The sequence below is a fragment of the Paenibacillus sp. OK003 genome (assembly GCF_900109515.1).
In the GTDB taxonomy this organism is placed as follows: domain Bacteria; phylum Bacillota; class Bacilli; order Paenibacillales; family Paenibacillaceae; genus Paenibacillus; species Paenibacillus marchantiae.
Window position 1 is genome coordinate 1 of sequence record NZ_FOBD01000022.1, and the last position, 57,671, is coordinate 57,671.

At 46.0% G+C, this 57,671-nt stretch carries 63 protein-coding genes (1 of these 63 running past the window's edge); 9 read left to right on the plus strand and 54 right to left on the minus strand.

The genetic code is table 11. The features are described 5' to 3' along the window. Window positions 1-76 precede the first annotated feature (76 nt). The 4 genes from BMW94_RS25900 to BMW94_RS25915 form a co-directional block, all read right to left on the minus strand. On the minus strand, window positions 77-958 hold the full coding sequence (locus BMW94_RS25900; protein WP_091001638.1) for a TIGR01777 family oxidoreductase: 882 nt from the start codon (window positions 956-958) through the stop codon (window positions 77-79). 82 nt (window positions 959-1,040) lie between these two features. Then, window positions 1,041-1,562 carry a hypothetical protein gene (locus tag BMW94_RS25905; RefSeq protein ID WP_091001639.1) on the minus strand — a complete coding sequence of 174 codons (522 nt, stop codon included), beginning with the start codon at window positions 1,560-1,562 and terminating at the stop codon, window positions 1,041-1,043. A 40-nt stretch (window positions 1,563-1,602) separates the two neighbouring features. After that, the gene (locus BMW94_RS25910; RefSeq protein ID WP_091001640.1) at window positions 1,603-2,160 is read right to left on the minus strand and encodes a DJ-1/PfpI family protein; all 558 of its coding nucleotides are present in this window, start codon (window positions 2,158-2,160) and stop codon (window positions 1,603-1,605) included. Between the two features lie 85 nt (window positions 2,161-2,245). Continuing rightward, complete coding sequence (locus tag BMW94_RS25915) at window positions 2,246-2,701, minus strand: DUF4937 domain-containing protein (protein WP_091001641.1); 456 nt, start codon at window positions 2,699-2,701, stop codon at window positions 2,246-2,248. Window positions 2,702-3,026: 325 nt separating this feature from the next. Here BMW94_RS25915 and BMW94_RS25920 point away from each other — a divergent pair, with 325 nt between their 5' ends. Next, on the plus strand, window positions 3,027-3,356 hold the full coding sequence (locus BMW94_RS25920; RefSeq protein ID WP_091001642.1) for a transposase: 330 nt from the start codon (window positions 3,027-3,029) through the stop codon (window positions 3,354-3,356). Window positions 3,357-3,388: 32 nt separating this feature from the next. Continuing rightward, window positions 3,389-4,267, plus strand: coding sequence for an IS3 family transposase (locus tag BMW94_RS25925; RefSeq protein ID WP_091001643.1), 879 nt, complete (start codon window positions 3,389-3,391; stop codon window positions 4,265-4,267). A 495-nt stretch (window positions 4,268-4,762) separates the two neighbouring features. Here the strand turns inward: BMW94_RS25925 and BMW94_RS25930 are convergent, their stop codons facing one another. The 5 genes from BMW94_RS25930 to BMW94_RS25950 form a co-directional block, all read right to left on the minus strand. After that, entirely contained in the window at window positions 4,763-5,509 is a 747-nt protein-coding gene (locus tag BMW94_RS25930) for a YdcF family protein (protein ID WP_091001644.1), read from the minus strand. A 52-nt stretch (window positions 5,510-5,561) separates the two neighbouring features. Continuing rightward, entirely contained in the window at window positions 5,562-6,113 is a 552-nt protein-coding gene (locus tag BMW94_RS25935; RefSeq protein WP_368086951.1) for a nucleotidyltransferase family protein, read from the minus strand. A 262-nt stretch (window positions 6,114-6,375) separates the two neighbouring features. Beyond that, on the minus strand, window positions 6,376-7,257 hold the full coding sequence (locus BMW94_RS25940) for a glycoside hydrolase family 43 protein (RefSeq protein WP_091001718.1): 882 nt from the start codon (window positions 7,255-7,257) through the stop codon (window positions 6,376-6,378). 78 nt (window positions 7,258-7,335) lie between these two features. After that, window positions 7,336-8,193, minus strand: a complete 858-nt coding sequence (locus tag BMW94_RS25945) for a DMT family transporter (RefSeq protein ID WP_254790370.1) — start codon at window positions 8,191-8,193, stop codon at window positions 7,336-7,338. Window positions 8,194-8,235: 42 nt separating this feature from the next. Then, window positions 8,236-9,201, minus strand: coding sequence for a metallophosphoesterase family protein (locus tag BMW94_RS25950; RefSeq protein WP_254790371.1), 966 nt, complete (start codon window positions 9,199-9,201; stop codon window positions 8,236-8,238). 271 nt (window positions 9,202-9,472) lie between these two features. Here BMW94_RS25950 and BMW94_RS25955 point away from each other — a divergent pair, with 271 nt between their 5' ends. From BMW94_RS25955 to BMW94_RS25965, 3 genes are all read left to right on the plus strand, one after another. Next, window positions 9,473-10,243, plus strand: a complete 771-nt coding sequence (locus tag BMW94_RS25955; RefSeq protein WP_091001646.1) for a DeoR/GlpR family DNA-binding transcription regulator — start codon at window positions 9,473-9,475, stop codon at window positions 10,241-10,243. 76 nt (window positions 10,244-10,319) lie between these two features. Continuing rightward, complete coding sequence (locus BMW94_RS25960) at window positions 10,320-10,850, plus strand: TetR/AcrR family transcriptional regulator (RefSeq protein ID WP_091001647.1); 531 nt, start codon at window positions 10,320-10,322, stop codon at window positions 10,848-10,850. 88 nt (window positions 10,851-10,938) lie between these two features. Next, window positions 10,939-12,045 (plus strand): MFS transporter, encoded by a 1,107-nt coding sequence (locus tag BMW94_RS25965; RefSeq protein ID WP_091001648.1) that lies wholly within the window; start codon window positions 10,939-10,941, stop codon window positions 12,043-12,045. Window positions 12,046-12,172: 127 nt separating this feature from the next. Here BMW94_RS25965 and BMW94_RS25970 read toward each other — a convergent pair whose 3' ends face one another. After that, entirely contained in the window at window positions 12,173-12,718 is a 546-nt protein-coding gene (locus tag BMW94_RS25970) for a hypothetical protein (RefSeq protein WP_091001649.1), read from the minus strand. A 246-nt stretch (window positions 12,719-12,964) separates the two neighbouring features. On the opposite strand from BMW94_RS25970, the gene BMW94_RS25975 reads away from it, so the two are divergent. Next, entirely contained in the window at window positions 12,965-13,234 is a 270-nt protein-coding gene (locus tag BMW94_RS25975; protein WP_091001650.1) for a SunI/YnzG family protein, read from the plus strand. A 419-nt stretch (window positions 13,235-13,653) separates the two neighbouring features. On the opposite strand, the gene BMW94_RS25980 is transcribed toward BMW94_RS25975, so the two are convergent. From BMW94_RS25980 to BMW94_RS26025, 10 genes are all read right to left on the minus strand, one after another. After that, a complete protein-coding gene (locus tag BMW94_RS25980) occupies window positions 13,654-14,616 on the minus strand; it encodes a glycosyl hydrolase (RefSeq protein WP_091001651.1) in 963 nt (320 codons plus the stop codon). A 91-nt stretch (window positions 14,617-14,707) separates the two neighbouring features. After that, on the minus strand, window positions 14,708-15,718 hold the full coding sequence (locus tag BMW94_RS25985) for a carbohydrate ABC transporter permease (protein WP_091001652.1): 1,011 nt from the start codon (window positions 15,716-15,718) through the stop codon (window positions 14,708-14,710). A 32-nt stretch (window positions 15,719-15,750) separates the two neighbouring features. Continuing rightward, window positions 15,751-16,650 carry a carbohydrate ABC transporter permease gene (locus tag BMW94_RS25990; RefSeq protein WP_091001653.1) on the minus strand — a complete coding sequence of 300 codons (900 nt, stop codon included), beginning with the start codon at window positions 16,648-16,650 and terminating at the stop codon, window positions 15,751-15,753. Further along, window positions 16,647-19,232, minus strand: a complete 2,586-nt coding sequence (locus BMW94_RS25995; RefSeq protein ID WP_091001654.1) for a DUF5696 domain-containing protein — start codon at window positions 19,230-19,232, stop codon at window positions 16,647-16,649. The genes BMW94_RS25990 and BMW94_RS25995 overlap by 4 nt, the downstream gene beginning before the upstream one ends. 14 nt (window positions 19,233-19,246) lie before the next feature. Next, window positions 19,247-19,867 carry a YIP1 family protein gene (locus BMW94_RS26000; protein WP_091001655.1) on the minus strand — a complete coding sequence of 207 codons (621 nt, stop codon included), beginning with the start codon at window positions 19,865-19,867 and terminating at the stop codon, window positions 19,247-19,249. Further along, window positions 19,848-21,314 (minus strand): NHL repeat-containing protein, encoded by a 1,467-nt coding sequence (locus BMW94_RS26005; RefSeq protein ID WP_090954378.1) that lies wholly within the window; start codon window positions 21,312-21,314, stop codon window positions 19,848-19,850. The genes BMW94_RS26000 and BMW94_RS26005 overlap by 20 nt, the downstream gene beginning before the upstream one ends. Before the next feature lie 11 nt (window positions 21,315-21,325). After that, window positions 21,326-22,189, minus strand: coding sequence for a carbohydrate ABC transporter permease (locus BMW94_RS26010; protein WP_064639582.1), 864 nt, complete (start codon window positions 22,187-22,189; stop codon window positions 21,326-21,328). A 2-nt stretch (window positions 22,190-22,191) separates the two neighbouring features. Continuing rightward, the gene (locus BMW94_RS26015) at window positions 22,192-23,103 is read right to left on the minus strand and encodes a carbohydrate ABC transporter permease (protein ID WP_091001720.1); all 912 of its coding nucleotides are present in this window, start codon (window positions 23,101-23,103) and stop codon (window positions 22,192-22,194) included. A 75-nt stretch (window positions 23,104-23,178) separates the two neighbouring features. After that, complete coding sequence (locus BMW94_RS26020) at window positions 23,179-26,106, minus strand: extracellular solute-binding protein (RefSeq protein WP_091001656.1); 2,928 nt, start codon at window positions 26,104-26,106, stop codon at window positions 23,179-23,181. A 116-nt stretch (window positions 26,107-26,222) separates the two neighbouring features. Continuing rightward, window positions 26,223-27,599, minus strand: coding sequence for an ABC transporter substrate-binding protein (locus BMW94_RS26025; RefSeq protein WP_254790372.1), 1,377 nt, complete (start codon window positions 27,597-27,599; stop codon window positions 26,223-26,225). 757 nt (window positions 27,600-28,356) lie between these two features. Here BMW94_RS26025 and BMW94_RS26030 point away from each other — a divergent pair. Then, a complete protein-coding gene (locus tag BMW94_RS26030; RefSeq protein ID WP_254790373.1) occupies window positions 28,357-29,397 on the plus strand; it encodes a LacI family DNA-binding transcriptional regulator in 1,041 nt (346 codons plus the stop codon). A gap of 109 nt (window positions 29,398-29,506) precedes the next feature. Here BMW94_RS26030 and BMW94_RS26035 read toward each other — a convergent pair whose 3' ends face one another. The 19 genes from BMW94_RS26035 to BMW94_RS26125 form a co-directional block, all read right to left on the minus strand. Next, a complete protein-coding gene (locus tag BMW94_RS26035) occupies window positions 29,507-30,685 on the minus strand; it encodes a DUF4272 domain-containing protein (protein WP_091001658.1) in 1,179 nt (392 codons plus the stop codon). A 23-nt stretch (window positions 30,686-30,708) separates the two neighbouring features. Further along, window positions 30,709-31,929 carry an RtcB family protein gene (locus tag BMW94_RS26040; protein WP_091001659.1) on the minus strand — a complete coding sequence of 407 codons (1,221 nt, stop codon included), beginning with the start codon at window positions 31,927-31,929 and terminating at the stop codon, window positions 30,709-30,711. 199 nt (window positions 31,930-32,128) lie between these two features. Next, window positions 32,129-32,551 carry a hypothetical protein gene (locus tag BMW94_RS26045; RefSeq protein ID WP_254790374.1) on the minus strand — a complete coding sequence of 141 codons (423 nt, stop codon included), beginning with the start codon at window positions 32,549-32,551 and terminating at the stop codon, window positions 32,129-32,131. A gap of 106 nt (window positions 32,552-32,657) precedes the next feature. Further along, window positions 32,658-33,095, minus strand: a complete 438-nt coding sequence (locus BMW94_RS26050) for a GNAT family N-acetyltransferase (protein WP_091001660.1) — start codon at window positions 33,093-33,095, stop codon at window positions 32,658-32,660. 40 nt (window positions 33,096-33,135) lie between these two features. Further along, window positions 33,136-33,561: a GNAT family N-acetyltransferase gene (locus BMW94_RS26055; RefSeq protein WP_091001661.1), complete on the minus strand. Its 426-nt coding sequence runs from the start codon at window positions 33,559-33,561 to the stop codon at window positions 33,136-33,138. A 22-nt stretch (window positions 33,562-33,583) separates the two neighbouring features. Next, window positions 33,584-34,066, minus strand: a complete 483-nt coding sequence (locus BMW94_RS26060) for a GNAT family N-acetyltransferase (RefSeq protein ID WP_091001662.1) — start codon at window positions 34,064-34,066, stop codon at window positions 33,584-33,586. Window positions 34,067-34,106: 40 nt separating this feature from the next. Beyond that, entirely contained in the window at window positions 34,107-34,685 is a 579-nt protein-coding gene (gene pgsA, locus BMW94_RS26065; RefSeq protein WP_091001663.1) for a CDP-diacylglycerol--glycerol-3-phosphate 3-phosphatidyltransferase, read from the minus strand. Between the two features lie 153 nt (window positions 34,686-34,838). Then, on the minus strand, window positions 34,839-36,764 hold the full coding sequence (locus BMW94_RS26070; protein ID WP_091001664.1) for an ABC transporter permease: 1,926 nt from the start codon (window positions 36,762-36,764) through the stop codon (window positions 34,839-34,841). Next, window positions 36,761-37,516: an ABC transporter ATP-binding protein gene (locus tag BMW94_RS26075; protein ID WP_091001665.1), complete on the minus strand. Its 756-nt coding sequence runs from the start codon at window positions 37,514-37,516 to the stop codon at window positions 36,761-36,763. The genes BMW94_RS26070 and BMW94_RS26075 overlap by 4 nt, the downstream gene beginning before the upstream one ends. A gap of 100 nt (window positions 37,517-37,616) precedes the next feature. Beyond that, window positions 37,617-38,621 (minus strand): sensor histidine kinase, encoded by a 1,005-nt coding sequence (locus BMW94_RS26080; protein ID WP_091001666.1) that lies wholly within the window; start codon window positions 38,619-38,621, stop codon window positions 37,617-37,619. Then, window positions 38,618-39,307 carry a response regulator transcription factor gene (locus tag BMW94_RS26085; RefSeq protein ID WP_091001667.1) on the minus strand — a complete coding sequence of 230 codons (690 nt, stop codon included), beginning with the start codon at window positions 39,305-39,307 and terminating at the stop codon, window positions 38,618-38,620. Before BMW94_RS26085 ends, BMW94_RS26080 begins: the two co-directional genes overlap by 4 nt. Window positions 39,308-39,611: 304 nt before the next feature. Continuing rightward, window positions 39,612-40,352: an SDR family NAD(P)-dependent oxidoreductase gene (locus BMW94_RS26090; RefSeq protein ID WP_091001668.1), complete on the minus strand. Its 741-nt coding sequence runs from the start codon at window positions 40,350-40,352 to the stop codon at window positions 39,612-39,614. A gap of 70 nt (window positions 40,353-40,422) precedes the next feature. Next, window positions 40,423-41,142: a class I SAM-dependent methyltransferase gene (locus BMW94_RS26095; RefSeq protein ID WP_091001669.1), complete on the minus strand. Its 720-nt coding sequence runs from the start codon at window positions 41,140-41,142 to the stop codon at window positions 40,423-40,425. A gap of 265 nt (window positions 41,143-41,407) precedes the next feature. Further along, entirely contained in the window at window positions 41,408-41,914 is a 507-nt protein-coding gene (locus BMW94_RS26100; protein WP_091001670.1) for a GNAT family N-acetyltransferase, read from the minus strand. A 28-nt stretch (window positions 41,915-41,942) separates the two neighbouring features. Beyond that, window positions 41,943-42,416: an NUDIX domain-containing protein gene (locus tag BMW94_RS26105; RefSeq protein WP_091001671.1), complete on the minus strand. Its 474-nt coding sequence runs from the start codon at window positions 42,414-42,416 to the stop codon at window positions 41,943-41,945. A gap of 28 nt (window positions 42,417-42,444) precedes the next feature. Then, window positions 42,445-42,969, minus strand: coding sequence for a YfiT family bacillithiol transferase (locus tag BMW94_RS26110; protein ID WP_091001672.1), 525 nt, complete (start codon window positions 42,967-42,969; stop codon window positions 42,445-42,447). A gap of 48 nt (window positions 42,970-43,017) precedes the next feature. Beyond that, window positions 43,018-43,560: a GNAT family N-acetyltransferase gene (locus BMW94_RS26115; protein WP_091001673.1), complete on the minus strand. Its 543-nt coding sequence runs from the start codon at window positions 43,558-43,560 to the stop codon at window positions 43,018-43,020. Further along, complete coding sequence (locus BMW94_RS26120) at window positions 43,557-44,099, minus strand: hypothetical protein (RefSeq protein ID WP_091001674.1); 543 nt, start codon at window positions 44,097-44,099, stop codon at window positions 43,557-43,559. The genes BMW94_RS26115 and BMW94_RS26120 overlap by 4 nt, the downstream gene beginning before the upstream one ends. 19 nt (window positions 44,100-44,118) lie before the next feature. Next, window positions 44,119-44,559, minus strand: coding sequence for a cupin domain-containing protein (locus tag BMW94_RS26125; RefSeq protein WP_091001675.1), 441 nt, complete (start codon window positions 44,557-44,559; stop codon window positions 44,119-44,121). A gap of 326 nt (window positions 44,560-44,885) precedes the next feature. Between BMW94_RS26125 and BMW94_RS26130 the strand changes: the two genes are divergently transcribed. Beyond that, complete coding sequence (locus tag BMW94_RS26130; RefSeq protein ID WP_091001676.1) at window positions 44,886-45,659, plus strand: sporulation protein; 774 nt, start codon at window positions 44,886-44,888, stop codon at window positions 45,657-45,659. A 98-nt stretch (window positions 45,660-45,757) separates the two neighbouring features. Here BMW94_RS26130 and BMW94_RS26135 read toward each other — a convergent pair whose 3' ends face one another. From BMW94_RS26135 to BMW94_RS26145, 3 genes are read right to left on the minus strand one after another with little or no spacing between them, the layout of a single operon-like run. Beyond that, entirely contained in the window at window positions 45,758-46,048 is a 291-nt protein-coding gene (locus BMW94_RS26135) for a hypothetical protein (protein WP_091001677.1), read from the minus strand. Between the two features lie 12 nt (window positions 46,049-46,060). Further along, window positions 46,061-46,597 (minus strand): DEAD/DEAH box helicase family protein, encoded by a 537-nt coding sequence (locus BMW94_RS26140; RefSeq protein WP_091001678.1) that lies wholly within the window; start codon window positions 46,595-46,597, stop codon window positions 46,061-46,063. Between the two features lie 25 nt (window positions 46,598-46,622). Then, a complete protein-coding gene (locus BMW94_RS26145; RefSeq protein ID WP_091001679.1) occupies window positions 46,623-47,192 on the minus strand; it encodes a DMP19 family protein in 570 nt (189 codons plus the stop codon). A gap of 241 nt (window positions 47,193-47,433) precedes the next feature. Here BMW94_RS26145 and BMW94_RS26150 point away from each other — a divergent pair, with 241 nt between their 5' ends. Beyond that, the gene (locus BMW94_RS26150) at window positions 47,434-48,594 is read left to right on the plus strand and encodes a glycosyltransferase family 4 protein (protein WP_254790375.1); all 1,161 of its coding nucleotides are present in this window, start codon (window positions 47,434-47,436) and stop codon (window positions 48,592-48,594) included. 242 nt (window positions 48,595-48,836) lie between these two features. Here BMW94_RS26150 and BMW94_RS26155 read toward each other — a convergent pair whose 3' ends face one another. The 12 genes from BMW94_RS26155 to BMW94_RS26210 form a co-directional block, all read right to left on the minus strand. Continuing rightward, the gene (locus BMW94_RS26155) at window positions 48,837-49,355 is read right to left on the minus strand and encodes an NUDIX domain-containing protein (protein WP_254790376.1); all 519 of its coding nucleotides are present in this window, start codon (window positions 49,353-49,355) and stop codon (window positions 48,837-48,839) included. 66 nt (window positions 49,356-49,421) lie between these two features. Continuing rightward, the gene (locus tag BMW94_RS26160; RefSeq protein ID WP_091001682.1) at window positions 49,422-50,084 is read right to left on the minus strand and encodes an HAD family hydrolase; all 663 of its coding nucleotides are present in this window, start codon (window positions 50,082-50,084) and stop codon (window positions 49,422-49,424) included. 288 nt (window positions 50,085-50,372) lie between these two features. Beyond that, window positions 50,373-50,543: a YHYH domain-containing protein gene (locus BMW94_RS26165; RefSeq protein WP_094030680.1), complete on the minus strand. Its 171-nt coding sequence runs from the start codon at window positions 50,541-50,543 to the stop codon at window positions 50,373-50,375. A gap of 103 nt (window positions 50,544-50,646) precedes the next feature. Further along, complete coding sequence (locus BMW94_RS26170; RefSeq protein ID WP_091001683.1) at window positions 50,647-51,426, minus strand: Cof-type HAD-IIB family hydrolase; 780 nt, start codon at window positions 51,424-51,426, stop codon at window positions 50,647-50,649. A gap of 273 nt (window positions 51,427-51,699) precedes the next feature. Further along, window positions 51,700-53,235: a PH domain-containing protein gene (locus BMW94_RS26175; protein WP_091001684.1), complete on the minus strand. Its 1,536-nt coding sequence runs from the start codon at window positions 53,233-53,235 to the stop codon at window positions 51,700-51,702. Next, window positions 53,232-53,729, minus strand: a complete 498-nt coding sequence (locus BMW94_RS26180; protein ID WP_091001685.1) for a PH domain-containing protein — start codon at window positions 53,727-53,729, stop codon at window positions 53,232-53,234. Before BMW94_RS26180 ends, BMW94_RS26175 begins: the two co-directional genes overlap by 4 nt. Window positions 53,730-53,917: 188 nt before the next feature. Beyond that, the gene (locus BMW94_RS26185) at window positions 53,918-54,337 is read right to left on the minus strand and encodes a hypothetical protein (RefSeq protein ID WP_139209428.1); all 420 of its coding nucleotides are present in this window, start codon (window positions 54,335-54,337) and stop codon (window positions 53,918-53,920) included. Window positions 54,338-54,539: 202 nt separating this feature from the next. Next, the gene (locus BMW94_RS26190) at window positions 54,540-55,316 is read right to left on the minus strand and encodes a hypothetical protein (protein ID WP_091001687.1); all 777 of its coding nucleotides are present in this window, start codon (window positions 55,314-55,316) and stop codon (window positions 54,540-54,542) included. Between the two features lie 489 nt (window positions 55,317-55,805). Further along, window positions 55,806-56,138, minus strand: a complete 333-nt coding sequence (locus BMW94_RS26195; protein ID WP_090894910.1) for an HIT domain-containing protein — start codon at window positions 56,136-56,138, stop codon at window positions 55,806-55,808. Window positions 56,139-56,158: 20 nt separating this feature from the next. Continuing rightward, the gene (locus BMW94_RS26200) at window positions 56,159-56,608 is read right to left on the minus strand and encodes an NUDIX hydrolase (protein WP_091001688.1); all 450 of its coding nucleotides are present in this window, start codon (window positions 56,606-56,608) and stop codon (window positions 56,159-56,161) included. A 43-nt stretch (window positions 56,609-56,651) separates the two neighbouring features. After that, window positions 56,652-57,254, minus strand: a complete 603-nt coding sequence (locus tag BMW94_RS26205; protein ID WP_175480857.1) for an HD domain-containing protein — start codon at window positions 57,252-57,254, stop codon at window positions 56,652-56,654. A 45-nt stretch (window positions 57,255-57,299) separates the two neighbouring features. Beyond that, on the minus strand, window positions 57,300-57,671 hold the end of the coding sequence (locus BMW94_RS26210; RefSeq protein WP_368086952.1) for an inositol monophosphatase family protein. Its footprint extends 435 nt past the window's final position; 372 of the gene's 807 nt are visible here — the last part of the coding sequence; its start codon lies off the right edge, out of view; it ends in the stop codon at window positions 57,300-57,302.

Sequence of the window (57,671 nt, forward strand, 5' to 3'; positions counted from 1 at the left end):
TTTTCAAAGTGTCCAGTCTATGGGTACCAGTGTAGGCTGTGGTATCCCTTTTATTCAGTCATGTTGATTCATTTCCTTACTTCAAGATCTCGGCCAGTGCAAGATCGAGCGTATCATACTTGAATGTAAATCCTTCTCTTTCCAGCCTCTCGGGAATAACCCAACGGCTTTTGAGAACCAGCTCCGTTTCAGTCCGAATGAATCGCGCTCCCAGTTCCAGCATCCAGCGAGGTGAAGGAAGTCCAATCCGAACTCCCATCTGCCGCCGCAGACTCTCCATAAGCTGGCGATTTGTAACAGGATGCGGAGAGGAAGCATTAAATACCCCCTCCAGTTGCGGATGCTCCTGAACATAGATTACCATGCGGAACAAATCCTCTATATGAATCCAGCTAAACTGCTGGGTTCCAGGTCCTTGTGATCCACCCAGCCCAAAGCGGACCAGATTGGTCAGTGGCTCCATGACGCCACCTTCTCCGAGCACAATGGCAATCCGTAATGCAATCTGACGTGTAGACGGCAGACTGAATTCAAAAAAAGCCTTTTCCCAGGCCTTGGCGACATCCACCGAGAATCCAGAGCCAATCTCGCCCTCTTTCTCCGTCATGGGGCGATCTTCTGCATGTCTATATATGGTGGCTGTGCTTGAATTAATCCATAGTTCAGGAGGATTGCTGCACGCCAGAACAGACTCGCCCAAAATGCGGGTTGTGCGTGTTCTGGATTCCAAAATGATTTTGCGGTTCTCGTCCGTGTAACGGCAGTTTACGGATTTTCCGGCCAGGTTAATCAGCAATTCTGCACCTTCAAGTGCCTGTATAATTCCAGCCTGGTTCTCCCAGGCAATATGACCGGGCTGACGTGAGATAATGAGCACCTCATAACCAAGCTCCTTGAATCTTTGGGCAAAATCCTGACCAACAAACCCTGTTCCACCCGCCAACACAACCTTTTTCACGGTATCCCCTCATTTCCCCATACTGGGTAAAGCAACTACGCTATATATGGACTAACACTGTCTGCGACCGTTTTGTTTGATTTTAATTTATGCCCAAGGCTGCGTATAAGCGATTGCGTTCTTCAATCGCCCATGCGTTCGCTGAGTTTTGCTCCAACTGATACATAAGCTCATCATGGAAATCATGAATCATGAACCCTTCAGGCAAATTCCCCAGCATGGCTGTAAAATTATATTCAGGCAGTTTTCTTTGTCCTTTACCGATCTGCTTCAACCATTCCATCCATTCGGCAAGCGTCAGCACTTCTGCCTGCCATAGTTCGGCCTGTAATCCAAGTACATCCTGAAGCTGCTCATAGACAGATGGCTCGGAGAAGGGACGACAAGCTTGCACAGCCAGTTCATACAACTCGATTACTGCGCGCCGTACCTCATGCTCAAGCTCGATCTCCAACCCTTCCATGAAGTCCTGAACTTGAATTCTCAGCCCGTCATCATATAATAATGGTGCGTGTGCCAACAGACGTACAATCTCTTCCATGTCATGCACTGAAACTTTCTTTTGCTCATAGAGAGCAGGTAACATATATGCTGTAATGATCATTCACTCCTACATCGTTCTTCTATTAATGACGTATATTATATCATGATTTGGCGTTGAAATATTTGAACACTTGAATCGTTTCTTCCAAATCTTCAGGACCTGAATAGATATTCATAACGTTGCCGATTTCGATTCCAAAATCCACATAAGCACTCGCCTTGGCTGTAATGATATGTCCATCAACAACAACACCTTCATTTACATATTTCCCTTGGGCTGTGACTGCTCTCATCTCGGATTCAGCATTAGTCGTAAATGATCTGCTCTCCAATATTTGCGCTTGACCCAACAACAATGTTCCTGCACAGATGGCTGCAATGGGCGTCTTGCGCTCATGAAGTGCTCTGATGAAGTACATCAAGTCCGAATGTTGCAGCATTGCCGTAACATCTCCTCCGGGAATGATGAAAAGGTCCACTTCTGACGGATCAATCTCATTTAGTAGAACAGAGGGATTAACTGAAAATTCTTCATATGACTGTAACGGTCCCTTTTCCAGCGCCACCGTTATGATGTCTCCTTGTGTTTTCATAAAATAGCTGGCTAACATAATCTCAAAGGATACGTATCCTTCAAATAATAATATGTATGTTTTCAAATTTAACTACCTCCTTCCTTATGGTTCTACTCTTGATACATTCCAGTCCGTAATTGTTGTAAAGCCTGCATCCCATTGCATCCCATCAGGCACACCGTCCAGTGGTTTCCAGCCGAACAAAACTCATGGATGCGTCTGGATCATACGGTTGTAATAAAAGCCCACCAGGTATTGTAGCATCTAACATAGTCCCGGATTCTGTGCATTTATAAACATAGAATTGATGTGATACTTCTGCCTGAGAGACAAACGTATTATTTACGTTAGCAGAATACAAACAAACGCCGATAGACGTGTATGTATCTATCTGACAGTTGTTGCTTATCATCTGATCATGAGTCGACCTCATGAATTCGTCATAAGCAGCTTTGGTGCCCCATATCGCCAGGATTACAGCTTGCCGGGGATTCAACAAATTCCAGCCACCTCGTTGCATCACAAAACCCGGTGCCTTGCTTAGTCCCCCCCACTTAAGTTGCGCCGAATAAAATGCTTTTTGATGCTGCTCTTCTACTTCACACCAAATGATCTTAAATAGCATCGTAACACCCTCTCTTTCAAGTCACCACCCAATTTTATTTCAGTCTACCAACCATCTCATTGTACAAGATCCTTTCAGGTTATTGGTATTTTCCACCACAAAAAGACAGCCCTTTACGCTACTTGGCGTCGGTGGCTGTCTGCATGTAAGCACATTATAAATGATCAGTAAATAAACATACTATGTAGGATTATTAAGGATGATTTAGCATTATTTAAGATGTGTAAGCATTTTCTTTTCCTAAGGAACATAACTTTAAAGCCCCTAATCCAATTGGACACTTGAAGCTACCTCAGATACACTAAATGAAATGAGGAGAGCGTCCATGAAAAGACGATTTAGATGCCCCGTTGAAACGAAAAAGGAGTATGTCGTAGAGGTACTGTCAGGCCTTCGAACGGAGGTCGTGGCAAGAAAGTACGGCATGTCTCCTAAAACGCTAACGACTTGGGTTCGTCAATATGAAGATGAGGTGGGGGAACTGGTGGTCAAAAAGCAAGAAGAATCTCAACAAATGAAGCAAGATGCAGCCAATTACCAAGAATTACAGCATAAATACGATGAAGCCTTGAAGCTGCTTGGGGCCAAAGAATTAGAAAACCAGATTCTCAAGGATTTGGTTAAAAAAAAGTACCCCGACTACAAACAGCGATAGTTTGGATTGAGCGTGGTTATCCTGTCCGTACCGTGCTTGGGATCTGCGATGTACCTCGCTCGACCTACTATTATCACTTGAAACATCCCAAACGGCAACAGCCCATAAGTAGCGGACGAAAGATCCCCGGATACTCTTACAATCAGCAGGGGAAACGCATTTCGGACACCCGAATTGTAGGGTTTCTTCGTCGTTTGATTCAAGGGCCGAATGCGGCGTTTGGCTACCGAAAACTGACCGTGTTGTTGCTCCGGAAATACAACGTAGTGATTAACAAAAAGAAGGTGTACCGGCTCTGTAAGTCCTTGGGCATCCTACTTCCTCAGCGCGAACGAACCAACACCGTACCCAAGAAAGTAGCCAATAACCGAGTGGTGGATGCGCCCAACCAGTTGTGGCAGATGGATATTAAGTACGGTTATGTTGCAGGGAAACGTCGGCACTTTTTCCTTGCAAGTATTATTGATGTCTTTGATCGCCGAATCGTCGCTCACCATCGCGGTAAAGCCTGCGACACTCAGAGCATCCTGCGTACCCTCCAGCAGGCTCTGTTCACTCGACGTATCCATAAAACGGAGCCAAAGCTCGTGATTCGTACGGACAATGGCCCTCAGTTTGTAAGCAAAGCGTTTTATGCCTTTTGTGAAGAAGCGGGCTTGGAGCATGAGCGGACGCCAACTCGAACACCGAATAAGAATGCCTTTATTGAATCGTTTCATAGTATTCTGGAACGAGAATGTTACCAGCGACATTGCTTTGAAAGCTACGAAGAAGCCTTTTCCGAAGTAGATCGATATATCCGTTACTACAATAAAGACCGTATTCACGGCAGCCTGTACGACTGGTCTCCTACAGACTACTTGCGCCTGGTGAACGAAGGAACGATTCAACCCAAACCTATTTCGCTATGATGCGTCAAACGAAGAATGAGCTAGCTAGTGTCCAATATTAAGGGGTTGAACCGATAAGACGTCTTATTTGGCCTCTAAACCCTCTTTTTCAAACGTAAGGAACCTCAGACGTGTTATTTCCTAAAAATACCCTGAAGAAACGCTATTAACAGCCCTAAATTCCGATATAGCGTGTCTCAGATTCCTTAGCCTTCTCAGAATACTTTAAACTCCTTAATAACACCTCTCATGTTCGTTAGGGCTCCACCCTCTGCTTCAACCGATAGGGAGAGGAACGTCCACGATTTCGACGAAGCGGAGGTTGAAAAAATAGATCTTACACTGAATATTTTTTCCCTCAGAATCTTTTCGATCGCAGTTACCCTCATATTTTCTTTCCATACTATTCAGAATGTAAAGATATTAAAAAACAAAAAAAGCAACACTCCACTCGTTTAAGAGTGAGGCATTGCCTATTTTAATTTATACGTCGTAAACTGAAAAACCTTCTCGGGTTTATCGCGTTAACAGATAGAGTAATGCTTTGATTGTCCCAAAATACTCCCGGATCATATTGATCGGTTTCAGATAACCCGGTGAAGGAGCCGAGATGCCGTATTCGGCAGCGTAACCGTTCTTGGCGGCCAAATACTTGGATCTGAACATATGGTAATCACTTGTGACAATCATGATCTTGGGATGATCCAGCCCGGATGCATCAATGATTTTTTTGGAAAAAGCCATATTCTCCTGGGTGCTCGTCGATCGATCTTCCATAATGACTTGTGTGGGGCTGATCCCCTGATCAACAAGGTAGTTTTTCATGGCGAGTGCTTCCGGAATCGATTCTCCCGGCCCCTGCCCACCGGATACAATCACTGGCGTCTGCGGATGACTGCGGATATAGTCCAGACTGGCATCCAGCCTTTGTTTCAAGGTCAATGATAATTCTGTTCCCTTGATGCCCGAGCCGAGAATAATAACATAGTCCGCTTCTTCCGGATCATTCGCGTTAAGCTGAGTAAACACAAGTGCTTCGATAATGACAAATGAAACCGCAGCGATCCCGAAGCCAGTAAGCAGAATGCGTTTCAGCAGGATATGCTTTTGGTAATCAATCCGCCTCAACACGATAAAAGCTATAGTGATCATGCCAAAAAACTTCACTGCGAAGTTCCAGCCCCAGAAAACAAGGAAGAACACAAAACATGCAATGAAAAAAAGATCAAGGATTAGGCCTTTTTCTCGTATAAACTTTTTCATAAATCCAGTAACACTCCTTCTCGGGCCTTCACTTCCGTCATATGCCCTTGATTCAGGATTTTATGATCGTGAGCTTGGGCCACTGTTGTTGCCAGCATTTCTTCTCTACACGATGATTATAGTAGTCTGCATCCGAGAAAAACGGACTTTGGCGTACGATTAACGCATACAGATCCTCCAGCCCATGCGGGGCACAGATACGCACCTGACCTTGTTCATCTAACCGCACACCTATGGCTGTGACGATTTCTGGCCAATACCGAAGGGCATCTTCTGTGGATTGATAGGGCTCGTTTCCATTGCGCAGATGCATCCTCGCCTGATTTTTCACCGACCATTTGGAATTGCCTGTCTGCTCGCGAAGCCCTTGTTCCAGCAGCAGGTCCCGCTCCTCACGCATATCTTCCGTATCGTAATAAACCACATCAATATCGCTGTGCAGTTCGCGAAGAGGATAGCCATGAAGTACATCCCAGATATAATTGCGAATATACCCCGCACCTATGTAACACTGAGGCAGATCCAGACTGCGAACCCGCCGCAGGTCGTGCATTAATGGTTCATGCTCCGTAATCGCCTGAATCAACTTTTCCTCATGCAGCATATAACGTCTCTCCCCGTCACTCTGTCCATTTCATTGTAGAGCTATCATTGCTCGCTTTTACATTACCGACACGCTGCTCCTTCCAATATATCATGTTTGAGTACCTGCGATAAAATAAACAAATCCCCTCAGGCAGTCATCCCAGGCTCATCTGAACAGATGTTCCTTAAGATCATTTACCCTGAGGGGATCAATTGAAGAAGATTGAAGAAGCGATTAGGCCAGTGGCTTTTCCGAATACGTGATCTGCTTTTTCTACATTTTACGTTGGATTATCCATAAGCGTCAGTTGTCCATGATTCTCCTGCATGCGGAAAATAACGGGACGTTCCTTCGGATGATTGTTCGGAGCGTGAATGGTGAGACACAGTTGTCCTTCAAACGTCCGAAACAGCATCCCGTGTCCTCCATTATTGGCGAACAACGGCTTGTCATCCTGCTTCCATGGACCTTGCGGTTTGCCGGACACCGAGCGGGCCAGCCCCAGTGTATAACCGTCTTGACCGGATGTGGACCACATCATGACGAGTTCATCATTTTGCATGCGATACAAAAACGGACCATCCGTGACATAACGGTTTCGCTGTTCTCCACCTCCGACAGACCATGGCGCTTCGGAAGCTTTGAATAACAGATCAGGTTTGCCTATCGTTCCTTTCAGATCCGGTTTCAAACGTACCGCGTACATCTCCCCATCCTCCACCTGCACCCATTCCTTGCAAAAGATCATCCACGGATCACCCTGATCGTCCACATACAATGTACCGTCCAGGCATTCCCAATCGGGAGGCGTAAGGGAGCGACACCACAATTCAAAAGGTCCCTCCGGCTGATCAGCCACCAATACACCTGTTACCCGCGGAACACCTTCCGCCTTAAAGCTGGCAAACATATAAAAGCGACCTTCCCATTCATAGACTTCCGGGGCCCAATAGTGGTGATCGGACCAGAAGTCCGCAGGTGCACGGAAGCATGGGGAAGGACCGCTCCAATGGATCAGGTCTTCACTCTCATAGACATCAAAACCGATGGCTGGGCCGTTCCACACATTTTGCCCGATAGAGCCGTATAAATAATATTTCTTGCGCGATGGGATAGCCAGTATGTAAGGATCACGAAAATGAATATCTTCCAAACGGTGCACGTTCAATGGTTCATCCTCCTCATGAAAGCGGTTCATTAACCATGAGTATACACCATATCTCCAAATACTGGAATTCCATTAACCCCACATACCAATCAGCAATATGCCGCCAAAAATAACGATGGAACAGAGAATCCGCTTCTTCCCCTGCTGTTCTTTCAGTAACAAAATACCGAGGAAGGCCGCAAATACTGTCCCTACTTCCCGAAGCGGACCCAGTCTCGCCATTGGCGCCTGCTGCAATGCAAACAAAAACAACAAGTACGAGCCCGGATTCAGCAGCGCACCCAGCATAATGGTTGATCGGTTCTTCTTCCACTCCTGACGCAGTTGGCGGGAAGCGAGCAGCGCCGGAGTCAAGCCGGCAACAAAGCCAATGTTCGTCACTTCAAGTAACGACAGGGGTGAAATATGCTCTAGATTTAATTTGTCCACGAACACATAACTGGTTGTACATAACCCGACACATAAGGCCATAAGCACCGGCTTTGATCCTGTTACACTTGAGCCAGATTTGCCAACTCTGCTTCCCACACCACTCAGCACCGTAAATCCTACAATCATGCAGGCAATACCTAGCCAGCCGAACATGGATAACGTTTCCCCCAGAAAAGCAACACCGATCAATGGCACCAACAAGGTGCTCGTTCCCCGCATAATCGGATAAATCTGCGACAAATCGCCCAATTCATACGTCTGCGATAACAGCCAGGAATACAAGGCTTGCAGCGCCATCGATAACACGAGTAGTGCATAGGCTGGCATGGATAAAGGTTCCCGTACCAATTCCACAATAAGCACAGGCAGCAGTATTACGGTTGGAATCATCATGATGGACCATAAAAATACACTTTTGTTTAAACTGCGTTTGGTGAACATACTCCAGACAGCGTGAGCCATCCCGGAAGCGAGCACCAGAACTATAGGTAAAATCATAATCAAAACGTTCCTCTCTAATGCCTTGCTCTTCTATATTCTCTAATGTGCCAAAGTGCTCTCAGGTTGATGTTCTGGCTGTTCCTTCACGACCGATCCGTCTTCCAGACGAATCCAGGTATCAAAGCTGCGTTGTCCCGCCTGCAATTGAATGACCCGTCCTCCGCGCAGCATGCCTTCCCTTCCATATGTACTGTGTCCACTCGAACGCCCGTAGCAGAGACGAATGCCGTGGTAAGTCCCCTGAAAATCATTCACATGATCATGTCCGCAAAAGGTCCCCATCACATCGCCCATCTCCAGCAGTGCAGAGAACAGACCCGAGTTCACTTGGGCAGAGCAGACAGGTTCGTATTTGCTGCCGTAACAGATCTGTGTGTCCCACATGGACTGATATTCAGGAATCGGGATATGGAAAAACGCCAAGGCTGGGAGCTTCTCCCCGCGGCTGCGGCCGGGATTAACGCGTGTGGATTCAGACATCAGCCACTGGATCTGATTAGGCTGAATCCAGCCATAACCGGGAATGGACTCGAACTGGGAATAGTTCCCCGAATCGAGTAAATACAACACTGCTGCCGGACAGCCATCCGCTCCGGCAATCTCCAATGTGTAATTGCATAGTCCCGCAATCTCACGCGGTCCAGGTTCTGTCACGGTATGCGCATGCTCCTGAATCACATCCATTAATGCATCGGGGGTAATCCGATTCTCTGTATCATGGTTGCCATACACAAAAGCCCACGGAATACCACGCTCTTCCACTACAGACACAGCATCACGGAATGCCTGCTCCGGGTGTTCACATTCCTTATTGCCAGGATCGACTGGTCCCGTGTAAATGACATCGCCTGTAAAGACAACCAGATCGGGCTGTTCCGCTTCAATGACCGTTTTCATTAATTGCCTGGTCCGAAGATCTTCAGGTCGCCCATCTTTCCAGTGTAGATCTGTAAACTGCACGATTTTGAATGCTCCATTTGCTTGAAAAGCAAGCTGACGTTTCACCCTTTTTCCTCCCTGATGATCCATGTACTATGGATTGAAGTTTTCAATGTTGTTTGTTGTGGTTTTACGTTGTTTTATATGATCTTATCGTCACATCATATTGCTGTCAATACATATTAAGAACAGAATTTACTTCTCATTATACTCCTCATTACATTTCAAAATTGACAAGGTCTTCTCTCCAACTTAAACTATTAAAACAACAACAATCCACACTATCTCACAACTCTAAAATAAATAGAACTTTATCGAAACTTCAGGAGGCACAAACATGTCTTTAACGTATGAAGAACGCAGACACACCATTCTTAACCAGCTTGCTACACAGGGCAAGGTTCAGGTACAGGTTCTGGCGGATCTGTTTCAGGTGTCTACGGAGACGATTCGGCGGGATCTGGACCGACTTGAAAAGGAAGGCGAATTGCGCAAAGTATACGGAGGCGCTGTACGTGTACGCTCAGGCATGATCGAAGCCCCTTTTCAAAAGCGTGCGCAGCTTCAACTGAACGAAAAGCAGGCCATTGGCGTGGCAGCCGCCTCTCTGATTGAGGATGGAGAGACCATAATGCTGGACAATGGTACAACAACGCTGGAGATTATGCGGCAGCTGCGACATCGGTCTCAGGTGACCGTCATAACCAACTCCGTCCCCATTCTTACCTGTGCGCTAGAGGAGTTTGCAGGCAAAATCATTTTCGCAGGAGGAGAAGTCACCCCGGTCGTACAAGCCTCTACTGGACCCATTGCTCATGAATTACTCAGTCAATTCAAAGTCAACAAGGCGTTCATCTCAGCAGGCGGAGTTTCGTTAACGGATGGGATCACAGATTATGTGCTGGAAGAGGCACTCATCTCCCGCAAAATGATGGAGCGTGCGGAGGAAGCCATTTTGGTAGCAGATCATACCAAGTTTGGACGTTCAACCTTCGCCCAGATTGCACCTATAAATCAAATATCCATGGTGATCACGGATTCCGGATGTCCCACAGAATGGATAGATGCTCTTCACCAAATGGAAATCGACATGGTTCACAGCATTTGACAATGTGAGCCATTTTCTATATTTTAGAAGTATAATGATCGTTCTATTTTATTCTGAAAGGAGCGTATCACTTCTTATGAGCAGCAAAAAGGAAATGCTGTTGAACGTGGCTGAGGAATTGTTCTACCTGCACGGCTTTCATTCCATCGGCTTGAAGCGAATCATCACAGATGCCGGGATCGCCATCATGACGTTATATAATCACTTCAACTCCAAGGATGATCTCATTGTTGAAGTACTTCGGCGGCGCGAACAGCGCTATCTGGAACAGTTGCGGCAGTATGCCGACAACAAAGCGCAGCCCGTATTCCTCAATTTGGCGGAAGGACATGCACGCTGGTTGATGGAGCATGAGTCGAGAGGATGTTTGTTTCTGCGTGCTAAGGAGGAATTTGGCGGAGATCCAGACAACGTCATCGTACAAACTGTCAACGCGCATAAGAAACATGTGATGACCTTGATCAAAAATCTTGATCCTGCCGCAAGTGACCGTGCAGTGCTGCAATTTAACCTGCTGCTGGAAGGTTCTACCGCACTCGCTGAGACAGAAAATGTAAATAGCGTATGTGAGGAACTCATTCACATGACGCAGAATAGTTTCAAGTAGTCCCACACCGGGTGAGTTAGTAGTTCAACTCACTTTTTTATTTCAACAAAAATATAATGATCGTTCTATCTAAAAGGCGGTGGATTTGATGAAAAAAATTATTTTCCCAGGGATTACCCTTATCGCTGTATGTTATGCATTCGGGAGATTCAGCTATGGGCTGTTTATGCCGGAAATTTCGGAAGCACTCCAACTGGACGATGCCCAATCCGGAGCAATCAATTCCGCAACCTACATTGCGTACTGTCTGTCTCTACTTAGTGCCCCTCTGTTAATTAATCGCATCGGGCACTATCATGTCATTCAAATCGCGGGTGTTAGCGCTGTGCTCGGTTTATTAGGCATTGCCTTGTCTCTAAACGCGTTTGTTCTCACACTCGGCGTGTTTCTCGCCGGATTAAGTACAGGCTTGGCCTCTCCTGCATTGGGTAACACCGTCTATGCTGAGCTTGCACCTGAGCAGCAAGCCAGGGGGAACAGCTGGATTAACACAGGTACCAGCTTTGGCATTATTGTATCCGGTCCGATCTACTGGCTGTTCACCGAGTATTGGCGTTTTACCTACATCTTCTTTGCTGTTCTGGGTGTTGTAGTAGTGTTATGGAATAGACGTGTTATTTCCCCACGCAAAACAGAGCCTTGTACCAAGTCCCTCTGGGCATGCATGAAGCCGACCAGACCCGGTGTGGCTCTGCTCATGGCTTCCCTTCTGACAGGTATCAGTTCTGCGATCTATTGGACCTTTGCCCGAAACTTCCTCACCGACGAAAAAGGGGCCTCCGATTCGGAAGCCGTACTGTTCTGGATTGTGATGGGGATTATGGGGATACTCGGCGGGTGTGCTGGCCGGATTATTGAACGCATCGAAATTGGATGGTCCTATCGGATAGGCCTTCTGCTCTTGTCTGTTTCACTTGGCGTTATCCTTCTTCCATCGATGGCCGCCAGCCCGGTCTCAGCTGTTATGTTTGGCAGTACCTATATATTTCTGACCAGTGTATTCATCGTGTGGGCGACCAGGTTATTTCGTCCAAATACGTCCATCGGAATCAGCCTTGCTTTTCTCGCGCTCGGTGCGGGGCAGTTCATTGGATCATCGATAGCGGGGTACACCATTGAGATGTTCTCCAACACGACAGCATTTCTGGCCTTTGCTGTACTGGGTCTGTTCGGATTACTTATTCGGGTGAAATAGCCAGACCCTTATCCTACAAACAAGCAAACCAACAGACTATACATCCGCTGCACATCTGAAACCCATATGCCCAGTAGATGTATCAGGCGAAAAGTGTATTTGCCAATATCCTTATCTGTTTCGCATGTCAATAACGTTGACGATATGGTCTGATAATTCTCTCGTTCCACACCTGTACTTCGATATACCGCTCCGGTCCGAGATCACCCTGTTGATTCCATTCCTGAGGCCATCCATAGGAATGAATAATGTCCAGTATTTCATCTTTCGTGTAAACCTGCTTACGGTAGGGTTTATCATCCATATAACGCATCGTTGGAAACAAATCACCGTAGGTAAAACTTACGGATTCATCAGGAAGATCCTTCCATGAGATCGTGACCCAATCCGGTTCGGTATACCAAGATTTCAACCATGTGCATGCACCCAGCGTCATATAGTGAGGATAACGGTTGGTCGGTTTCCCACCTTTGGAGATAAACTGCTCGTACGCTTGCCGCTCAAGTTCTCTGCGAATCATCATGTAATCTGCTGATCGCTGACTGGCAAAATTCTCGCCTTCCTGCCGGATACGCTGCGCAACCTCTTCTGCATCCTGCTCGGACAGACTGGAGAGATTGCGGAATGGTCCAACCCTTTTGTCAAAATAATGATACGCTTTCAGATCTGTCATACGGCACCACCTCCATGTACATCTCTTCGTCCCCCATTTTCGTTAGTCATAGTGTACATCATGCCAACATGTATGAAAATAACTATAGTAAACCATTCCCTCTGGTGCACTATGCCATTTCAATTACAGTACCATCTTCCGATCGCTGCTTCACTTCTCCAGAATGATTCAGCACTCTCCGTCCAATAAGTGATAAACTAATAAAAAGGCATTTATCTTCAACAGGCTTAAAGGGAGGTTGTGTGTATGTTAGGCATCAAAGTACAGCAAGTACAGAATCAACTCATCATCCGTTGGCAGCTTTCCAAAATAGAAATTCCCATCTCAGATATTAAAGCAGTTACCCTTGATGATACATATGGTGGAAGTGAGCCTTCAGCCGTTCGAATCGGCTCAGCGTATGGCGCTTCCGAAACAATTCTAATCCGCACAACCCATCAATCCTACATCTTGTTTACTTCCAATGAGGCTTTATTTCCAAAAATCAGTGCCATGCTTTCCAATAATGCAGGTTAGCTCTTTATTCAGACCTCATTCCTCCACAAGAAAGACGTCTCATATAAAAGGTGCTATCTCGATAGGGCTTCACATATCGGTAACCGTGGCCGCACGGCTGGTGAGCGAAATTCGTCAAACTTGCAACGTGCTAACGAATCTAGCGCACCTTAAACGTCCGATTCTCAAGGCATGCCAATTTTAACGAACTTCAGTGACGTTATTTCGGTGCAAACACAGCGTCAAAGCCTAAAAAGCGACGCAATCCATGAAATAACGTCTCTGGGATTCGTTACATCTCAGAATAATGTAAATGAGAGCGAATAACATGTGTAAGTTACGTTAGGCCAAATCAACGCGAACAAGAGGCGTCCACCGTCATGTTCATGACTTATGGGACACCCCCCTTTTTTAAGTTAGTAGAAGTTCAGATGATAGCCCTATCTCCAACTCCACTTCGGTAATTGATCCAGCGTAATGACTTCTTCACTATTATATACTTCCTTCAAATACGCCACGGTATTATGATTGCCACCCTTTAGGAATTCTCCCGTCCAGGTACAGAACCAGCTCCAGTGTACACCTTGCTCTTTCATTTGCTTTGGGTCAGGAATGGAGCCGTTCTCGGCTAAGGCAATGATTTTGCTGTCATTCACCAGTTCACGCAGATTTTCATAACGCTTAGCTAATGGGCTGTGATCACCTGCTTCTGGATACACATCCACACTCACAATATCCACCACATCGTCACCCGGATACCAATCCGGCTTTTCCGAGTTCCACACCCAGATCAGATTACCCAGCTCATACGTGTTGACCAATTGATCATACATTAGGCGGTATAACTTTTTGGCAGGTTCAGGTCCTTGGGCTCCCCACCAGAACCAGCCTCCTTCCGCTTCATGAAGCGGCCGAAATAACACAGGCACCCCAGCCTCCTTGAGTTCTTGCAGATGTACTGCAATGGCATCGATATCCCGGATCAATAAGGTATACTCTTGCGATTCAGGATGAGCCAATGCTGAAGCGAGATCGTAGGTGGTGGCATCCGTATAGAAACCGCGCCACCATTCTTTGCCTGGTTCATCTATCAGATGAGTAGGTGCATTCCAATGCCAACACAATGTCACAATTCCGCCTTGCTGATTCCATGCAATCGCATCCCGAATCTCCTGAGAGATCGCGCCGCGTTCTGTCCTTGATGGAGAATAATCCATGAGATCGAATCCAATTACCGCCGGCTTGCGGCCTGTATTCTCATTAATCCAGTTCAGATTGCCGTAATCCTGCTGACCTGACAGTACCCCTTTTCCATAACGCTCCGCCAAGTACTTCATCAGTTCTCTAGCCTCGGAAGTCGCATCTTTATTCACTAAATAACCGCTTATCTTTTGCTCCGTCATTGAGAATCCCCCATTCCAAGGCAGGGTACATAGCGACCCAAATATCAAAAACACCCGAATTACGCATCCTATACGACTACGCCAAGCCCGGTTAACCAACTACACCTGAGCGTTCAATACTTTCCACGAAATAGCGCTGTACAAATAAATACAAAATAATGAGCGGTGCAATCGCCAGCAGAATTCCTGTATCCACGATCATGGCAACATAATTGGGGTCTGCCTTCATGCCCGAGTTTGAGCCAAAACCCATCAATTGGGGAATTAACTGGTTCGCCTGGGCAGGCAATGAAGCCACCTTCAGCGAGATAAGCGGGCTTTCACTCATGAATAGCGCGGAATAGAACATATCGTTGTACTGCCAGACAAACGAGAACAGAATGACTGTGATCAGCGGTGAAATGGCGTTCGGCAGCATAATTCGGGCAAATGTCCGAAATCCGCCTGCTCCATCAATCAACGCAGCTTCTTCAATTTCCTTGGGCATGCCCTTGAAGAACTGGCGGAAAATATAAATGAACAGCCCCGCCTTCAGCCCACCAGCCGTAGCCGCAGTAATCATCGACGGCCAGTATGTATTCAGCAGGTTGATCCCTTCTCGCCCCGTGAACAGCCGAATCATGCCGAGAAAATCAAAGTTGCGGAAATGCAGATACATGGGCACCATCAGGGTGCTTGTCGGTACTAAAATAGTGAGGATGACTAATACAAACAGCACATTGCTGCCGGGAAAAGAAAAGCGGGCGAAGCCGTACCCGGCTAACGCACAGGATATCGCTGTGAGCAGCGTTGTAATCGTGACGAACAACAACGTATTCGCCAGCAAAGGTAAATAATCCATCACCTGCGCCGCAAGCTTGATATTATCCAGCGTAAAATGCTGGGGAATCATATAGATGGTCGGATTATAGATATCCTGTTTATCTTTGAACGCAACCGAGATTTTAAGAAACAATGGATACAAAATAATAAATGAAATACCAATAATCAATGCATATCTGAAGATGGAATACAGGAGGTCCGATGTCTTGTTTCGTACCCTCTGCATGCGGTAGTTCTCTTTCGGAACCACCACCATGCGATCCGTTCCCGACACAGCCATAGTCTCATGCCTCCTTCAACGTTCGTTAGCTTTCAGTTGTAATGAACCCGTCGTGACAGTACCCATCCCACAACAACCAATACCAGACCGATGACCAGCGTATACAGCCAGGACATGGCTGAGCTCAGACCAAAGTTCTGGGTTTTAAACGCCGTCTGGTAGATGGCCTCCGTCACCGGGCTGCCTGCAAAGGAATCAATAATTGTATAGATGACATTCGTCAGGATCAATGGACTCACCATCGGAAACGTAATTTTCCAGAAGGATTCATAGGCCGTTGCACCTTCAATTTTGGCCACTTCATACATTGAGCCGGGTACCGATTGCAGCGCAGCGAGGAAGATCAGAATCTGTACGCCGGAGCTGCTGACAATATCGTAAATACGCATGATGGCTTCCACGATGTAATCGACATAAGCCATTGGCAGCCCCACATCATTCAGCATTCGGACGATTGAAACGACGTTGAACGAAGCTCCCCCCTCCGCCGACGAATCCACTGCACTGATGTCTCCCATCAGATTGATCAGACCTGCGGACTCGGCCGCCGCCACCGCACTGGAGGCCAGAATGACCGGCAGGAAGAAGATCGCACGCGCCATCGTTCTGCCCTTGAATTTCTGGTTAAGCAGTGTCGCCGTAAATAAACTGAAGAATAGAATCATCGGCACATTCAGCAGCATCGCTCCGACCGAATCCACCAGAATCCGGTTAAATGTTGCATCGACCAGGATGGCATCTTTGAAATTTTTCAAACCGACAAAATCCAGTACATAGCCTCCTGGGGCAACCGACAGATTGCTCAAACTGAACCGGATCGATTGCAGCAGCGGCGTAGCGAACAAGAAGATGAAACCAATCAGCCAGGGCGAAATAAACGCAAGGCCAAGCAGCGCTCTCCGTGATTTCAAGGATAAACGAAGGGTTCTCATCGGTTCACTCCTTCCACTGCATAGTCCGCCCCGCCAACGGTAATTCCATCAATCGTTACCGGATCAGCCGTGTAATTCACCAAAATCCTTGCACCACCACTGTATGTGATACGCACAACCCCATCCTGAACTCGTTCATGCTCGGTTATTGGCTGGTTCCGCAAATGACCTAATACCTCATTCGCTTCCTTGTATAAGGCTGCTGCGTCATCTACCCAATAGGCAAAGTCAGTGGCATAAGCCGAATCATAACTGGTCAGCTTCAGCTTGGACGACGGTTCATACGTCCATTGAAATTGCGGAGCTGAGCCCAACTCCAGACTGCGGAGCAGCTGTTTGCGCAGATCCTGATCCCCTGACGTATTCATTGCGGAAGCAGCGTAGTCCATATATCCATGAATGACCATTTCATAAAAAGGAACTTCCTCATCAGTAATGTTGAACCGGCTGGAGCCTGAGGGAGCATTAACAATATGCTGCGTATATCCCCACGCATACGCATTAGCGGATGACAACATCATGTTCGGATATTCCTGCTGCAGCTTGCCCAGCTGCTCTTTCACGATGTTCTTCGCGGTTTCTCGATGGATGACACGACTATCCCGATAATCCGAGCTCAATACCTGCCCGAGATCACGCAGCGATAATGCGCTGAGTTCCAGTTTGTTGATTTTCCCGGCAAACTCGCTCACCACATACGGCAGCTTGGCGGCCGACAACAGATAATAACTGTCTTTGCTCTGATCCATCCGGTTGAGGGCAGGACTGTATGGATACAGTTCAGCTGTCTCCTTGGTGACAAATCGCGCTGCATCGGAGGATGGGGCAAAGTTCCAATCGTCGTGATAAATAAGCTGAAACGCCACATCAGGGAATAACGCTCCACCGGACTGCTTCAATTGTTCAGACAGATCATGCAAATCGGAACGACTGCCCACTTCACTGTCCAGCTTGACCTGGGTCGGTGTATGGTGGCTGAACCCCCCGCCAAACCATCCCTGATACCGCATCTGCACGCGGTTCACACCTTCCTGCTGCAGCTTGGCAGCCATTTCAGCCGCTTGTTCATATGTCGTCATAGCCAATGTGGTCCGATAAGGTACACCCAGGAATGAAGCTTTTTTGTCCACTGCACCTAACACATCCACGTAAAAAGGCAAGGCTGATTCGTCCTCCAGCGGTTTCAGTACGTTCTGCCCAACCAATTGCTGCTGATACAAACGGGCCATCCCGGAATAGCTGGCATCCTTACCATTAAGGAAATGGTATCGCACCTGAATATCCCCGCGGAATGGTTCCTCGCTTAGTAGCTGAATCTCTTGCATCTTTTGCGAGGTATACATCTCCAGCTCATCCTCACCCCGCAGGGAGAACGTGCCGTAGACGTGGTTATAGCTATTTTGCCTGCCTCCAATATCCGCAGAGATACTGGCCATGGCATCCCCTTTTTCAATCACCGCAAACCAGGCATGTTCACCGTTCTTCAAACCAAAGACAGGCATATGGACAGATTCACTAACCTGCGGGCGACTGAGTGAATTGTCATTCGGATCTGCACCATACACACGCTGTACGTACTGCTCCTCTTTGACCTTTCCGTTATTCAGATGGATCAGACTGCCTGAACCGTCAGGTACAAACATATAACCTTCACCTTTCGTATCTGCAGCACCAAAGTAAGCGAGCAGATCGATATTGCGAATACGGTATTGACCGCTCTCTTTCACCTGACTTAGCGGCACGGTTACAACCAGCGAACCTTGATCCAGCCGATACTCCACCGGAATGACAAAGCTTGGTTTATCCGATGTGCCCCCGCCTTCGACTCCATTCTCCTCATTGTCAAAAGCAAGATCTTCAGCGGTGTAACCCGCCGTCTCAAAGGCATCCAGCATCTTGTTCAGCACAAGCTGCTTGGATATCTGTCCATCCAGCCGTTCCAGCACATCCGGATTGTTCTTGGTTGGATAGTAGCGGGCAGATGTATATCTTGCAACTGTGGCATCCAGTTTCGAAAGGACCTTCTCCTCCAGACGCTGCTTGCTGATCAGTTTGGGCAGAGCATCAATGCCGAGCGAGGTATCCCCGAGCGTGTATATAACACGAATGCCCTGATCCACATTGGCAGCTGCGAACTGCTTGTTGCTGATGCTGGAGCTAAAGTTCGGAAAGTTCTCCAGCGTACCGATCGCATCCCGAAATGACACGTTCAGTTGGGAGGACAACACTTCCTTTTCATAAGCGGAAGCCAGGCCATCCTGATTACGTTCGTTCGGATTGCTGTACCAGATCTGTCCACTCGCTCCATCACGAACGGCAATTTCCGTCGTCTCCTCGTTGTAATAAAGCGCCAGCCCCTGATCCTCGGCGACCAGTTGCATACCCGGCACCCCCTGCGAGGAATCGGTAAGGAATTGCAATGATTCCGTCTCGGTTGGCATAGCCTCTGTTGTTGCTTCAAGATAAGTCGTTGCCTCCACGGCAGGTACTCCCCTGTTATTGATATACAGCAGTCCAGCCGCGATCAGGATCACAGCAGCACCACTGGCCAGCACCGTATATATTCGTTGCCTTTTGTTCACGGATGCCGCCTCCTTTAGGTCCGAAAAATCAACTCGCGGTAGATGTTGTAACCAAATTCATATAACTGCTGCAACATGCTGAACACCAATGCTCCGAGGAACACGATTATGCCCATGACAATTAACGTCAGCAGCATCGTCAGGATCGTTTTGATCACGGTGTACTGGTGTACCGTCATCGTGCCAATGAAGAGCAGCAGCACGAACCAGAAGAACGCGATGCTATTAAACAAATAATAAAAAGCCGTCTCTTCCTGTACCATAAACCGGCTGATGATAATCATCGGGACATAGATCAAAATAATCGGAATAAGTGAATATCCTGTTGCCAGAAAAATCTCCTTGAACTTTCCTTCACCTTCCATTAGGGTGGTTACCGCCCAATTGGCTATGCACCAAAGAAAGAACGGCACTGCAACCGTTGCGATCTCTCCTATGCTGTTGATTGTGCGAGGATCGATGTAATTCACAAGAAACCCCGCGTATTGTTTTTGCAAAATCATCATGATAATGGTAAGCGCCAGTGCTCCAAAAGCAACGGTCAACCTGCCCCGCTGATCCGACTTGAGATCCCAGAATGCATCAATGGGGTGAAAAATGAGATGCAGCGGAAACTTAATGTAATCCTGCTTCACGGTCAATCTGCCTCCTCCGTCTCCATTTAACCGCCACTCGGACCAGGATCAGAATGAAAATCAGTGCGATGGCAAGCGTCAGAAAGGTGCCGAAATGTTCCTTCATCATCTCTCGCCGATATCTTTTGAACGCGACAGAATAACTTTTGCGATCCATACCCAGTTCGAAATAACCCAGAGCTTCCTCGTTTTTCTTCTCCATCAGCAAGGATTTTCCGATACCGATATAGGCGATATCATAGTTGGCGTTAAGCTTCAGCACTTCTTTCCAGATATGAACAGCCTCTGTATCCTCACCCTGATAATGAAGGGCAACCGCCTCATTCACGCTGGCTCCAAACCGTGTTGGCTCATAGATAACCAGATTGCTTTTCCCCCGATCCAGTACCAATTGATGATCCCCGGATTGCTCCATGGCGACTGGTGTTTTGAGCGTTCCCACCTGATTTCCTTTGCCTCCATATACGTAGAGCAGATGACCTTCATCATCGTAAGTAAACACCCGGTTCTGCGTCGCATCCAGCACACTGTACATACCGTTGCCCAGTACCTTCACATCAATCAGCTTGGACGGACCCGGGTTATTGCGGAATCTGATATCTCCTTTGACTTCAAAATAACCAAACCTCTTCAGCACATCCTCGCCGGATGGATTGAGACGTTTAATCGGTTCGCTGGAACCCGGGTCAATATTGGTCGCATATACGAACCCTTTGGTGTCGATATCGACATTGGAAAACTCGGTCGGTACAAACAAAACCATCTGCGCCCGCTGGGCTTTGGTTGAGAGCATCCGCCAAATGTATTCGCCGTAGTCGCGTTCCACCTTGTTCGTACCAACGTATCCAATGAACTGGCCGCGCTCGTCAAACTGCATAATTCCTTCGTAAACACCCTGAGCCACCACATACACGCGGCCTACCCGGTCCACAGTCAATTTCAGCGGCTGGAACTGAAAATTGGTCGCGAGGATATCAGACTCCGGCTTCGTAATCGTATGGACCAGCTGACCTTCCGCATCCAGGACAACTACACGGCTGTTCCCCGTATCAGCGATGTATACTCGATCCTCTTCATCCACGAACAATCCACCTGGCGTATTAAAACTCTCCTTGCTGCCGTCCATCATAAATCCTTCGATCACCCGCAGCAGCTTATAATCCGCGTCCAGGACAACAATTCGGCTGTTGCCACTGTCCAAAATATAAATCTGCCCGGAGGGAGAAACGTTTACATCACCGGGGTCTTTGAATTCGCCAATGCCCAGGTCACTGCCCGAGATGGTTTGCTTGGGCAGATAGGCATCCGGTGAAGGAACGGCCTCTTTCCAGTAGTTGTAGTTATAACTCTCATACGGCGCCGGGGAGGCCGCCGCAGGCACGGCATTCACCAGCAGCAGCGATACTGCCGCCAGGAGAACAAGCCATCTTTTCACTGTGCGTGCCATATCGTTCCCCCTTATTCCTTCATGCCCGAACTCGCCATCGTCTCAATGATGCGGCTCTGGGAGAAAATGAATAGCGTAATGGGCACACTCATCAAAATAAGTGCTACCGCAGCACCTGCCCCGGCCCGGGATATCCCGCCCTGAATGATCTGACCCGCCGCATAGTGCAAGGTCTTGAGCTGTTCACTGTAGATGTACCCATTGCCATCACTGCCCCACAGCATCTGGAACAGCAAAATGATCAAGGTGAGCCAGGCTGGCTTTACATTGGGCATGACAATGGACCAGAAAATCCGGTATTCACTGGCACCGTCAATTTTGGCTGCTTCCAGCAACGCATCCGGGATCTGCTCCATGAACTGCTTCATCAGATACAGACCTAATGAATAGGCAAATGCCGGAATAATGACGGCCCAATACGTATCAATCCAACCCAGCCACGACATGATCATATAGTTGGGAATGGCCGTCACGGCAGGCGTGAACATCAGGGAAAGCACAACAACCTGGAACATGAACACTTTGCCCGGAAATTTGTGCTTGGCGAGTGGGTACGCCGCTGCCGAAGCGAGCAGTACATGGCCCACGATGCCAATGCCCGTAATAAATACCGTGTTGAATATATATCGTGAGAACGGAACCCACGAGTCACTCAGCAGATTCAGCAGATCCGTAAAATTGCTGAACGTTGGATTTTTGACAAATAGCGTTGGTGGAAAAGTAAAAATCTCATCCAGCGGTTTGAACGCATTATTGATCGCATAGATCAGCGGCAGCACCATGAAAGCACCAAATACGAGCAGAAGGGCAAACAGGGAGATGCTTCCTGATAAAGAGCGGTTGACCCGCTTTTTGCCTGTCGCAATTGCAGCCATAGCTATTCTCCCACCCTTCGAAGCAGTTTCTGTACCAGCAAGTTGGTGCCCACCATAATCATGAACAGCACGGTTGCAATCGCCGAGGCGTATCCCATCTCAAACCGCGTTGTACCAAAGTCGATTAAATGGGTCACCACCGTCTCCGCCGCATAGTTCACACTTGGGAACCCCGCCAGCGCAATGGACACATCCGCCACCGCGAATGAGGTCGTAAGTTGAATGACCGCACCGAACATCAATTGCGGGCGCATCGAAGGCAGGGTAATATACCAGAGCTCCTGCCAGCGATTTTTGATCCCATCTACCGCGCCAGCTTCATATAACGTCCGGTCAACGGTCTGCAAACCGGCGATAAACGCCAGAAAGCCTGTGCCAAGACTGAGCCACAATTGCACCAGAATGAGGATTGGCATAATGTAGGCTTCCGTTTTCAACCACTGAATTGGCTCCAGCAGAAATCCCCATTTGATCAGCAGTCCATTGGCTATACCGTAGCGATCCCCCGAGAAAATCATCAGCCAGATAAAGTAGACGTTCCCCGATATGGATGGCGCATAGAAAATCAGCGTCATGAACGCTCTCCATTTGGGTGTTAATTCATTAATGATCCACGCAAATACGAAACAGGCAATATAGCTGATAGGTCCGGTAATAATGGCAAACAGCAACGTATTTTTAATAGCAATCAGAAATACGTCATCCTCCAGAAACAGCCGGGTATAGTTCTGCCAGCCAATAAAACGCGGAAACTCCAGCATGTTGAAATAAGTGAAGCTGAGTAGGATGGAAATGACCACCGGAATCACAGTGAACATGATGAACAGGATCATATAAGGTGCTAGCAGTACATAGGAATGTTTGCTGGCCTTCATTTCCTTGAGCTTCCAGGACCACCATGATTTCATGCCCATGCCTGGTGTTTTCTCAGGAGGACTGTTTTGTCCGTCTCGGAGTGATATTTGTGACACTGTTAACCCTCCCTCTGCTTACGGAAGACCAAATTCATTACGCTTGACTCGAATCTCGTCCTGAATATACTGGGTGTAATCCATGATGGATTCTCTGGCTTCCACTTGGCCAACAACCGTCTTGTAAAATGCATTGAACAGATGGCGTCCGGTAAAATAACCGCCCGGCACCTCGGGAATGCCCTTCACCGTCTCGAATTGTGCTTTCAGATTCGCATAATCCTCAGCAGGCCATGGAAGTGAATCGAGTGCCTTGATGTTGGCTGTCGGATAACGCGCAGCCGCACCCATCAGCCCTTCCATCTCGCGGCCAAACTCAGCCTGAACCGGTGTACTGGTCCACCATTTCATGAACTCCCACGCGGCCTCTTGGTCCTTGGCGCTCTCCAGCATCATGACCGCGCTGCCGCCACCCGGAACGTCCCGATTCAATGTTCCATCCGGCTGCACAGTCCCCGGAACCGGAACAAATCCCCATAATCCACGGATCTCCGGTGCAAATACAGACAGCTGGTTATACATCGTGTAATCCGTCAGACCAATCGGCATCTGTCCGGTCCGGAAACGGTTGGCAAAGTCATACTCCCGCTCCAGCTTGTAATCGGTATAAAACTCTGTCCACTTCTTAAAGGTCTCAATACCGATGCGCGAGTCCAGATCCGATTCCTTGCCGTCATTCCGATAGAAGGAGCCTCCGTTCTGCAGCAGCATTGTGGCATACTGCGAGTTAGGCGGGATATTGACTCCCTGCATGTTGGCTTGGGCCACCACCGGCATGCCAAATTCCATATGATTTTTACTCAGAATCGCCAGCAGGCTCTCGACATCATCCCACGTTTGAGGAACTTCAAGCCCCAGCTCTGCAAGCACATCTTTTCGATAAAACAGCATATTAAAGGTCTGTGTCTCCGGTAGGGCGTACACGCCTGAATCATAGGCGTACGGTACGATGGCACTGTCTCTAAACTCCTGTTCCACCGTGGTATAGTCACTGAACTGGGTAAGATCCACCGCGGAGTTCCGCATCGCAAAGTTCACCGGCAGATCATTGCCGATCTGCATCGCTACATCAGGTCCTTCACCCGACAAGGTGGCTGGCAACAGCGTACCCATGTTGACCAGCTTCAAATTGACGTTGATGCCGCTCTCCGGTGTGAATGTCTCATCAATCATCGCTTTCATCGTGTTCGCCTGATCACGGCCACTGCCGATCCAGACCGTCACCGTGCGCTGATCCTCTGATGTGGCTACGTTCCCGATCTGGTTATAATCAATGAAGAACGAGTGATAGAATGTCTTCGCTTCATGACCAAGCTTCGCCAGCGGACCCATACCCGTTCCGGGAATGCTGCTGTCTAATGAAGCTACATAGAGAGCATCAATCTCAAGCGGTTGCTCGCGAGCCTGCTGCACCCATGTCCCCAGTCCGCCTGTGTTCGTTTTGTAAGCGGCAAGTCTTCTTGGAATGGTATCCGGCTTATCGATCATCTCATCCAGCTGTTGGGCCATCGTTTTGATCAACGCTTCCTGATCGCTGGACTGGCCTGACAGAAGACGAAGTTGCCTTGCCACTTCCTTCAGACGTTTGCTTTCTCCGATAAATACTTCCAATAGATTCGGGATCTGCTTCTCCACCCGATAATCCCGGAATTCATCCGGCTTGGTGCCTGTAATCATCAGAATTCTCCGATACATGGAGTTCAGGTTGTACAGGCTGTCCTCCACATTGCGAATAAGTGGTGCGAAGTCACCCAGGCTGTTCTCCAGCCGAATGACATGTTTGCCTTTATCCAACTGGAACTTGTAAGCTTCCTCACCGCCCAGCACATCAATGCGATAGTCGCTTTGGTAACGGAACGGCGCCTTTGTCATCTCCGCAAACGGAATCTCGCCATCGATGGTCAGCTTGCGCGTGGAATAGATGCCTTTGACAAAATTTTGCTGAGCGGTAAAACCGATATGATAAAGTCCACTCTCCGGTACATCGACTTCCCATTCGATCCACTGTCCTGGCAGACGCCAGTTAAAACCACCAATCGTATTAATACGCACCTGGGACGCACTGTACGGAGATACGGCTGAACTTGATCTTTCACTGGTTGGATATAACGTAGGTGAAGATTTGGCCACAGCCGCTTCCCCTTCAATTCGGATGAGCACATCCTTAGGCTGACCGGAAGAATCCGTCTGCTTGGCCCCTGCGGTTTCCGCATAAGCAACGGCTGGCTTCTCATTGAATAGCCGTAGGGAGCGAATTACCATGGGTTCACGGGACGATTTTAGCGTTAACGTGTGCTTCCCCTTTTCCAGATAGAACTTGAATGGAGCCTGTTCATACCCGTCCGAGTCCTGAAATGTTTCCTCCATCCAGCGGGGCTTCTCCACTTGTTTTGGACGAAGATCATTGCCCTGATTATCCTGTTCAACAGCTTGTTTCTCATTGCCCCATACCCGGTCAAACTGCAAATAGGCGGCTTCCGCAAACGGAAGTTCACCGTCAATGTACAATGCACGCTCAATGGCCGAACTCTTTCCTTCTACGGGAAAATAGACAGCAGAGAGGTTGTACAGCCCGGTTTCCGGTACGTCAACTACCCAGTCGATCTCGCCTGTCTCCCCAGTATGCAGCGATACACCCGGCTTGCCCTCATAATCATTCAGCTTGCGTACCTCTTCACCCTCTGCCCGTATGTAGTCTCCAGCTTCGATGGTCATATCCACATTCGGTCTTGAGGCCTCACCTGCCTGGGACAAATATTGTTCATATCCGTTCTTCTGCCTCGTCTGCTGCAAGATGGCATCCACCTCAATGGCAGGCAAGCTGCCAGAAGGCACAACTGCACTCTTTACACCTGCACCGGAAGTAAGCAAAAGTATGACGCAGGCTGCCGCTGCTGCAATGACTATGGGCAGGATCCATTTCTTTCGTTGTAGAATTCCAGCCATCCTACGAGCCCTCCTCATCAAGGCTGATGCCAGCAATGCCTAATTGGTAATACAGGAAAAGAGGTACCCGTGCGTGAGCCCGGACACGAGGCACCCCTGTCTGAATCATGCTGGTATTACTGTTTGCCAAGTTTGTCGACTGCCGCTTGTGCCTGCGCTTTATACTTCTCGGCTGTTGCTGTAACGGAAGCATTGTTTTTGATGATGTCGTTTACATAGTCACCAATTGGGTAACCCGCGTAGGCGTCATCCAGCAGGATGCGGCCCGTTCCCGCGATATGCTCGCGAATCATGGCGATGTCCTTCTCGTCGGTATAACGGCTTTCCAGGTAATCCTGACCTGGGTACTCTTCAATCTGCGGAATGTCGAAGGTTTCTTCATAGATTTGGTATACGATTTTAGGATCTTCCACACCTTTGGGAATGAATTTTGCTGAGGCAGCGTTGTTGGCGTAAGTCACATCCTTGCTGCCCTGAGGACCGTTCGGAATGGGTACAACTCCAGCAGCAAAGGTGATATCGCCCAACTGCCATTCCGCAGCAGTGAACAAGGCCACATCTCCATCCTTGAACGTATTGCTTTCCTCCCAGTTCGTTTTGTCACCTGTTTTGACTTTCACAACATTCTCCACGTTATACAGGCGTTTGACGAATTCGGCAGCTTCAATCGTTTTCGGATCGGATAATCCTTCTTTTGAATGTTCGTCGTCTACGATCGTGCCGCCATTGGCTGCAGTAAAGTGACGAAGTACGTCGATGGCCCAGCCAGAGAACCCGTATACGTCAATTTTTCCGTCGTTATCCGTATCTTTGGTCGCCTGTTTTGCCAGTTCCATGAATTTATCCCAATTCCATTCGCCTTTGTTGTATAGCTCCTGAGGATCAGGCAGCGACAACTTCTTGAACAAGTCACGGTTATAGTGAAGTCCCAGACCGATGCTGGTTGGAGATTCAAATGCGTAGTAGTTGCCTGCGATGGCAGGGAATTTCGTGATCAGGTTTGCCTCTTGGTTGATGTTATTCTCAGCTGTGGTGAATTCGGAGATCGGAAGCAGTTGCCCTTTGAGGATGGCGGGTAATGCGGATTTGTACTCCATCTGAACGATGTCTGCGAACGGTTCGCCAGCCAGCGCTGTCGTGGTAAATTTGTTCATGTATTCTTCGAATGGCACGTTTACAAACTCAATTTTCACGTTGTATTTCTTCTCGACTTCAGCGATTTTATCCAGTCTAGCCTTATCCGATGCGGTCTCCCCCGCTGGCTTTAGATCCCACCAGGCCGCAACCTTGATGACACGTCCACCCAAATCAGGTACATCTACGGCCACTTCTTCTGTTCCGCCTTCTTTGTCTGTCTCGACGGTTCCAGTGCTATTGCCCGAATTCGCTGGTGCATCATCAGCCGGCTGAGCCGTCCCCCCACCACTGCAAGCGGATACAAAAAGCATTACGACCAATAACATGAGCGGCAAAACGTTCCATTTTCTAGTCACGATTTTAACAACCTCCCCGAATGTGTATACAAATCATGATCCGGCATAACTACCTGATTTCCATTTTCCCTAATGAAATTCGACGACCACCACCATTTGTTATTTTACTGTTTGGTTTTGACAAACAAAATTTAACATAGCATAATGTAAGCGTCAACATTTTTATTGTTAACATTTTCTAATTATTCTGATAAAATGCTGTTATATCGCTTAAAAAAGGCTTAAAACTCTTATGAGACATAATATTATTCAAATACCATTTTGAGTACCTCCATATTCAAAACGAGAACAATTTTGATTATTTTGTTATTTTATAAAATAACAAAAAGATAATAATTCGTTCAAAATTCGCCTTTTTCTCCTGCAACATGTCCTTCACCGAGGTCTATTTCCGTCGTTACATGTATGGGACTCTAACATTTTCACTCCTGCAACCGTTATTAGATTAAGAGAAATACATCATGATATACTATATAAATTGAACTTAACATTTACACGATAACGGAGAGGACAGAAAAAATCTGGAGAAGCGAAGCTAAAAGCTTTCTGAAAGAAAGCTGCTTCGAAAGCATAGGCTTAGCCTTTATCACCGGATTTCCCATTTGAGAAGGGATTCATAAAATCTGGGGATAACAGCGATCGAAAGATTGTTCTGGCCGCGTAGTGGTCTAGTGTAAAATCATTCGTTCAACTTATAGAGAAGCAGATTTATTTCGCAATGTAAGGAATACGGCAGAACTACGAGTGTAAGGATGGTATGATGAAGACGAAGGTAACAATTCAGGAAATTGCACATTTTACAGGTCTGTCGAAATTTGCGGTCTCACGAGCACTGTCCGGAAAATCAGGTGTTAGTGAGCAGACACGGGACGTTATTCTTAAGGCCGCTGGCAAACTTGGATATTTCAAAGATAACAGCATGTTGTCTGGTGATATGTATAGCAGCAATGAACTTCAGGACCCGCAGAACACGCGGTGGAGCGGCACCATTTTGATTTTGTTTCCTAATGTTCGTTATCAGAATCAGGATTCTGTATATTGGGGGCCTGTCTTTAACGGGATATCCTCCAGACTGAACCAGAAAGGCCTCAATATTCTTACTCTGACCGAGCCTTCTGCGGATCAACTGTTCACGTTGCTGAATCCGGATGCCATTCGGGGCATTATTACGGTTGGTTCCATCTCGACACCCATTCTGCTTGAAATTAAACGTCTGGGCATTCCCGTCGTCATGGTGGATCATCTGGACCCCGTCTTTCATAGTGACTGCATTTTCACAGACAACTTTGCTTCCATGCGTGACATTATGCTCTATTTGCTGCGCAAGGGATTCAAACGGTTTCAGTTTGTTGGAAATACCAGTGATGCACACAGCTTCTATGAACGATGGATCGCCTATACTTCGGTATTGATGGGTCATGGATTGGAGATGAATCAGATCCCCGAACTAAGCAGCCCGGATGTGGATGATTTTCGTGAAACGTTCACTTCGGTCATTCATGAGGGGAATTTGCCTGAGGTTTTTGTCTGTGCCAATGACTTCTATGCGCTATACACCATTGAGGCTCTGGAGAGCATAGGGATTAGTGTACCTGATCAGTGCGTAGTCACCGGTTTCGATAATGTGTATGATAATATCCCTGTACTCGCCACAGTTAATGTGAACAAGGAATTGCTTGGTGCGCGTGCGGTCGACCAGATGTTATGGCGAATTGTAAACCCGGAGAGTAATGTAGAGAAAAAGCTGATTCTTGCTGATGTGATGATTCGGGAACAGTACGGAAGACATAGCGGATAAAAGTAAGATACCCATAGACACCAAAATACCCCCATAACCAGTGTTCGGCTGGCTTGGGGGTGTTTGAATTTGGATGCCATATAAAAATAGTTGATGTTAAAAGTCCATTCTACGTATCTGTCCGGACATCATCCCACTCCTGATCCAGATAACAGATCAGCCAATTGAGCGCACGGTGACGTTCGTAGGCTACTCCGCCATTTAGACCCCCGGGAGGTGTTTGTTCCTTCACACGATTGTCCACACACACCCAGTTGTACCGGTAGATTAGGTCAGCAGCATCCAAAATTTCGCTTTTGGAGCGAAGCTGTGCCCTGGCTACAAAAGCCTCAACATCGTCACATTGCTGCAAATATCCTACATCTTGTCCTACGTTACAAAGATTTACCGGAGCTCCAAGTTCTTTGACATAGCCAAGCGCCCATAACATCACATGATAAGCCTCATACCCCCATGAAAAGGAGATGATCTCCTGATGCTCTGCCCCATGCTGCTCCACAAATCTTCTCTCTACCGGTGAGAAAAATGAAGTCGCATCATACTTGTCGATCACTTCCTGGACCAGTGCCGCTGTATCTTCTGCACTCTCCCCCGCTCCCAGGCATTCACCCTTGAGAGCTGCAATACAGAGGGCTATCGCACGTTGGGCCACTTCTTGAACACTGCGAATCGTTGTATGCTCATCCCCCGCTCTTGCAGGCAAATGAACATTGAATGGGATTCCTTGCTCCGTTAGAAGCTGCTCCGAGCGCTCTTTGCGCAGCAATGCAGATTCCGACGGGGGTCTGACATCATCCAGAAAACTGATGTGCGCTGTCACTTGGTAATCCTCTACTTCGGATTCTCCATTGGTATCCAACAGCAGCTGACCTTGCGCATTCAGCAAGGAGCCACCTCCCCAGAAGATGACTGCATCCATGGCATCGGCCAGATGCAATAATTCATTAAAGAATTCTTCGGAAATGTCTTCTTCTGTCTCGATGCCAACAACCATATTCAGTGTAGAGCATTTAATCAGTACCTTTTCCTGTAGCGAAGCATTCTTTCCCTCAATCTGACTCAGAAACCCCAGCATCCCCTGAATCATTGCGGTAAATTCTTCAGGGTGAGTCTGGCTGGTCATGATATTGAAGCCCTTCGTCTGTTTACTAAATAACTTCTTGCGAGTGACTTGAATATGGGTTTTGTCTTCCTTACGCTCAATGGTATCCTGAGGGTACATGGATTGAATCATTTCAAACAACTGATCCAGGTCAAACTGCGAGCTGTATATCGCACAATTTCTCATGAGGTTCACCTTCTACTTTTCAATTAGTCCTTATACGGGTCGAATTCATTGCCCCCGGCCATCGCGACACCTACGGGACGCAGGATTTGGTTGATTTTCAAGGTATGCGCATGCGCATTCAGCACGTCCTGCAGCTTCTTGTACACAAATGGACTTTCATCCGTTCCTGCACCCCGAAGCTCCACACCATAGGCACGAATCGCCGCTTGCATCTGTTCTTCGCTGATCTCCCCACCCATGCGTGTACGCAGCTTATAATTCATTTTGCCAGCCGCCTGGGTTCGGCTCATAGTGCGCCCTGCACCATGCACGGTGCTGCGGAAAGACTCGGTATTCTCTTCGCTGTGGATTCCTTCCACGATCACCGAGATATCTCCCATGCTTCCGCCCACAAAACCGAGCTGGCCCGGTGCCAGCGGTGTTGCTCCTTTGCGGACCACCACCACGTCTTCGCCCATATGCTGTTCTTTCCAGGCAAAATTATGATGGTTATGAACCGAATATTCTGCGCTCGCTCCGAGGATGCCGAGAACCTGCTCAATCACATAATCGCGCCCTGCATACGCATAACGGCCTGCCAAAGTCATCCCGTCCCAATACATATCACCCATTTCACTCTTGAGGTCAAACAATGTCGGTGGTTGGTCCATCGATTCTCCCGGCGCTTTGCCACTAAACGCACGTCCGACAGCCAGATTCAGAAAACCACTGGCGACCTTATGCCCAAAGCCACGACTGCCAAAATGGTTTGCAATCCATACTTTACCCGTCGCCTCTTCCACAAAAATGTCGACAAAATGATTGCCGCTACCCACCGTCCCAAGTTGGTTGCGTGCAAGTGTCTTCAACTTGTGCTGTAATCCAGGCTCAATGGAATCAAACAGCTTCCAGCTGGCATCCTCAAACAGTTCGTGCTCCACAGGATTTGGATTGTTGCGTCCTACACCGAAGGATATGGTCGCATTAATGTCATCCATAATCACAGCAATCTGATCCCGTATATCATCCCACATCAGGTTGGTGCGCACAGCCTTGTTGCCGCAGGCAATATCATATCCAACCCCTGACGGACTGATCATGTTCCGGTAGGCAACGACGCCCCCGATGGGCTGTGAATATCCTTTGTGATGGTCTGCCATTAGAGCCACGCCCAATACATCTCCATACTGCGAGCAAGTCACCGCCTGACTTACCGCATTCTCCAGCGGCTCCCCCCAAACTTTAATGTTATCTACGATACGCATGATCTGGTTAACCTCCTTTTGTCTTCATTAAAACTTACAATGAAATATGTACATTGAAATATATACGTCCCTGCCCACAACTTTCTTTATTTTACCAAAGAGAAACCCTTCCCGAAACTATACATTCCTTCAGCTCAAAGATATCCGTATAGAATAAAAAAAGAGAGCCAGGCTCTCTTTTACATGATCAGTCCCTATGTTATTTCTTACTGATCTTAAACTTGAACTCCCACGTCGCTGTGTTACCCGAATAACGGCCTCTGTTCTCCGTCACGACAACCGATAGAGTCTTGTTGATTGATTTGGAAATGGAGGAAACCTTAACGTTCATACTTTTGATCCCCAGATCAGGGATTTTGTCCTGCTCTTCGGCATTTGCTTGTAATTTCAGCGTATCTGTAGGTTTCAGATTCAACGTGACCGACGAACCCTCCTCCAGGCTCTTGCCGTTCACACTTGCCCCTATGGCCCATTCATTACCAACGGAATTGTTCTCCACCAGTTCTGCACTGACAAGCGTCACGGTCACTTTAACCGTCTTGGCAGCGGCATAGGATGTTGGGGAACATACAGCGAATACCAAACTCAGAATCATCAAGACATTAGCCCATTTTTTGAACACGAGAGTGCCTCCCTCATATCAGTTCATTTATTTCGAGACTATGCCTTATTCGCTCTGCTCCTTAAGTAGTCCTTCTACCTATTAGACATTTTCCGTGATATATTTATTAATTAAAATGCTTCCGGTAACCCTGGACTTTCTCATCTTTAAAGCCCAGTTTTTCATAAAAAATATGAGCCTCTTTACGCTGATCGCCTGACACCAGAATCATGTATTCACATCCAAGATCTCTCGCAATGTGCTCAATCTGAAGCATAAGCTTCTGACCAATTCCCTGTCTGCGTACCCGATCGGATACAATCACATTCTCCACAACCATGAAGGGGTTGCACTGACCTGCCAGATCCATACATTCAATACCCATAACTGATCCGGCAAGTTCACCGTTGTAAAATGCACCGAGTACATGGTAGTGTCCATTTTGCTGGATATAGTGAAACATCTTCTGCATCTGCTGTTCATTAGTCGGTGTACCCATCAATTCGTTGTATAATTGGCTTAGCGCCGGTAAATCCTCAAGTTCGATTGCTTTAATGGTAACCATAATAACCCTCCTGATTTTGCCCTATTTCACATACGCTGTCTTACGTTAGGTCCTTCTTAAAATAATAATGATGGTGTCCGGTCGGTGCATTCTCGATCGTTGTGATCAATTGGTAGCCATGCTTCTTGTAAAATTCAGGTGCTTGATATGAGAAAGTATTCAACATGACAAAATCACAAGATTTCTCTCGCGCAATTCGCTCAACTTCAAGCAACAACTGAGAACCATATCCCCGATGCCGTTGTTCAGAATCCACCCAAAGAATATCAACCTCCAGCCAGTTCCAGCAAAGTGTACTAAGCACACCTGCAACTATCTCGCCGGTCTCATTTTTGATATTGAAATTCAGTTCTTCGTAACGATGCCTTAATTCCTCGCTCACATGCGCAGCATTAAATGCAATAAGTTGCTGGCGAACATACTCTGAATCCTCTGAACTACTTGGATTGATTTGTATTTGGGACATCCTCTTCTCCTCCTTCTCGTCATTACTTCGTGGTAAATATCTGAATAGGACCTTCCCAGTCAGGCTCTCTAACCTCTTGGTATTTATTATCGGTATAGCGTGCGATGACCTTACGCCAGAAAATCTGAGCAGGCTCATTCGTCTCCATCTCCGCTACTTTCCATGTTCCGGGAAAAAGATTGAACACATGAATGGCGGCTTGCGCACCCACTCCCAGCTTTCTGTATTTTTTCATTACAAAAAACTCTGCCATTTGATATATACTTGTTCCCTGTTCACTCTCAATTTCACGAATTAGTGCGAATCCCGCCAATTGTCCTTCTACTCGAAACAAAAAAGGATATCTGCCCGCTTCTGTCCAATAATGGTCCAGATACACATACTCATATAACCCATTTTCGTTAACATCTTCCGGGTCATACTCACTAAAATCGTATTTGTACAATTCCATCAGATTGCGCAAAGTTGATTTATGTTGGTACTCCGCTTGATGAATCGATAACATGAGTGTACTTCCTCTTTCCGTTAAATTTCGCAGGGGTTCTTTATTTCAGTAGTCTATAATTCACTAAGATGTAGTTCAATCCTGAGAACAGCGTAACTCCTGCCGCCAGCCATAATAAAATCATATCAACCCGCATATCCGTCAGCAAACTGAACGGAACATTATTCAATAATACAGCGATGATGGCTGCCACCTGCAGCACCATTTTGATTTTGCCATATCGATCAGCAGCCAAGGCAATTCCCTGTTCAGTAGCAATCATACGCAGTGCTGTAATGACAATTTCACGTCCAATGATGATCACAGCAATCCATGAACCGATCAGATCCTCCTGAACCATCATAATCAGTGCAACCGAAATCAATAGTTTATCTGCCAGTGGATCAAGCAATTTCCCCAGATTGGTGATCTGATTATATTTTCGCGCCACATACCCATTCAGCTTATACGTACCCGCAGCCAGTGCAAAAATAATAACGCCAATCCCCAGCCCATGCTGATCAAAAAAACGCATAAGTTCACTCGTCTCCTGTATCCATGACGGCAACGGGATGAAGCACAACATAAATAAAGGAATCAATGTCATTCTTGCCAGGGTAATTTTGTTAGCCAGGTTCATGGAAAACCTCCCTCAACTTCACTCCAGTATGTTGTGATTTCTCCACCCTTGCGCCATCCTCCTTTTTTTCACAAAAAAAGAAAGGGCAGACTGCTCAACAGTTACCCCTTCTTCGGAATTCTTTAATGTATTCCTCTGTAGCTATCCTCTGATCTACAATGATTCTTTTATCACTCGCTTGTAATACCATATGGACAACAGGCCGAAGATGGAATACAACAACGTATACACAATCATGACGATTACAGTCGGTGTGGCAAGTTCTGTACCGAAGAAAAACCAGCCTGATTTCACGGCAAAATAACTATGGCTCAGTCCCACAACAAGGGGAATGCCGAAATTAAACAATTGCTTGAACTGAATTCCGCGTAACAGATTGCTTTGCGTAAACCCGAGTTTGCGCAGAATCGTATAGTTTGATTTCTCTTCTTCGCTCTCATTCATTTGTTTGAAATAAAGGATACACCCAGATGTAATCAAGAAAGTCAGTCCCAGAAAACCAACAATGAACATGATCAGGCCCATACTGGTACGTTGATTATTTCTGAACTCGATCTGGGAGAAGCTTGGGGCCTTCAATTGTAGATCTGCAAAAATAGCATATGCATTCTCGTCTTGCCTCGAATCTGTAATTTGCACACCGTAATAATCTGTCCTTTTCACCTCCTGAATTTTCGGATCAAGATCCTGCGCAAGCTCCGCATAAACCGATTCATCCACAACCGTCACGGGCGTGCCTTGGTTATAGTATACGGGAAGCACGCCCTGTTTCGTGGTTCCGATTAGCTGCTGGTCAATCGTTTTCTTCAACCCGTGAAGAACAATGGGACCTTCATCCTTAATAGAAAAGAATTGCTGAATCACATTGCCATATCCCATGAAAATAACTTCGCCTGGTTTCAGATCAATGTTATCTACCATACTGTCACTTACTACACTGCTGAACAACAGCTCTTCCATTGTGGAGTCATTCATCACCTTGTATGCGTCAATTTCAATATACAGAGGTTGTCTGTGTTTCTCTTCATATGGAATCTGTTTGTTATCCAACTCAGCTACAAAACGATTTTTCACATCAACCTGGGCAAATGAAAAATCTTCTGGCAGACTTTCCTTGGCCTGAGCCTCTGCCGAATAATAGGAAATGTAACTGAGCGACAACATACCTATGGCGAGTGCCGATACGGTAGTAATAATGGTCAGCAGCAAGGCATTCGACCTCATGCGAAACATGATGGAGGATAACGACAATACCTCATTAATGGAGAGATAGCCTTTTTTACTTTTGCGAATCAGATTAAAGATAAAACTGACGGAACCTTTATAGAACAGATATGTCCCCAGAATAACCGAGAACAAAATCAAAATCATGGTGTACATTAACTGCTGCATATCCAATTTCTCGACGCTGAACAGCCGTGCAGACAGGATGTAACCGAACACGATGAGAGCAATACCCAAGATGCCCATCAGAATCTGCCATACAGATAACTTCTGTACCTGGTGCTCTGTTGTAGAAGACACCCGAAAGAGTGATAGAATACTCTGTGCTCGGATAAACGTGTAATTCATCAGCATGATGAGCAAGTACATGACCACAAAGACAATCAGCGTTTGCAACAGCGCCATCGGTGAGAAGTATAGTTTCGTGATCGCATCAACGCCAATAATTTTGAACAAAATCATTAATATCAGCTTGGAACCCAGAAACCCGATTAGAATACCGATTACCATAGAACCAAAGTAGAGAATGCAATTTTCCGCACTCAAAATACCAAATATTCTCCCCTTCGTCAGTCCGATCAGTTGAAACAAGCCGATCTCCTTACTGCGCCGCTTGATAAAGATCGTATTGGCATAGAGCAGAAAAATGCCCACAATGACAATCAGTAACACGGACGAGGCCCCGATCGCGGCAGCCCCTTTCGTTGATTCAGCAACCTCATCCATGGATGGATCATACTGTAATGTCACAAAGGAAAAATACAGAGCCACACTAAAAATCAGGGCAAAGACGTAAAGATAATAATTCCTTAGGTTTTTCCTCAGATTGCGAAAAATGATGTAGTTCAGACTCATGGCTGCACACCACCCAATACGCCCTGAGTTTTGATAATATCGTTGAAGAAGGATTGCCGGGACTCGTCTCCTTTATTTAATTGAGTGTAGATCTGACCGTCCCGAATGAAAATCACTCTGCTGCAATAACTCGCGGCAAACGGATCATGGGTGACCATAATAATGGTGGCCTGATGTTTGCTGTTCATATCACTTAATTTGCCAAGCAGATCCGAAGCCGATTTGGAATCGAGTGCACCCGTCGGCTCGTCAGCGAAAATAATGCTCGGATCATGCACAAACGCACGGGCGGCTGAAGTTCGCTGTTTCTGTCCACCCGAGATTTCGGATGGATATTTGTCTTTCAGCTCATATATGCCCAGCTCACGGGCGATTTGTTCGAACTTCAGGTGTGCCTCATGCTTCGGAATACTCGTAATCGAGAGCGGCAGCAATACATTTTCCTTCACCGTGAGGGTATCCAGCAAATTATATTCCTGAAAAATAAAACCGAGATAGTCTTTGCGGAACTCAGCCAGCCTTTTCTCCTTCATGCCGGTAAACTCCTGGCCTTCGATTTCAATTGTGCCCTGACTTACCCGATCGATCGAAGAAAGAACATTCAGCAGCGTCGTTTTCCCCGAACCCGAGGGCCCCATAATCCCAACAAATTCGCCTTTACTTACCCCGAGATCAATCCCCTTGAGGACTTCCTGTTTATTTAATTTGTTGCCGTAGACTTTATGAATTTTTTTGGCTTCCAGTATCCACATATCCCACTCACTCCTCTTTGGTATATCTCCATCATAGGCGGGATACTCCAATTTATCGTGCGATTCACCGAACAAAACCAAAAAGCATGTGACAATGTTGTCACACGCCTGCTAGGTGGATCATGTCATTTTTTCTCGGGAAGGTTAGCTTGATACTAGTGCCCTCTCCGGGAGCAGACTGTACTTTAACGTCTATACGAAGTGCTTGTGCCACCTGTCGGGTCAAATACAAACCCATCCCCGTTGCGTTTCCTTCCAGCCTGCCTTGGGTTGAAGTGAAGCCTTTATCAAAGATACGTGGTAAATCCTGCACTTCGATCCCTCTTCCATAATCCTGAATGGTCAATAAGATGTGCCCATCCTGTTCCTTGCTTTCAATGACAATGTCAGAGGAATGGCTGTATTTCACCGCATTAGTAAGCAGCTGCCGTATGATAAAACCTAACCATTTACTGTCGGTCAGCACCTTAGTCACATGTAGTGACACGTCGAAGCCAATCCGTTTGGATATACACCACGACTTCAAAGCTCTAATCTCGCCGTTCAAAATCGGTTCAAGCTCTGTTTCTTCCACAAACAAATCATTATGCATAAATGGAATACGCTTCTGGTGAAGCTGCTGATCAAGCAGTTGGTGAATTCGCAACCATTCATACGTCATCTGACCTTGCAGTTTGTCATCCGGCATTCGCTCGATCATCAATTGCAGCGCGGTTAGTGGCGTTTTCACCTCGTGAATCCACGCTAACATCTCATCCTTCTCCTGCTCCAGTAAAATAAAATGAGCCGAGGACTCCTTCCGATAACGTTCGGTCTGGGAAGTCACGGCATCGTGCACAATCCGTTCATAAGGGCTTTCAGCGATATCCAAATCCCCTGGATCATAGGTATGATCCCAGGCGCTTAATCTTTTGTAGAAACGGATCTCTCTTGGATATCTCGCCCAGATAAACACAATGCATACTACTACATTCAGCACGACGATATACGCTACAGATCGGAATGGAATGGACGTGTCGATATAGGCTACAAATAAAATGATGAGCTGCATGCTTATCAGCAACACTAGCCAGCTTAGCTTTTCCCGTATGTATTTGCCAATCATACTTCCGCCTCTTCTGTTGCCATATAGCCCTGACCAACTTTCGTTTCGATATAGCCATCGAGTTCCAGCGGCTCCAGCTTCTTGCGAAGGCGATTGACGTTGACCGTGAGTGTGTTGTCACTCACAAAATGTTCATGATCCCACAGACTGCGAATCAGGTCTTCTCGGGTCACAATCTGATTTTTGTGCTCAACCAGCACTTTGAGAATGAACATTTCATTTTTGGTCAAAAGGACAGATTCATTGTTATAGGTAAGTGTATTTTTCACATATTCAATGGTAGCCCCACGCCATGTGCGCAGCTCAACCCGCTCTGTATTGTAGTTATATACCCTACGCAGGATCGCCTGGATCTTGGCAATCAGCACATCGAAATGGAAGGGCTTCTGGATAAAATCATCTGCGCCCAGATGCATTGACATGACCATATCCGTAGGATGATCCCGTGAGGACAGAAAGATAATCGGCACATTGGAATGAGCGCGGATCATGCGACACCAATGAAATCCGTCATACTGAGGAAGCTGAATATCAATAATGACCAGCTGTGGCTGAATGGCACTGTATTCCTGCATGACTTTGCCAAAATCTCGCACGCCATACACGTCATACGACCACTGGGATAACCGTTCTTTGATTTCACTGAACAACGATTCATCGTCTTCAATGAGCATAATTTTAAACATATATCTTCACCACGTTTCTGTTCTTCTTGGGCATTGCCCGAAGCATATTGTTTGACAATCTACGGGGGACCGTTCCAGATACGGATCGTTCTTCCGATCGCTGTTGTCCCCAAATTTCCTTTATTAGATTTATTAAATGTAGAAATTAGGTGACAAAGGCGAACGCTACCGCTTCTTCAGAATCGATTCCGTCTCTTCCACTCCTGCCGCTATTACATAGAACAATACAAATTGTCGAGGCAAAGTAAAATCCATAGTCTCTTACCAATTTAGATGAATCTAAACGTTTATAACTTTTAATCTGTTATCCCTCCATAGTATGGAGGACCTTGCTTGGATCACTGATTTCTTCCATCCGTTCGATTAATTGCTTTGCGACATCTTGTGGTGATCTTAATTGGCCTGCTTCATAGACCTGACCGAATACCTCAGACAGTGCAAATTCTTCTGCACTTTTGCCTCTTGCCACAGCCTGTAGCTCCGTATCTACCATCCCTGGATCGAATGCAATCACTTCAACGGGATTGGGCTGCCCGGATTGTTCCATCGCTACGCACTGGGTAAACATGTTTATTCCGGCTTTGGAGGTACAGTAAGATGCCATCGAAGGTGCCGGATAACTGCCTGAACCGGACGATACATTGACTATTTTTCTGCGTGTGGTCAGGTGGTTGGTATACTGTATAAAAGATGCAGTCAGAATCATGGGCGCCGCCAAGCTGATTTCCAGCTGCTGGCTGATCTCCTCTGCGATGCACTGATTGATCGGCTTCAACGGCTCAAGTATGGCCGCATTGTTTATGAGCCCGATGAATTCAACTTCCTTCAGCGGAATATGCTCCAATAGGCTTGAGACAAGATCGTCGATGCTATGGATATCTGCCAGATCAAACTGAACATGCTGATAACGCTCGTAGGCATCTTCCAAGTCAGACGCTCCTCGTGAAATACCGTAGACGTAATCTCCCTTTTCCAATAACAATTCCGCCAGCTGTTTGCCGATTCCCTTGGATGTACCTGTAATGATAAAATACCTTTGTCCCATATTCTAGCCGCCTTTCTCTCGCTCTGTGCAATAATGGTTAAACGTCAAATCTATGACCTTTCGTCTATGACTACACGTTGGGTTTTCTCCACAACGTCACCCATAGGATGGGCAAGCCAAAACAATCTTCATCCTGACCCATCGCTTTCATCGGTCGCAGTTCCACGCATTCAAATGGATCTTCAAGCAAATAGCGAAGCTTTTCCTCCGTAAAAGCCAGACCGCCTTTCATCGACTTCTCACGGTATACCTGCCAATCGTCCATAACGCTCTCCGGTCCACCCTGACCGCCAAATCCTGGAGCAAAGCAGGTCATTCCAAAATATCCTCCAGGTTTAAGTGCGCTCTGAATCATCTGTATGTAGGGAATTCGCTGATGTGGCAGCAGATGGTGAAGACAGCCCGAATCATAAACCAGATCGTACTCTTCCCGCGGCGCGAGTTCAAATGCTGATTTGCATTCAAAATTCACTTCAAGCTGTTCCTCCACAGCTCTTTCCTTGGCCCATGCAATGGCTTGCTCCGAGAGATCATAAGCATCAACCTTATAACCCTGACGTGTTAGATATAACGCATTTCTTCCCGGGCCACAACCGAGCTCCAATGCTTTGCCCCCAGGTAATATTCCTGAGCTCACATACGCTACCAGATTTTCATCCGGTTTGTTTGGAAAAAAGGGAATCGGCCGGTCCCGATCCTCGTAGAAAGGTTCCCAAAATTGCTTCGCTGATCTGAATTCTGCGTCAAGCATGTCATATAGATCCTGGACATTTTTAATTGTTTTCTCCATAACCACATTCCTCCTCGAATTCATACAAAATACCCTGCACATTCCCTCTTATGTATCGATCTCTTTCCCTTTAAATCGCCCGCTTCATCACGGTTTCAACGCTAAATCAACCACACTCTATTATACCATTCTTACCCAATACAACTCTATTTTTCTTGTAAGATTTCGAGCCAAAAATGGTCTATTTACATGTGAAAAAACGCTGTTGAGGAAATAATTCCCTGTCTTCTCAACAGCGTTTTTATCATTTTTATTCAGGATTCGATCAGCTTAACTTCTTCGTTAGATACAGCACCACATCGTCATCGATAATCGTTTCATCACCCCACTTTAGATAACGGTCATGCTTGTGAATGCCCTGTCCATCTGGTATATATCCACGACGGGCATATAGAATTTGAGCTTTTCCATAATCGGAAAACACCCCCACACCAATCCCCGCAGTTTCGGTTCGCTCATGAATGACATCTTCTGCCCGGTCCATCAAACGTGATCCAATTCCCTGACGCTGATACTTGATCAGCACATTGAAATCATTAATTTCCGGAATACCCTGTTCCCTGAACGAAGGGTAATACGAATTCCACAATACATTCGCGTAACCGGCAAAAGCTCCATCCAATTCCGCTACCAAAGTCACCCGTTCACCATTCTGCTGTTCTGCAAGATATTGAATGTACTGCTCCGCCGATTTCGCCCAACCCTGCTCCTGAAACGCCTGCGAAATTACGACCGGATCGCCTTCATTTAATAGTCTGATATGTATATTCATCGATGTAATCTCCCTTATTATTAGATATTTAAATGTTATTTTCACAGAAAGTCAGATCTACGAAGTGTTCGTGTGTCCCTTTGGCAGAATATATCGACCATCGATGCAAAAAAGAATAAAACATGTCGCCAAAATTCATGCTCTCTGGTAGTGTATCTACCATTTTCATTGCACCAATTTCGGAGTTGGGTTCCAGCGATAGAGTGCAGAATTCCGTAATATTCGCATAATAAACCATGCCGAACCTTCCATTCATTTGATAGATTCCAAAGGGTTCCAGGATGAACTTCAGTGCCCCTGTCTCTTCGAACAGTTCTCTTTCTGCAGCCCTAAGAACTAACTCGTCAGGTTCACGATTACCTCCTGGGAATTCCCAGCCTCTGCGTTTAAGGTTATGAATAATGACGTATTTCTCCTGAAACTGAGTAACCATGATGACATACTGAATCTCTTGTTCCAATTCATGATATTCACTGAGATCCAGCCACTGTTTCTCTATCATCAGAAATCACACCTCACATCTTTCACCACTAGATTCCCAATCTGCTTCTAAGCGACGTTATATGGGCAACGTGGTGTCTCCCATGCCATGCGTATACACCCAAATTGTAGTCCAGTCTGGTCGTTTCTTTAGATGCGGGGTGATAAAAGGTTTTGGCATAGTCTACATCTGTTAATGTGTTTAGTAGTGCTACCCAACGGCGATGCAGCGCATCCAGGATTTGCAGGGAAAACTCAACATCCAGTTCCCGCGAATCACTCAGTTCAGCCCATCGTTCCTCGTAATACGGTCTTATCGTGGGGTTATCCTCCGTCAATGCCAGCTTGAAACGAACCATGCAATTCATATGGCTATCTGCCATATGGTGTATGACCTGTTTGAGCATCCAGCCACCTTCCCGGTAGGGCAGCCTCAATTGTTCTTCACTCAATCCTTTGACCGCTTCGCGGGCCCGCTCCGGCAACTCGGCAATATCCTGAATCCACTGCTTCCGCTGCTCTGGTGTGACCTCGCCTGTATGTTCAAATGATCCAATCGGGTATCTCAAATCCATCGATCATTCCTCCTTGGTTATATGGTTTAAATATACACTGTGCTCCGCCTATGGGGCATACTCCATCAGCCAGCAGTCTCTCATCTGCCCTTCATGCAGCTCATGTTCTGGTAACAGTCTGACCTTCCTGAAACCACACTTTTCGTAACAGGATATGGCTCGTTCGTTCCACGATTGTGGGTCCATGACCACTTTCCGGGCTTGCTTTTCGTTGACCAGATAAATCAACATGGATTGTACTAGTTGTGTGCCAATACCGCGGTTCCAGTAATCGGCTTCTCCAATAAACTGATCTGTTCCATAGATAATTTCATCGGTGTCTCGATAACCATACTCATTCCGTTCTTCCTCCTCCAGTTCATAGAACTGGATATAGCCGAGCGGTTTACCTTCGTGTTCAACCATACAACGATGTACCGTATCCTCTTGACTATAAAAGTTCTCTCTGACCAAATGCAAATCATGTGGCTGATCACGGCCTTCATAATATTGAAGTACTACCGGGTTAGACAACCATTGAACAAGCAGCTGCTCATCCTTTTCATCCAGTAAACGCACTGTAATCTCATTCCATTGATAGATTAGCTTCATTCCAAATACTCCTTAATGATTTCCAGAGGCTCTCCTGAGACCCAGCTCAGGTCCTTCCCCAATAATTTTTCCTGATGAACATAATAGATCATCGGTTGCCGAATCAGTTCTGCTTCATCACCCAACGGATGGATGGTAAAGCGCACCTTGTACGTGCCCACTGCATCAGGTATGGAGAACCCTGCAAATTCAGTTATCGTCGTTGATGACTGCCCCTGTAACGCTTGACGAAAAATTTCTTCCATTTCACCTGTGCTGCCGACGGAAGTAGGTCGAATAAATCGGTTGTCCTGTTTGTCATAAAAAGATATTGAACCCCAGCCAGGTACAAGCGGATATACGGTATGCTGACCCTTGTCTTCTTTTGTGCGTGTGATGGTTAATTGCACCTCGTATTCATCCGTAGCTGTCTGCCGAATCGTGCCCTTCATGTTAACATCCTGCGCTGTAACGCTTGGAGCCAGATTATTATATACAATGAAAGCTGCTACAATAACAATTGCAATTCCAGTTAGCCAAAATATCGTACTTCTACGCATGTATTTACCCCCAAGCTGATTAACCGTAAGTCTGAAGTAATTCGCTCTCCATTAGTGCCTGTGTAACGCTGTCCAGTTCCGGAGAAGCAGACCAATCACTATGTGTATTCAAACCATATTTAATCGTATGGATAACGCTATTGGCTGACATATATAAATTATGGTGTACTCCCGGTTCCACAATGATGTGATCTCCTTCGCCCATAACTCTGATTTCAAGCGTCTGATCATTCGCAAAATTTGCATAAGCAATCCAACCAGACTGCACAACATAGAACTCGGTTATATGGTTATGAAAGTGGCTATTTTGCCATCCTCCCTGAGATGAAGCTATCGTTCTGCAATAATAACTGCCATCCGCTGAAACCATTTTGTATTTCCGTTCCCCATTAGCCATCTGCTCGAAGGTGGTAATCACGTTGTCCGGCCCTAGATTTCGTTCTAAAGTTTCTCTATCCAAACCATTACACCTCCTGATCTGAAATACGAAGGTAGCATTCAAACTCTATAATCTTCCTTTAACGCCTTACAGCCTTCCAGATATATTTGTGCTCACGCACAGCAAGTCTCCCATCCCCCCAGAAGAAAATCCCATATTAAACAACATTCGACACAAGCAAGTCGATTTCCCTGTACATAAGTTAACTTTTTTCTCACTAAAAAAGTTTCATCTATTCTCATCTTGTACTTGTTAAAATTTGAAACGCTTCTTTCATAGGCGCCGTATTAAGCTCGAAGTCGCATTTTTCAACTTGGATAAACCAATAAGATGTGGAGGTTAAATGAATGTCTTTTTTTAAGAAAATGTTAGCTAGTGTAGGTGTTGGAGCAGCCAAAGTAAATACAGAATTACATACACCTCAGGTTACGCCTGGAGGAGTCATCTCTGGGATCGTGTACATCGAGGGTGGAGACGTGGAACAGAATGTAGAACGAATCTACCTTACGATCAAAACCCATTACATACGGGAGCACAATGATCGAAAAGTAAATGAAACTGCCGTTGTAGCCAAATACTTGCTTACCAAAGATTTTATATTACAGCCTGGCGCCAAACTGGAGAAGTCCTTCTCATTTGATCTGCCAGAAAATCTTCCAATTACACTTCATCGTGCAGAGGTGTGGGTTGAAACTGGCCTCGATATATCAAGCGCCATGGACCCCTCAGACCGGGACAGACTGCATGTCGTTCCTACAAAAGATATGAACACTGTGCTTGATGCGATTGATCTCCTCGGTTTCAAGCTGCGTGAAGTGACCAACGACTATGCTCCAAAGCTTGGTGGTAATCTTCCATTTGTACAGGAATTTGAATTCGTGCCAACGAGCAAATTCCGCGGCTATTTGGATGAGCTGGAAGTACTGTTCTACCCGATGGGAGATTCACTGGAACTGTTGCTTCAGATCGACCGCCGTGCACGTGGACTCGGTGGCATTTTCTCGGAGGCGATGGGGACGGATGAGAGCTTTGTCCGACTGCATCTCTACGAGAGACACCTTGCACGGGGTGCGGATTCGGTTGCGCAAGGTCTGGAAGAAATCATCTCCAAGCATCTATAATATATTAATAATAGATTCAAAAACAAAAAACAGTTCTCCTACCAACTTCATTGGTATAGAACTGTTTTTTGGCTATGCTTTCTTTTATTAATAAACAATCAGGAACGCTGTGTCCAGCGCTGTATCCCCGATCGAAGTCCATAGTATGCGGCAGCAAGCAAGAGAAATCCAACAGCAGCGATCAGAATGGAAGTCATATCCCAACGGGCAATGGAACCAAAAGCAACTCTGGACTGCAACGTGCTGGTAGATGAATCAGTGTGCATCATTTCAGGTGTATGATTCAGCGTCATTAACATTCCTTGAATGACATTCCAAGCCATAAAACCCAGTGTGAATAGCAAAGTTACCAACAGGGATTCCACACCTAATCGTTTGTTGATACTCATCATTTTGCCTCCTCATTTACGGTTTGACAACACTTTGGAAGTTATAAAATTCACTACATCATCTGTTGTTTGCCCATCCGTCTGAATGTACTCTTCAAAGCGTGCTCCATGGAATGCTTCGAGACACTTAACCGCTTGTTTAAAAGTCCATCCATCAGGCTCATCCCCACGCTTCAACAATCTCTCATGTAATGTTTCCATAGACGTCATCAGGGTAAAGTGAAACAGGTCAGCGTCGAGCTCTTTCAGACCCCGATGGATGTAACTGAACTGCTCGGACTTGTAAATGGTCATCGGAACAATCAGATGTTTGTTATACTTCTGCCTGATTTCACGGGCGACTTTCACGGTAAGGACTTTCCACAGCTCCATATCCTGAAAATCGTCCGTTTTCTCCACATCCATTCGGACGTCATCCACAATCACGTTTCTTAGCATGTATCCAATCTCTTCAGGATCGAAGATCATGCTGTTCGGAATTAACGTCTGCAGCTTGGTTGCCGCAGAGGTTTTACCCGAGCCAAATGCCCCATTAATCATCACAATCATAATGACGTCCTCCTGCGTGTCAGATTCAATTAGACAAGAGCTGCTCCAACTCCTGTTTCAGACGATCTTTGTTCGTATCGACATATTGATAAAGGAGTTCAAAAACCTCTTCATTATCCGATTGCATGCTTAGATTAGCCGCTTCCAGCTCCACCCGCTGTAAAACCTCATGGATCTGTTGTCCATGTGTATTCAAGGTCGTTGTTACATCTTGTTCGGAGAGTGCATTCACATTTTCTCTTAACTGCTCAGGTGTCACACCACTTTCGGATAACATATGCTGGATGTTCTTCAGAATCTCTGCATCCGCATCATTGCCTATGCGCTGCATTGCTTCCGTCGTTTCACGCAGAAACTGTCCGCTCGCATTTTCAAGAAAACCAGTCATGCCACTCATGGATAGCTCTGTATCCAGATCTACGATCAGGATGGTATCTCGCAATACTTGTGGAAGTTCAGGTCCGCACTCCCGAATGGTCGCAAATTCCGCACGATACAGATCCATGGCAACACTCCCCACCACTTCCTCACCCGACATGCTTTCAACCTGATCCAAGGGTAATAATTGCTGCAATTCTTCCTGTAATTTGTTCATCTCTCTGCCTCCTGTATCTCTCTATCTATATAAGTTGGACGAATGATTTCACACGGGTCCACTATAACTAAACGCCTATACATCATAGCAGAATATGTTATATAAGTTTATCCGCTGTACGTTTGCACCAATTCAATTCCCCACACACTTTACACGGAATACGGATAAAGTTAACCTGCACTTGACCTTTGGAACATGATACGATGTTATGATCTTGTCATCAAGAGTCTTGGGAGGGGTTATGATGCGCCTGGCCTTGTTCACCGACACCTATGTTCCGGAAACCAATGGTGTTGCCGGTACGCTGCACCGCTTGAGTAATCACTTGAACCGCAAAGGCATTGAGCATCTGTTATTCACACCACAGTCTGTTATTGAAGGCAACGATGCCGCTCCGGTCCGTTCGGTTACCAACATCCCCTTTTTCCTCTACCCGGAATGTCGTATTGCCTTACCTAATCGAGCAGCCATTCATCGGGAGTTAAAGACTTTTCAGCCAGATTTGCTGCATATCGCCACTCCGTTCAATATGGGTCTTTTCGGTCTCAGATATGCGCACAAGTATCAGCTTCCACATGTCATCTCCTACCATACTCACTTCGATCGGTACCTCGAATACTACAAGTTGAAAAGCGTCATTCCTCTTTACTGGAAGTATATCCAATGGTTCCACCGAGCCTGTGATGCAACATTGACACCGTCTCAAGAGACCTTAAACTCATTGCAATCAAAAGGTATTCAACGTCTGAAGTTATGGTCCCGCGGGATCGATTGCAGCCTGTATTCACCTGATAAACGAAGTTCCGATATCCGTACTCGCTACAATATAACGGCTCCTCTAATTCTACTCTACGTTGGACGAATTGCCCCGGAAAAAGATATCGCTACCCTCACCCTTGCCATGCAGCAGTTGCCAGAACATATGCAAGCCCGTGTACACTGGATCATTGTAGGCGATGGGCCATTGCTCCCCAAAATGCGTATGCAATCCCCACCCAATGTCACCTTTACAGGGTATCTGCATGGTGAAGAGCTTGCTGCTATGTATGCTTCGGCAGATCTCTTTGTGTTTCCTTCCTCAACAGAAACATTTGGCAATGTGGTGCTGGAGGCGATGGCTTCGGGATTGCCGGTTCTCGCTGCGAATGGTGGCGGTGTAAAAGACTTGGTCACACATCATCGAAGCGGTGTTCTGTTCGAGCCGGGTAATGCGGATGCATTGATTCGGGAGATATGCCTCTGGGGAGATCATATGGATCAACTGAGGACTATGGGTCTTGAAGGTCGAAAACTTGCTGAGCAGCGATCGTGGGATCACATTTTTGACAGGTTAGTCGGAGATTATGAGGAAGCCATTGAGAATCGGAGAAGACGCACGAAAGATCGAATCATCACAGCTTGATTTTCATTAAATAAACCGAATTGAATAATGGATGATCACTGCTGCTCCAAGACCCATCTATTGAAGTTTGGATATTCATATCCATCATCCTTCCAAAGAGAGAATTTATATTCAATACGAGGTATTAAAAAAGAGCGGGGATGGTTAATATCCTCGCTCTTTATAACAGTCGCCTACAGACGTTTAAACGTATAGCTTTTTCGATCAGAGATAGGTCCCTTTCCCGGTCAAGACGTCTAACATTACACAACGGGTTCAAAGGATATCGTATCTTGCATAATACTCCATTCTACCCTCGGTCTAGCCGCTGCCCCTTCCCCCTTTAGGACATTACCGATCCATATCTCGTCGGTCTCCTGATTCTGCAAAAAGTGCCGGATCGCTGCTTTAATCAGAATGGATGTATGTAAATCCAGCAGCTCATCCAAAGGTATCCAAAATAACTCCCCTTCATCTGATGGAATAAAGGCTCGATGTGCCGTCTCACCAAAATATACAAACTGCTGCCGAACTTCACCGTCACTATACTGCAACAAAACATATCGAAGACGGAAATTATCAATTTCCGCTTGCTTGAATCCCGTCTCTTCTTCAATCTCCCGGTAACTGGCGGTCATTGGTGAATTAAGCTCGCCGTGCTCCAGATGCCCGCCAATACCACCCCAGAACTCAAAATCGAACAGCCTGCTGCCTGCCTTCTTCATCATTAACATGTCGTTGCCATTACTCAAAAATGCGGTAGCCATTTGTCTGATCTCCATGTGCACCTACCTCACTGTTCTGTTATGTAATGTTGTGTTGCTTGAATCTAATCTGACGATCTCCCCTTAGAGCAGGCCTTTTAATTCACCAAGATGCTCAATAGCATGCAATGGTTTGGTTGTAATGCTGTCCTGCCAAGGCTGATTAACCTTCATCCAGATCGTGCTCATGCCTACTTTTGCCGCTCCTTCAACATCATTGACGGGATGATCTCCAATGTAGATACACTGCTCGGGAGAGAGGTTGAAATGATCCAATGCCAATTTGAAAATACGAGGATCGGGCTTTTTGACCCCAGCCTCTTCTGAAACGATAATATGATCAAAATCATCCCGGATTCCGAGTTGATCGATTTTGCCGTATTGAATCTCAGTTTTACCATTGGTAATTAAACCTGTTTTATATTTTCCCTTTAGATGCTGAACCACTTCTCTCGCCTGCTCCATCAGAACCGCACTTTTCACATACTCTCTGCCATAGAACTCCATCAGCTCCGCGTGAGGTGGATTCTCAGCCCATGGTAATTCATGGAGCAGCTCGTTGAACAAGACATCCTTGTCCTTGTAACCGTCCTCATCCAGCTCAATAATTCGTTTAAGAATATCATCCGTAGTCTCAAGATGAGCAAAATAAGTGTTGATCAAGCTCTGGCTGAAGCCTTCAAAGGTACTTGTTCTGTTGAGAATCGTATTGTCCAGATCAAAAATAATCGCTTTAATATGATCCATCGTCATGCTCCTCCTGTCTGGTCTGTAAAACGTTATTTCCTCAATAGTTGCTCCAGTTTCCGATTGGTCTCGGCCTGCTCTTGAATTAACCGTTTCGTTTTACTTTCTATGCTGATGAGTGTGACCGTCATAATAATGACACAAATGATCCCAATAAACCCCATAATATCTACTCACCTCTAACGTAATGTTTATTGTATTCTGTTAGCTGCGACTACCATGAATTATAAACATGCAAACCCAACCATAGATTAGACCAGGGCTGGGTTTAGCTTGTAAAACTCAATTTCATTTCTTCTTTTTGTGATAATGGTAGCCTGTGCAAAGGCCCTTTTGTTTGGATTTCGCGGAACAATTATGTCCACCATTTTTGTCCAGTCTACCTGGATGGGCATAAGCTGAAGAAGATACACAAATAAGTACGACAAAAGACAAGATTACAATGACAACCTTTTTCATAAGTCACCCTTCGATCACACCCTATGCTTTAGGGCTTAATTCATCCTCCATCATTCTACATGAAAACCCATAATTAGGATATCCTTATTACTCCAAAATTTGCTTATTCTATGATTTTAAACTTCCTCAACGCATGTGTGATGCCATCCTCACTTGCTCGCAGCGTGACATAGTCGGCACTTTGTTTGACGCGTTCTCCTCCGTTTTCCATCGCAATGCCAAGACCCACGTACTCTAGCAAATCAATATCATTTTCACCATCGCCAAAAGCCATTGCTTCCTCTTTCGATATATTCAGGTGGTCGAGCACTTTTCCTGCCGCTATCGATTTGGATACTTCGTTCTCTTCCAGTACGTTAGACACGTAAGGATGAAACCTCACGAATTTCAATGCTGGAAATCTGGAATGGAATATCTCCGCTTCGGCTTGATCGGCATATAAACAAATGCAATACACTTCCTGTTCCAAAGAACTGATGCTCAAGGGGTACTCCATCAGACCGAGCGTATCTCTCAATGCATCGATGACACGCACATCCGTTGTACATAAACCATTCATCTCGAATGACTCTGTAAAATAAGAAATACTGCTGCCATTCATCTCGGCAAATTCACTGAATTCTCTAACCATTCGTGCAGAAAGCACCGATTTATGTATCACTTCTTCACCGTTCTTGATCAATGCCCCGTTAGCCGAAATTATGGTATTAATCCCGAGTTTCTTGAAATCTCCGCATAAATTGTACGGTCTGCCAGTGACCAGCACGACCTGTATGCCCCTACGAACCAATTGTCGAATCGACTCCTCTGTACTTGGAGAGAGACTTCGATCCTTCTCACTGAGTAACGTACCGTCCACGTCCATAAATACGATTTTAATCAAAGGAACACCTCCTAAGTTATATCAATTGAACTAAAGCATATTTACACTTACCACTCCGATGACAGAACAACCTTCCGATCGCTGTTATCCCCAGATTTTTTTGATTACTATTTTAAAGGGGAAAATCCGGGAATAAAGGCGAGGTGTATGCTTCCGATGCAGCTTTCTTTACAGAAAGCTTGTAGCTCCGCTTCTTCAGGTTATTTCTGACCTCTCAATATTAAAAGGCAAGTGCTCAGTTAACTTAGTAGTCTTCCTGCACTTGCCTTTACATTAACGGGTCTGGACGTTCTGGCTCCGCTCCATATACCACAGTTGAAACGCCTCTACGGCTTCAAGCGGAATATCGTTTAAAGTGTGATGCAGAACAGGTTTGGCACGATTCACGGTTTGAATCGAAGCAACTCCAAACCAACGCTGCAGTAGATTCCGGGTGATCTGTACCTCAATGACTTTCTCTCGCTTGGAGATGTATAGTTTCGAGGTTAATGCACCCGTTCGCAATTGGATAAAGTTCTCATTCAGGACGTATCGTGTATGGAGAAAATCAGTTATTCTGCATATGCCAATCCACAGTAACAGAATAGCGGAAATCATCCACCATGCCTGATTCTGTCCCAGAATCGGCGGTTTGAAATAAAACAGTAACCCTGTTGCAATGATCCACACCCAGCTTGGTGTCAGCATGCGCAGCCATAATGATTTGCGTGGAAGCTTCTGCATCTCCCGCGTGACCTGATAGGATGGCAAAATCTCCGAGATCATATCGTAAGCTTGCTTCACAGGCAGAAAAGGATAGAGTGAGTTAACTTCCTGGTCGGATTCTCCCACACCACCTGCTGTCGTAAGTTCCACTTCTGCCAATCCTAGCAGTCTTTTCATCGGAGACTGCGTTATTTTCACCGCCTGTACTCGTTCTTTCAGGATCGAAAATGCGGTCTGTTCCAACATACCCTTCGTAATGTAGATACGTTTGCGATCAGAGGAGATTTGGAAATCACCATACTTCACAAAGGTTCTGACAATACCTAACATAATGGAAACAGCAATAAGTCCTGTAATGATCAATGCGGTAATCCACCAGGTATCCAGCCACGTTAATAGGATGCTCTCCGTCACTTTTTCATCGGGAAAGAAATCTTTTATCGACGAATAGAGTGATCCCAGAATCGGAATAAGTACCAGAAAGCTGAGCGACGTAAACGAAGCTTTGAATATATCTTTTCGAGTGGACTTGTAATGGACATTCCGTTCAACCTCTTCTTTTACAGTTGAGGGGATATCTTCTTCCTGTGTTACGTGTTCAGTTCTCATCACGGGTTCTTCGCTTGGTTCTACAACATCACTGACGACTTTCGCTTCCGACATATGCCCTGCTACGACCTTTTCAAGCCGATCCGATTCCGCAAGCGAAACGACTTGCAGCTGAAAAGTAGCATCGTCTCCCTTGATGCCCGTCTCAAAACGAATGGATGTGACGCGGAACAAACGATGAAACAGCGACGTATGCCGGTTCACGTTCTGAATTTTGGTATAAGGTATCGTTCTTCTTGTGCGATTGAACACCCCACTGTAGATCTGAAAAGCCTTATTATCTGCGGTATAACGGAGTGTAAACCAACTCCAGATAATACTTATCACACTAAACGCGATAGCCACATAGAAGACGATTCTGCCGTACATAATCCACGTGGACGCCGAGCCATGACGGAGAATAAATAAAAAAACGATAAATGCAAAAGAATTTTTCACCAGTTTCCACAAACTCCAGAGCATGGCTAACGGGTGCTGTCTTTTCATATCGTTCATTCATCCACCTCATTAATCCTTGCATAAGCCGCAATCTGATTACGCAGTTCAAGCGCCACTTCCTCTGGCAGCGCCGGGATTGTATGAGATGAACCCATCGTGCCAACCGATACAGAATATAGGCCATATTTTCTCAAAAGGGGACCTTGGTTCGTCGTGACAGATTGTACTTTGGCCATGGGAATGATCTGATGTACCTTTTTCAAAGCGCCGTGCTTCAATTGCAAGAACTCCTCATTCGCATCGTAATACCAATGCTTGTATAACAATGAAGGCCGGATAAAAACCTCCCACACCGCATACAGCACTGATATGGCAGTCACTCCCCACAGCAACCAACCAATCCACGCCTTCCATCCATAGATGGAATCCAGAATCAGCAGTGCTGCAAGCACAATCAACCCTATTCCGTTCGATATAATCGCACTGATTCTCCATATGGTTATGGCATCCGGCGATAAACGTTGCTCGGGTGTACTCTGTATGTACTGCATATCTTCACTCCTTTTTCTTACTGTACGAAGAATAGTCCTCTATCGATGCAGAAAGATTGACTTAGTAAAAGAGATGACCCCTGTTCAGTACAGGTCGTCATCTCTTAGTCATTTTATTTTGCAGCAAAATCCTTCACATCGCATAACCACACCATATGGTCCGTGCCTTCACCCCAAATAGTAAGCTTCTACGTATGAATCTGAATCAGTTTCCTTACTCGGTTTGCATCCTCTATGGGTATGCTGTATCCTACGTGGGTATCCTCATGGTTAACCAGAAGGGCTGACTGCTTGGGATCTTTGCCTATGGAAAAATCATACTTGGTTAAGGAGCCATCTGCATCTGTTAAGTTCATCTTGTACTCCACGCTATAATCAAGACTTCCCGCTATACGCTCCGCTTTGTTTATAGCCTCGATTACGATTCCGATCTCAACCGGATCTTCGAATTCCACATCCTCACACGCTTCAATCGTGAAGTTTGGGTTGCAGGTTAATGTAATGAGTGAAGGTAGCACTTCTTTCGGATTAGAATTAGTTCCATTTGAAGGATTGCAGCCTGCTAGTAGCACTACGAAGAGACCTAAGAGAATCCCTGCTTTTTTCATTAGCATATATACCTCCGGGCTCGACTAAACACATAGTACTCCCTCTCTAAGCAATCATCTGTATTTAGCTCTAGATGTTTATGCTGACATGCTGCAGCTCGGTGTCCCATCCTTGGAGCAGCAATTTTAAACGATGGGCGGTATCAGCCACAAAGGCACTTATCTTTACGTCCGTAATGAATTTGGGAACTATACCCTATGTTCAACCCTGCACTCGCTCTGTTTGTATCCTCTCAAATAACTGCTCCAAATCCGTATGAAGATCCGGCTGTTCGTTAACGAGCAGGTTTATGTATTCGGACCCGCACTCATAGAAAACAAGACGATTAAACGGAGCTGTATCCCCCATATGATTGATTTCCAGTCCAAATTTCTCCCGTATTCGATTCTCCAGATAGCGCGCGTAACCTTCGTTCCATTCCAGCCAGTTGAAGTACTCCCCTTGTTCTTCACTCAAAGAGCTGAACAGGGCTACTCTCGCCTCTTTCACTTGCAAGAGATCCTTACTCTTCAAGGCTGACAGCAGCGAAGTAATCCGCTGGACAACCATCTCATTGTCATAAGGAAACTCATAATCCAGTTCCCATGTTACACGTTTGATTTGCTCCATCTTACGTTTGATCTCAAGACGGTCACCCATGTCGGTATACTGCTCATATACGTAACAATGGACAAACTCATGAAAGAGGTAGATTTTCTGCTCAAAATTTTGGAACACCGCATCCGTCACCACTGCGCACATCCGCCCACCCATGTGATGCACCGGGAACGCTGCAAGGCACTCATCGGGAATGTTCAGGTCATCCGGAACGGTTTTCACCCATTCATATTGCTGCGTCTGGGATGAATAATCATAGATATATAACAAAGATTCAAATGCCACAACCACGGGATAATACTCTGCGAATAAGGGATGTATACTGACCAAATCTTTTTGAAGCTCCTGCAATTCGTTGATTTGCTCTAAAAAAGTATCCATGTCATTTACCCTCTCTTTAGTTGAATGATGAGTTAATCATATCAATAGAACAACAATAAAACACTGAGAGAAAAATGATAATTCTATTGTTGAGTGATATTTCTACAGCTTAGAACCGTTCTCCTCGTTTCTCATATAGATAAATGTCCAACGCCTGAATTCCGCGTTTAGCAAGATTGATAAATAAAATGAGGGCATATACACCCAAACCGAATAACACCAAATTAAATAAAACTGCGAATGTTGAAATGAATGAAAAGCTCATCACACTTCCGCCTTTTTTATCATTGTAATGCATTCATAATTCATATGATCATCATGATTGATAAATAGTTCAAATTATTATTTCACCAACCTATTTTAGCATATTTTACCTTAAGTTACTTTCTTCAAACCATTTTCACATTCTTGATAGGCTGAATTCTAATCATTGCAGTCAAAAAATCTTCCCCCGAACATCCGGCAGGAAGACTTTACGTAAGACTTATTTTATTGGATACGTTCACCGCTTACCACATGCCAGTGTTGATGCTTCGAATCCTGGTACGTGCCCAGGTTAGTTACGATTTTGGAAGAACCCGTCTGGACAACCATGTCCGCAGCAACCTTTTTGATAACGCGCATAATTTCCAATAATAGTTCATCATTATTTTCTTCTTCCTGTGAAATGAACGATTGGATATGGATCTTTGGAATAACAACAATATGATGCTTGTAGTATGGTCGGGTATGATGATAAGCCAGCACCTTGTCACTTTCCATGACAATATTTACTTGGGTATTACCACTAAGCACTTCATCACAATAAAAATCCTGTGTCATATACGATCCCCTTTCACTACTTAGTTAATATATCCCGCTTTTTTCAGCACATATTCCGTGAACGGATTAATCTCTGGGATTGGTTTACTCAGATCAAAATAACGCAGTTCCAGTCCTTCATCATCCATGACGGTTGGTTCGCCCTGAATTTCAGTAGCTTCATAGACTGCCATGACATTATACACTTCATCTCCATGCGGATACTTGTAATACATATCCTGACCTGAGAAAACGGTAATGAGTTTATATGCACCCGCTCTCAGTCCAGCTTCCTCATATAATTCACGGGCAGCAGCTTCCTCCAAAGATTCTCCCGGTTCCAATGATCCGCCAAGGGTTCCCCAATCCAGACTATCTGTACGTCTTTGCAACAGCAGATGGCCCTGCTCATTGAAGACCAACACACATGAACCAGCCATGATTAGAGGGCGCGAACCCACCAGCTTTCTCAACTCCATGATATATCCCATAAAGATTCTCCCCTATCTGTGATCAGATAAGTTCAACGTGTCTCTAAGACTTGGATTTAGTCAAGATTCCCTTGTCTACGGAATTTTGGATAATCTGTTGTGCATACGTCCACAATGTTTTGGAACCGTTCTCAATCTCACGATTTCTATTTAACACCTGTTCACTTGTTATATTGTATTTCTGCCACGTATCTCCCTCATTCTGATGATTGTGGATCAACGGCTGCAACCGATCCATCGACGAGGCAAACTGCGCTTCATGGGTCTCCTTAGCCTCAAACTCTAGCCATAGGCTCAACAGTTCTTCGGCCTGTTCCTGAGGTAATATCCCAAACAGTCGATGCGCAGCCTTGATCTCGCGTTCATATTTATCCGTATGACCTACTGTATCGTAGGCAAATGTATCTCCGGCATCGATCTCAACGAGGTCATGAACAAGAAGCATCTTAATGACTTTGAGAATATCCACCTCCTTGTTGGAATGGCTCTGCAAAATCAAGGCCATCATCGCCAAATGCCAGGAATGCTCCGCATCATTTTCAAGTCTTTCGCCATGGATGATTCTCGTTTTTCGTTCAATCGTTTTCAGTTTATCAATCTCAATTAGAAATTGAATCTGCTCCTGTAATGTTTCGTTCACGACCATTCTCCTTCGGTTTATAGAATTCATGCTTATTAAGCTCGCTAATCATCAGTTCATTCCCTCCCGAACGACACTCAGGAAATAATCACGATGATCCGGATGACAGGCAATCAGATATGGCTCTGAATTCATACCATCAAAGGGAATCCCTTCATAATCCATAACAATCGCACCTGCTTCTTTCGCCATTAATATGCCTGAATACAAATCGTCTCCTTCCGAATTGTAGAGCACAATACCGTCAATATCCCCCTTTGCTAACATGCACCACTGTATGGTTGGAGCCCATAATCGCATCATTCGTTTGAAACGAACATCCAGATGTTGACGTAGCCGTACAGCCTTCTCCTCATTTTGCACCTGATGCCCCTGGATCCAGCCAATGGTCCCTTTATGAATCTGCTCTTTCTTTTGAACTTT

Excerpts from the sequence above, each read along its gene's own strand:
- BMW94_RS26030 (WP_254790373.1), top strand. The coding sequence starts at position 28,357 with ATGATGAAGACGAAGGTAACAATTCAGGAAATTGCACATTTTACAGGT.
- BMW94_RS25955 (WP_091001646.1), top strand. The coding sequence starts at position 9,473 with ATGTCTTTAACGTATGAAGAACGCAGACACACCATTCTTAACCAGCTT.
- BMW94_RS26080 (WP_091001666.1), bottom strand. The coding sequence starts at position 38,621 with ATGATTGGCAAATACATACGGGAAAAGCTAAGCTGGCTAGTGTTGCTG.
- BMW94_RS26150 (WP_254790375.1), top strand. The coding sequence starts at position 47,434 with ATGATGCGCCTGGCCTTGTTCACCGACACCTATGTTCCGGAAACCAAT.
- BMW94_RS26020 (WP_091001656.1), bottom strand. The coding sequence starts at position 26,106 with ATGGCTGGAATTCTACAACGAAAGAAATGGATCCTGCCCATAGTCATT.
- BMW94_RS25985 (WP_091001652.1), bottom strand. The coding sequence starts at position 15,718 with ATGGCTGTGTCGGGAACGGATCGCATGGTGGTGGTTCCGAAAGAGAAC.
- BMW94_RS25960 (WP_091001647.1), top strand. The coding sequence starts at position 10,320 with ATGAGCAGCAAAAAGGAAATGCTGTTGAACGTGGCTGAGGAATTGTTC.
- BMW94_RS25980 (WP_091001651.1), bottom strand. The coding sequence starts at position 14,616 with ATGACGGAGCAAAAGATAAGCGGTTATTTAGTGAATAAAGATGCGACT.
- BMW94_RS26180 (WP_091001685.1), bottom strand. The coding sequence starts at position 53,729 with ATGCAGTACATACAGAGTACACCCGAGCAACGTTTATCGCCGGATGCC.
- pgsA (WP_091001663.1), bottom strand. The coding sequence starts at position 34,685 with ATGAACCTGGCTAACAAAATTACCCTGGCAAGAATGACATTGATTCCT.
- BMW94_RS26040 (WP_091001659.1), bottom strand. The coding sequence starts at position 31,929 with ATGCGTATCGTAGATAACATTAAAGTTTGGGGGGAGCCGCTGGAGAAT.
- BMW94_RS26200 (WP_091001688.1), bottom strand. The coding sequence starts at position 56,608 with ATGGGATATATCATGGAGTTGAGAAAGCTGGTGGGTTCGCGCCCTCTA.
- BMW94_RS25915 (WP_091001641.1), bottom strand. The coding sequence starts at position 2,701 with ATGCTATTTAAGATCATTTGGTGTGAAGTAGAAGAGCAGCATCAAAAA.
- BMW94_RS25945 (WP_254790370.1), bottom strand. The coding sequence starts at position 8,193 with ATGATTTTACCTATAGTTCTGGTGCTCGCTTCCGGGATGGCTCACGCT.
- BMW94_RS26050 (WP_091001660.1), bottom strand. The coding sequence starts at position 33,095 with ATGGTTACCATTAAAGCAATCGAACTTGAGGATTTACCGGCGCTAAGC.
- BMW94_RS26095 (WP_091001669.1), bottom strand. The coding sequence starts at position 41,142 with ATGGAGAAAACAATTAAAAATGTCCAGGATCTATATGACATGCTTGAC.
- BMW94_RS25990 (WP_091001653.1), bottom strand. The coding sequence starts at position 16,650 with ATGAGAACCCTTCGTTTATCCTTGAAATCACGGAGAGCGCTGCTTGGC.
- BMW94_RS25970 (WP_091001649.1), bottom strand. The coding sequence starts at position 12,718 with ATGACAGATCTGAAAGCGTATCATTATTTTGACAAAAGGGTTGGACCA.
- BMW94_RS26155 (WP_254790376.1), bottom strand. The coding sequence starts at position 49,355 with ATGGAGATCAGACAAATGGCTACCGCATTTTTGAGTAATGGCAACGAC.
- BMW94_RS26100 (WP_091001670.1), bottom strand. The coding sequence starts at position 41,914 with ATGAATATACATATCAGACTATTAAATGAAGGCGATCCGGTCGTAATT.
- BMW94_RS26055 (WP_091001661.1), bottom strand. The coding sequence starts at position 33,561 with ATGTCCCAAATACAAATCAATCCAAGTAGTTCAGAGGATTCAGAGTAT.
- BMW94_RS26070 (WP_091001664.1), bottom strand. The coding sequence starts at position 36,764 with ATGAGTCTGAACTACATCATTTTTCGCAATCTGAGGAAAAACCTAAGG.
- BMW94_RS26010 (WP_064639582.1), bottom strand. The coding sequence starts at position 22,189 with ATGGCTGCAATTGCGACAGGCAAAAAGCGGGTCAACCGCTCTTTATCA.
- BMW94_RS26195 (WP_090894910.1), bottom strand. The coding sequence starts at position 56,138 with ATGACACAGGATTTTTATTGTGATGAAGTGCTTAGTGGTAATACCCAA.
- BMW94_RS25975 (WP_091001650.1), top strand. The coding sequence starts at position 12,965 with ATGTTAGGCATCAAAGTACAGCAAGTACAGAATCAACTCATCATCCGT.
- BMW94_RS26015 (WP_091001720.1), bottom strand. The coding sequence starts at position 23,103 with ATGGGCATGAAATCATGGTGGTCCTGGAAGCTCAAGGAAATGAAGGCC.
- BMW94_RS26140 (WP_091001678.1), bottom strand. The coding sequence starts at position 46,597 with ATGATTGTGATGATTAATGGGGCATTTGGCTCGGGTAAAACCTCTGCG.
- BMW94_RS26085 (WP_091001667.1), bottom strand. The coding sequence starts at position 39,307 with ATGTTTAAAATTATGCTCATTGAAGACGATGAATCGTTGTTCAGTGAA.
- BMW94_RS26205 (WP_175480857.1), bottom strand. The coding sequence starts at position 57,254 with ATGGTCGTGAACGAAACATTACAGGAGCAGATTCAATTTCTAATTGAG.
- BMW94_RS25965 (WP_091001648.1), top strand. The coding sequence starts at position 10,939 with ATGAAAAAAATTATTTTCCCAGGGATTACCCTTATCGCTGTATGTTAT.
- BMW94_RS26005 (WP_090954378.1), bottom strand. The coding sequence starts at position 21,314 with ATGGCACGCACAGTGAAAAGATGGCTTGTTCTCCTGGCGGCAGTATCG.
- BMW94_RS26130 (WP_091001676.1), top strand. The coding sequence starts at position 44,886 with ATGTCTTTTTTTAAGAAAATGTTAGCTAGTGTAGGTGTTGGAGCAGCC.
- BMW94_RS26105 (WP_091001671.1), bottom strand. The coding sequence starts at position 42,416 with ATGATAGAGAAACAGTGGCTGGATCTCAGTGAATATCATGAATTGGAA.
- BMW94_RS26135 (WP_091001677.1), bottom strand. The coding sequence starts at position 46,048 with ATGAGTATCAACAAACGATTAGGTGTGGAATCCCTGTTGGTAACTTTG.
- BMW94_RS26075 (WP_091001665.1), bottom strand. The coding sequence starts at position 37,516 with ATGTGGATACTGGAAGCCAAAAAAATTCATAAAGTCTACGGCAACAAA.
- BMW94_RS26185 (WP_139209428.1), bottom strand. The coding sequence starts at position 54,337 with ATGAAAAAAGCAGGGATTCTCTTAGGTCTCTTCGTAGTGCTACTAGCA.
- BMW94_RS25920 (WP_091001642.1), top strand. The coding sequence starts at position 3,027 with ATGAAAAGACGATTTAGATGCCCCGTTGAAACGAAAAAGGAGTATGTC.
- BMW94_RS26165 (WP_094030680.1), bottom strand. The coding sequence starts at position 50,543 with ATGAAAAAGGTTGTCATTGTAATCTTGTCTTTTGTCGTACTTATTTGT.
- BMW94_RS26110 (WP_091001672.1), bottom strand. The coding sequence starts at position 42,969 with ATGGATTTGAGATACCCGATTGGATCATTTGAACATACAGGCGAGGTC.
- BMW94_RS25935 (WP_368086951.1), bottom strand. The coding sequence starts at position 6,113 with ATGCTGCATGAGGAAAAGTTGATTCAGGCGATTACGGAGCATGAACCA.
- BMW94_RS26120 (WP_091001674.1), bottom strand. The coding sequence starts at position 44,099 with ATGCGTAGAAGTACGATATTTTGGCTAACTGGAATTGCAATTGTTATT.
- BMW94_RS26090 (WP_091001668.1), bottom strand. The coding sequence starts at position 40,352 with ATGGGACAAAGGTATTTTATCATTACAGGTACATCCAAGGGAATCGGC.
- BMW94_RS25905 (WP_091001639.1), bottom strand. The coding sequence starts at position 1,562 with ATGATCATTACAGCATATATGTTACCTGCTCTCTATGAGCAAAAGAAA.
- BMW94_RS26115 (WP_091001673.1), bottom strand. The coding sequence starts at position 43,560 with ATGAAGCTAATCTATCAATGGAATGAGATTACAGTGCGTTTACTGGAT.
- BMW94_RS25930 (WP_091001644.1), bottom strand. The coding sequence starts at position 5,509 with ATGAAAAAGTTTATACGAGAAAAAGGCCTAATCCTTGATCTTTTTTTC.
- BMW94_RS26145 (WP_091001679.1), bottom strand. The coding sequence starts at position 47,192 with ATGAACAAATTACAGGAAGAATTGCAGCAATTATTACCCTTGGATCAG.
- BMW94_RS26060 (WP_091001662.1), bottom strand. The coding sequence starts at position 34,066 with ATGTTATCGATTCATCAAGCGGAGTACCAACATAAATCAACTTTGCGC.
- BMW94_RS26175 (WP_091001684.1), bottom strand. The coding sequence starts at position 53,235 with ATGAACGATATGAAAAGACAGCACCCGTTAGCCATGCTCTGGAGTTTG.
- BMW94_RS26035 (WP_091001658.1), bottom strand. The coding sequence starts at position 30,685 with ATGAGAAATTGTGCGATATACAGCTCGCAGTTTGACCTGGATCAGTTG.
- BMW94_RS26190 (WP_091001687.1), bottom strand. The coding sequence starts at position 55,316 with ATGGATACTTTTTTAGAGCAAATCAACGAATTGCAGGAGCTTCAAAAA.
- BMW94_RS26160 (WP_091001682.1), bottom strand. The coding sequence starts at position 50,084 with ATGGATCATATTAAAGCGATTATTTTTGATCTGGACAATACGATTCTC.